We start from the raw sequence: 54,538 nt of genomic DNA, 5'->3' as shown, positions 1-54,538 counted from the left end.
TGGGGAGACTGAACACGCGCACTTCAGGATGGGCCTGTTCGATCTGTTCCATCATAGGTGTCAGAGTGGCTTCTATCGCACCATAGACGAGCACAGAATGCTCGGTTTGTGGTGCTTGGTGGAACAGGTGGTGGTATTGCTGTTCTAGCACCCATTCCACCATCGGCCATGCCATGACTGGAAAGCCGGGCACAAAATGCACTGCACCACCGCTGGGCACGCTGCAACTGAAACCCGGAATTTTGTTGTATGGATTGGGAATGATGCGGGCGCCCACCGGAAACACGCCCATTTGCAGGCGTTGTATGTTGTCGGGGCGTTCTGGCTCGAATGGCACTCCCTGCTCTTGGGCTGTGTCTTGTATGCGTTCGCGGATCAGGGCGGCTGCTTGTGGGTGCAACTCCAGTGCTACGCCCAAGGCGCGGGCAGCGCATTGGCGGGTGTGGTCGTCGGGGGTGGCGCCAATGCCGCCAGTGCTGAACACCACGTCGCCTGACGCAAAGGCCCGCGCCAAAGTAGCGGTGATGCGGTCGGGGTCGTCTCCTACATACTCGGCATAAGACAGGGACAGTCCACGCGCTGCCAGCAGTTCGATGACTTTGCCCAGATGCTTGTCAGCACGCTTGCCCGAGAGGATTTCATCGCCAACGATGATGAGACCAAATTTTTGCATGGGGGTTGCTCTTTCAGGAAACGGGGGGAGGCAGCTGTTGTGTGCTCTCGGGGGGGCAGGTCACCACGGGCGGCTGCACGTCTGGCACAGGGGATGGCTGCTCGGCCCGCAATTGTTGCAGTGCTGCCAGACAAAAGTGCACAAACCACAATGACGAAAAGGCAAACACCAGTGCGTAAATCCAGATAGCCAAAGGCACCAAGATAAAGAAGGCTGCCACAAACAGCACCCCCGAAGCCCAGACAATGGCTGGTGCTGCCCCGAGGTAGCCACAGACTACTCCCATCAGCAGCAATGTCATGCGGTGGCGCCGCAGCAGTTCTTCGCATTCGGCTTTGCTGGCGTGTTCTGCCAACGCATCAAAGGCCATGACCCGGTAGGTCAGCCAGCCCCAGATCAGGGGCGGCAAAATCAGCACCAGTGGCGGAATCAACCACAGGGGCATGGACAGCAACAGCACCACCAGTGCCACCAGGGTGGAGCCTAGAGACCAGACCACGCTGTGCAGAAATGAGCCCCCGTGTTGGCGCTCCAAGGTTGGGAAACGCCTTTGTCCTACCAAGGAGACCAGCATGGGCGTCATGAGAAAAGCGACCGCCAAAAGGGACACCAGCACGATCAACGGGGTAAGCAGCACCACCACCAGCACGGGGGCCAACACGCCTGTGGCGTTGTGGAGTCCTTGTTGTTGCAGCCAAGCCCATAGCGGAGCCAGCCAAGTGCTGGCCTCTAGTGCCGCAGACATGGCCGCTATGGCACTACCCCAATAAAAGTAGCCTCCGCCTAGCGCCAATATGACCATCAAAGCCAGTGGCAAGACAGACCACGCTATCACACGGGGCAGCATGCAGTATGCCAAGGCACGGAAAAAGGAGTCCATGAGGAGAGCCATGCTTTCAAGGATACCTGTTGCGGGTCAGGAGGTCATGGGCATAGGGTTTTGCGCTGGGGTGAATAGGCACTCAATCTGGAGTTTAATGATATGTTGTCATACAACATAAACAGATTATCATTGCTGGTATGGAAAGTTCTACAAAGGGGTTTCCCTCCGTCACGCAGCCTAGCCATTTGCCTTTGCGTGGCAAATCTGGGCACAGTGGGCGCAATTTGGCTACCCTGCTGTTTGAGGAATACTCAAGCAAAATTCGCAACGGTTTGCTCAACGAGGGAGACAAGTTACCGACCGAGTCGGCCTTGGTGCGCACCTACGAGGTCAGTCGTACCGTGGTGCGAGAGGCGCTGTCACGTTTGCAGGCCGCTGGCTTGGCCGAGACGCGCCACGGCATTGGCACGTTTGTGCGTGCTTCGCAGGCGGCTCCCACGTTGTCTCTGAATGCAGAAGAACTCAGTGCCTCGGTAGATGTGATGGCCGTGCTGGAGTTGCGCATTGGCCTAGAAACTGAAAGTGCGGGATTGGCTGCGTTGCGACGCACTCCAGACCAGCTTGAGGGTATCAGGGCGGCCTTGTCTGCTTTTGAGCAGGCTTTTCAGCGCGGTGAAGACACGGTGGCCCACGACTTCACTTTTCATATTCGCATTGCAGAGGCTACGGGCAACCCTTATTTTGCCGACATTCTGCGCCACTTTGGCGCATTGCTTATTCCCCGCAAACGCATCGTTTCGCAGCCCCAGCGAGACCCTGATTATCTGCCCCGCGTCAACCGGGAGCATGATGAAATTTTGCGTGCCATAGAGCGCCAAGATGCGGAGTCGGCCCGCGCTGCAATACGCATCCATCTGACCAACAGCCGCGAGCGGTTGCGTTTGGCACAGCAAATCAGTGGGTTGGCGGCTTCCCGCACCTGACCCGCACACCACGCCGTGCCCAACACCTAGGGTTATTACTGAGACAGCAGCCAGCAAACGCAGGCCACAATACATCCAAGTTGTATGACAACCTACAACTTAAATTCTGGAGACAAGCCTATGCAACGACAACAATTCCTTCGCGCTGCTTGTGCAGCCACCATGCTGGTGGCCTGTGGTGGCGCGCTGGCCCAGAACCCAGGAAACTGGCCTACCAAGACCCTGCGCATTGTGGTGCCCTACCCACCGGGGGGGAGTTCTGACATCATTGCCCGCACTATTGGCCCGCTGCTGTCACAGCAACTCAAGCAGCCGGTCATCATTGAAAACAAGGCAGGCGCCAATGGCAATCTGGGGGCCGATTTTGTTGCCAAGTCCCCTGCCGATGGGCATACCCTGTTGTTGTGTGACTTAGGGGCTTTGGCTATCTCGCCATCGCTCTACACCCAATTGCCCTTTGATTTGGGCAAAGATCTGCGTGGCACCGCCATGTTGGCTTATTCGCCCCATTTGCTGGTGGTACATCCCTCGGTGCCTGCCAACAATCTACAAGAACTGGTGGCACTGTCTAAAAAGCAGCCGCTCAACTTTGCTGTCACTGCGACTGGTAGTGCCCCCCACTTAGCAGGTGTAGAGCTGGCCCGCAGCACGGGGGCGAAATGGGAATACATCCCCTACAAAGGGGGGGTGCAATCGGTGCAGGACACCGTGGCAGGCCAGACCCAAGTGCTCATGAACGGCATGTTGGCTACTTACCCCCATGTGCAAAGCGGCAAGCTCAAGCTGCTGGGGCTCTCCAAGGGCACCCGAATGCCCTTGGCCGCCAATGTTCCCACCATTGCGGAGCAGGGCGTGCCTGGTTTTGAGACGGGCACTTGGCAGGGCGTGATCGTGCCGTCCAAGACCCCCGAGGCTGTGGTGCAGCGCCTGCACGATGCACTGGTGGCCGCCATTCGCAGCCCCGAAGTGCGTTCGCGCTTGAGCAGCCAGGGCGCCGAAGTAGTCACCATGACCCCCGCCGAAACCGCCCGCTTTATCAGCACCGAGCGCCAACGCTGGCACAAGGTGGTGCAGGAAGTGGGCCTCAAGCTCGATTAAGCCGTGGTTGCGCCTCCAGCGACCCCCTATTCACCATTCTTTTTTTACTTCCTGCATACACCATGACACCCCAAGACCTTAAAGATGTGATGAGCTCCGGCCTGCTGTCCTTTCCTGTGACGGACTTTGATAGCGATGGCAACTTCGACGCCAAGGGCTATGCAGCCCGGCTGGAGTGGTTGGCCCCTTATGGTGCCAGCGCCTTGTTTGCTGCTGGCGGCACTGGGGAGTTCTTCTCACTGACCTCTAGCGAATACCCCAGCATCATCCAAACGGCGGTGGATACCTGCCGTGGCAAGGTGCCCATCATTGCCGGTGCTGGTGGCTCTACACGTTTTGCTATCGAGTGTGCCCAAGCCGCAGAAAAAGCAGGTGCTCATGGCGTCTTGCTGCTGCCCCACTACCTGACCGAAGCCAGTCAAGAAGGATTGGCCGCCCACGTCGAGGCTGTGTGCCAGAGCGTTCAGTTTGGCGTCATCATTTACAACCGTGGCATCAGCCGTTTTACCCCCGAAACCGTGGCCCGGCTGTGCGAACGCAACCCCAATCTGGTCGGTTTTAAAGATGGCGTGGGTGACATCGAGGCCATGTCTGCCATGTACCTGACGATGGGGGATCGCTTGGCCTACTTGGGTGGCCTGCCCACCGCTGAAGTGTATGCCGCCGCTTACAAAGCGTTGGGTACACCCGTGTATTCCTCTGCCGTGTTCAACTTCATTCCCAAGACGGCTATGGAGTTTTATGAGGCCGTACGCACGGACGACCATGCTACCCAGCACCGTTTGCTCAAGGACTTCTTTATGCCTTACTTGAAGATCCGCAACCGCAGTGCAGGCTACGCCGTCAGCATCATCAAGGCCGGTGCCAAGATTGTGGGCCACGATGCGGGCCCGGTGCGCACGCCCTTGGCTGATCTCCAGCCCCACGAGGTTGAAGAGTTGGCTAGCCTGATCGCCTCTTTGGGCGCACAGTAAAACCGCTGTTGGAGGAGACAACTATATGAAAAAGCTACTGATCGCATGGGGTGCCGCATTGGCACTGACGGCCCAGGCTGCGGGCGGCTGGCCAGAAAAAGCCGTCAACATCATCGTGCCTTTTCCGGCGGGCGGCTCTACCGACACCGTGGCCCGCGCTTTGGCCCAAAGCATGGGGGAACAATTGGGCAAGCCTTTTGTGGTGGACAACCGTCCTGGCGCCACGGGCACGATTGGTGCGGGGGCCGTCAAGCGCGCTCCAGCCGATGGCTACACATTGCTGGTAGCGTCCTTGGGGCCGTTTGTGGTCACGCCGCACCTGGTCAAGAGCGTTCCCTATGACGCCGCTAGGGATTTTGATTACATCACCATTCCCGTTCAGGCACCCAATGTGCTGGTAGCCAGCCCCCGCCAGAAAGCCCGCACCGTGGCCGAAGTCATTGCCACGCTCAAGGCCCACCCTGGGCAACTGAGCTTTGCCAGCTCGGGCAATGGCTCTTCCGACCATCTGGCCGCCGAATTGTTCTGGCAACAAACGGGCACAGAAGGCATGCATGTGCCCTATAAGGGGGGCGCCCCAGCCATTACCGATTTGCTCGGTGGGCAGGTGGACTTTTCATTCCAAAACGTCAATGCGGTGCTGTCCCATCTGCGCAGCGGAAAATTGCACGCCATTGCGATCACGGGCACCCAACGTTCCCCAGTATTGCCAGACGTGCCCACCTTGGGTGAGTCCGGCATCAAGGGGGCTGACATCTACTCTTGGCAGGGCATGGCTGCCCCCAAAGGACTGCCTGCCGATGTCAAAGCCAAGTTGGTCAAGGCCGCCATTGCGGCGGTTCAACAGCCCGATATCAAACGCCGCTTGGTAGAGCAGGGGTTGGAAATTGTGGGCAACAGCCCAGAAGAGTTCACCCGCTTCCAGGCCAAGGAGTCGGAACGCTGGAAGCAGCTCATCCAGACCCGAAAAATCACAGCCGACTGACCCTGGACAGGCCAGCCCTGTCTAGCCCCTTTCCAAATATCGAACCACCGCAAGGAGCCTCCGGCATGGCGCACTCCCGACCCCGCATCCTCCAGTACGGCAAGATGCCGCTGCCCCAGCTTGATACCGAACTGGCGCAGATTTATGACGTGCATCTTCTGTCTGAGCAGGCCGACCCGCAGCAGTTCTTGGCAGAGCAGGGTGCGCAGTTTGAATACCTGGTCACCTCTGCCGCGATGGGTGTGCCTGCTTGGGTGGTGGATGCCCTGCCCCGGCTTCGGTTTGTCAGCAGTTTTGGCGTAGGCTTTGACGCATTAAACAAAGAGGCCTTATTGCGCCGTGGTGTGCGTGTGGGCTACACCCCAGGCGTGTTGGATGATTGCGTGGCCGACATGGCCTTGGCACTGCTCTTGGATGCGGCCCGTGGCTTGTCTGCTGCCGACCGTTTTGTGCGTCAGGGCCATTGGAGTCAGCAGCGTTTTGGCCTCCAGAGCCGTGTCAGTGGCAAACGTTTAGGTATCTTGGGAATGGGTCGTATTGGCAGCACCGTGGCCCGCCGTGCCAGTGGCTTTGACATGCCGGTGGCGTACCACAATCGCCGTCCACTGGCAGATTCGCCCTATCTCTATCAGCCATCCCTGTTGGAGCTGGCCCGTTGGGCCGATTTTTTGGTCATTACAGCCACTGGGGGCGATGGTACGCACCACCTCGTCAATGCAGAGGTACTGGATGCTTTGGGGCCACGGGGTTTTCTGATCAACGTGGCACGCGGCAACGTTCTGGACGAGGCTGCACTGGTATCCGCTTTGCAAGAGGGCCGCATTGCCGGGGCGGGTTTGGATGTGTTCGAGCATGAACCCTACCCCCTTCCGGCGCTGTTGGCGCTGGACAACGTGGTATTGGCTCCCCACATTGCCAGCGGCACCTTGGAAACCCGGCGTGCTATGGCCGACCTGACTTTGCGCAATTTAGAGCAGTTCATGGCCACCGGCGCTCCTGTGGCCGAGGTGCCTTGGTCTGCTGCCCAATAGCCGCTCCCCACCCCTTGTTCCACATCTTGCAGAACCCCTTCTTATGTCTTGCCTGACCCCCACTATCACCCAAATTGAAGTCATTCCCGTTGCGGGCCGTGACAGTATGCTGATGAACCTCAGCGGTGCACATGCACCCTACTTCACGCGCAACATTGTGCTGATCCATGACAGCGCAGGCCATACGGGCGTGGGCGAGGTGCCCGGTGGCGAAAGCATTCGTCAGGCACTGGAAGACAGTAAAAGCTTACTGATGGGCCGCTCCATCGGACAACACCTGCACTTGTTGCAACAGGTACGACAAGCCCTGGCAGGCCGTGATCCTGGAGGGCGGGGTTTGCAAACCTTTGACTTGCGCATTGGTGTCCATGCCGTGACGGCCATAGAGTCCTGTCTGCTGGATCTGTTAGGCCAGCATTTGGGCGTGCCTGTGGCGGCCCTGCTGGGTGAAGGCCAACAACGTGACCGTGTAGAAATGCTGGGCTATTTGTTTTTTGTGGGCCCCAGCAGCCAGACAGACCTGCCTTACCTCCAGCCTGGTCAAGATCAGACCGGCGGTGACGACTGGACACAGGTGCGCCACATGACCGCCATGACCCCTGAGGCCATTGTGCGCCAGGCCGAAGCCGCTTATGCCCGTTATGGCTTCAATGACTTCAAGCTCAAGGGGGGCGTATTGGCCGGTGAACAAGAAGTAGAAGCTGTCACGGCGTTGGCTCGCCGGTTTCCTCAGGCGCGTGTCACCCTCGACCCTAACGGCGGTTGGCTGCTCAAAGATGCTATTCGCCTGATGCGCGACATGCATGGCGTGTTGGCCTATGCCGAAGACCCTTGTGGTGCCGAGGGCGGCTTCTCTGGCCGCGAGATCATGGCTGAGTTTCGCCGTGCCACGGGCTTGCCTACCGCTACCAACATGGTTGCTACCGATTGGCGTCAGATGGCCCATGCCCTGTCCTTGCAGTCGGTGGATATTCCGCTGGCCGATCCACACTTCTGGACAATGGCTGGCTCGGTGCGTGTGGGCCAAACTTGCCACGATTGGGGGCTGACCTGGGGTTCACATTCCAACAACCATTTTGACATCTCGCTGGCTATGTTCACCCATGTGGCCGCTGCTGTACCCGGCAAGGTCACCGCCATTGATACCCACTGGATCTGGCAAGACGGCCAATACCTGACGCAGAACCCACTGCAAATCCAAGGTGGTTTTGTCGAAGTGCCCCAGACCCCCGGTTTGGGCGTGACCGTAGACCGGGCTGCTTTGCAACGCGCCCATGCCTTGTATTTGGAGCATGGCTTGGGGGCGCGCAACGACGCCGTGGCCATGCAGTACCTGATGCCCGGCTGGACATTTGACAACAAGCGCCCTTGCATGGTGCGCTGACCAGACCTTTTACCCATCCTCTGCCGGGGCCAGCCCTCGGCGCTTGCAGCACACGGAGCCCCTATGTCCCGCTACGACAACCTTATCAACGGCCAGTGGACGGCCGCCATTGCCTACAGCCCGAATATCAACCCCAGCGATCTGTCTGACACCATTGGCGAATATGCCCAAGGTGGGGCCGAAGATGTGCAGGCAGCCGTGGCTGCAGCCAGCGCCGCCTTTCCTGCATGGGCGTTGTCTGGCATACAGGCACGCCACGATGCACTGGACAAAATCGGCAGCGAAATTCTGGCACGCAAAGAAGAACTGGGCGAATTGTTGGCCCGCGAAGAAGGCAAAACCCGCCCTGAAGCTATGGGCGAGGTGGCCCGTGCCGGTCAAATATTCAAGTTTTTTGCGGGTGAGTGTTTGCGCCTGTCTGGTGAGACCCTGCCATCCGTACGTCCGGGCATTGGTGTCGAGATCACCCGCGAGCCTATAGGCGTAGTTGGCTTGATCACCCCTTGGAACTTCCCGATCGCTATTCCTGCTTGGAAAATTGCTCCAGCATTGGCCTTTGGTAATTGTGTGGTTTTTAAGCCCGCCGAGTTGGTGCCTGGGTGTGCTTGGGCGCTGGCAGACATCATTCACCGCAGTGGCTTACCCGCAGGCGTATTCAACCTGGTCATGGGGCGGGGGCGGGTGATAGGCGATGCGCTGGTGCAGCACCCCGATGTGGCTGCGATCAGCTTTACGGGATCTGTGGGCGTGGGCCGAGGCATCGCCCAAGCCTGCGTGCACAGTGGCAAGAAGGTACAACTGGAGATGGGCGGCAAAAACCCACAGGTCGTGCTCGATGATGCCGACCTGGCCCAGGCGGTGGAGCTGTCGGTGCAAAGTGGCTTTTATTCCACTGGGCAACGTTGCACGGCCTCTAGTCGCTTGATTGTGACCGACAAAATCTACCCGGCTTTTATTCAAGCATTGCAAACACGCATGGCCCAACTGCGGGTGGGTGATGCCCGCGCTACCGGCACGGATATCGGCCCCGTTGTCAGTCAGGCCCAATTGGAGCAGAACCTTGGTTATGTGGAAATTGCCAAGGCCGAGGGTGCTTTGCTGGCAGCCGGTGGCACCCGTGTGGCCTGCCACAGTGGCAGTGGCAGTGGCAAAGAGGGCTACTACATGGCCCCTACACTGTTTGTAGATACCGAGGCGGGTATGCGTATCAACCGGGAAGAGGTCTTTGGCCCAGTGGTCAGTGTAGCCCGCGTCAAGGATTACGAGGAAGCTCTGCACATGGCCAATGACTCGCCATTTGGCCTATCGGCTGGCATTGCCACCACCAGTTTGAAGTACGCTAGCCATTTCAAGCGCCACAGCCAAGCGGGCATGGTGATGGTCAATCTGCCCACGGCAGGGGTGGACTACCATGTGCCGTTTGGTGGACGCAAAGGCTCCAGCTATGGCCCCCGAGAGCAGGGCCGCTATGCACAAGAGTTTTACACCACGGTCAAAACAGCCTACACCCTGGCTTAACTGGACTGGGTAGCGGCACGGCTTCAAAGGCACCTGCTATGGCGGGGAGCCTTTGGGCAGGAATCTCCATGCTTCTTGGAAGACAAGAGCCGACCGGGCAAAATGGCCCATGAAAAAACCCGTTGATTCAGAAAATCACGCGATTGGAATTGAATTCCCCAATGAAGAAAGCGCAAAAAGTGCGATTTGTTCCCCCATTTGTTCCCCCGTTTCGTTTTGTTCCCCCGCTTTGGGTTTGAAGTGTGGTGGTGTTTGGGCGCTTCTGTTAACGGTCATGCGGCCCCAAAAGTAAGAACCCGGCACTGGGCCGGGCTGGTGGTCAAGGTGGGCTATTGCGGTGGCTGGCGTATAGCACCCACTTGTAGCGACATGCAATGTCTTCTAGGTACGCAGGCTGCGGTGCTTCCTTGGGCAGTCTGGCACGGTGCCACGGGCTGTGCAGCACCATGTGAACATCACGGGCCAATCGGTAGGCCAGCGCCAGCGAGACGCCATGCACTTGAGCCAGTTTGCGATAACTCCAGCCACGGGCACGGTCGGCCCGCATGGCGGCATTTCTCGAATGGCGTGCGCTGGCGCTGGTGGCTTTTGGCATGGGCTAACTGGAACAGTTGTCAGTAACTTTTATAAGGATTGACTACACCCTGCATGGGGCTCGGATTACCCGCACTGGGAAAAGCTGTCGGAGTACCTTTTCAATCTACACAGCATCCCCTGTCATCGCCCACCACGTTGACGGTGTAGCGGTCAGGTGGTCGGTGGTGTCGGTGCCTCCAATGTGCAGGCAGACGGGCCACACGGCCATCCAGTCGCCACGATCAGCACGGTAGAACAGCACCGGCATTTGACCAATGGTTTGGGCCTGCCGCTGTGCCTGTGCCCACCAGCCAGCGATGAGGGCCGGGGTGATAGCGGCATACCGCTTGCACTCGATAGACCATCCGGGCAGCCCTTGCAGGTCATCCTCTCCAGCAAGGTTGCGTACCCGGCGGGCAACGGGGTAGCCAGTCAGATCAGACAGCAGGCGGGCCAGCTCACGCTCGCCGCACTTGCCTTTGTTGCGAGACATGCCACCCATCAGACAGCTCCTACCAATTGCAGTCGATGCCAAACAGCAGCTACGGCCTGGGCATCTTGCAGGTTGTAGCGGGCAATGGCATCGCAGTCCCCAGCCAGCCAGCGGTCAAAGACTTGGCTGCCATCCATGCCATCGGCCTTGGGACTGGGCAGCCCCAGCGCACTGCACAGGGCGTCTAGGCCGATGAACTTGCCGTACCCTGCCCACACCTGCATGGTGTCGCCGTAGTCCCAGCCAGCGCGTGCCATCGGCCCCCGCAACCACTTGGGGATGCGTACCCCATGCACCACGCACCGGCGCCACAGGAACCCCAGATCAAAGGCCGCGTTATGGGCTACCGGGAAGTGGTCATCCACCGGGAAGGCACTGGCCCGGCCAGCCACCTGCACCGCCTCGGCTTGCGTCCAGCCTTCCACCATGTCGATGAAAGACTGCAACAGCACGGCCTCAGTGTCGCCCCCTTGGGCACGGCAAGCCACCCAGTCCCGGCCATCACCATCAGTGCAGGCAATGCTGATGATTTCGCCTTGGGTGCCACCGTCTAAGGCTTGCTTGCGCCATGCCTCTTGTGTGGCTTGGTCTGCCTCATTCGCCCACCATGCAGCGATGGATTCGGCCTTCTTCAAGGTGCCCGGTGGCCGGATGTTGAGGGCCACGGTAGCCAGTGCATCAGGGTGTTGGCTGGGCACGGTCTCGATGTCGATAAACAGATTCATGGTGCGTGCTCCTTAGAAGGGGATGTCCATATCGGGGTCAAAGGGCGCAAACTCGGTGGCATGGGCCGGAGGTGCGGACTGGGCGGCAGCAGGCGCTACAGGGGCCATAGCAGAGCGCGTAGAGGCTGGCGCTGGGGCAGGGGCAGGACTGCCCACGCTGATCACCTTGGGCTTGTTAGGGATGGCTTGGTACTCGGGGCTATCTGCAATCTGCCCTTGCAGGCGTGAGGACAGGCCCGCAAAGACCTGCCAATCAGGTGCAGCCAGATCGAAGGCCACCGGGTTGAGTTCACCAGCACCAGCAGGCATCCCCTTGGGCAGCTTCATTACGCTGGCCAAGTTGGCATAGGTCTTGTCGCCCTTGGTTTCATGCACCACACCCACCAGACAGGCCAGCCCCAGCACATTCTTGAGGTCAAAGCCTGCCAGTTCTTCGGGGGTGAAGGGTTTGCCGCGCCAGCTCTCCAAGAACTTGCGCAGGCCCGCCTTGGCGTGCAGGCTGGCTGTAAAGCGTTTGCTGATGGTGTGGGGGCTGCCATCGCTGCGGCGGTTGTCGGGGTCGGTGATTTCAAAAGACAGCAGCACCTTGTGAGCGCGTTTTTCCTCTCCCTCCCAAACGCTGGTCTGGGTGCCCAAGTCGATCAGGCTAGCCAGCCGGGCGGTAAAGGTGCCCGCTTCGGGTGGGGTGTAGTCGGTGGTGCTGGTTTCTGCAATGGTCAGTGACATGGTGTTTACCTTGGTTTGTCAGTTTTTGGACGTTCTTCGGTCTTTGATACGGTCGTTTTTTCGGTCTTGGGTGGGGGTGGCTGGCGCTGGGTGTCAGGCAGCGCCAGCAGGTGGGCTAGGCGGCGTCAAATGCCTGATCCACGGCGTCTTTCAATGGCTGGCCTTGGGGGCACAGCGGGCCACCGGTGCGGCCTGCCACTTTGCAGTCTGGGCACTGCCAGTAGTGGGCTTGGAACGCACGATCTATGGCTTTCCAAGGCTGGGCACGGTGGAACTTGGGTAGTGGCTTGGCGGCTTTGCGCCATGTGGTGCTGGCCGGGGCCGTGGGCACCAACTTTGCCAGTGGCCCCCGAAGGTAGGCCGCCAGTCCCTCACGTTGACCGGGCGAGGTGGCCTGTATGTCACTGCGCCAATCTGCGCGGGCCTTGTCGCTTGCGCCCGTGCGGTCACAGTAGGCCATTGCCAGCGCCAGCAGTTGGGCCATGCCGGGGTCAGGCGGCAGTGCATTGCTACCCCCTGCTACCTTGCTAACGTTGCTAATTTCCCCATGCTTCCCGTTAGCAGGATTAGCAGGGTAGCAAGGGGTAACAGTATTGTTTTTTGCGGCTGTTCGTACAGCTTCCATGTCAATCAACATGGCGCACCTCCCAGCCAGCACCCAGCGCGCGGATATACCCACGCTGCCCCAACTGTTCTAACAGGGGCTTGATGCCTTGGGCTTTCAGCTTGCGGATTGGATTCGGGCATCGCTGCAAGATGTCTTTTTGTTGAACAATTGCCCCCTGCTCCTGCATCCAATCCCACAACGCGCGCAACCGCTTGTCTGTCTGTGCCTGTTTGCCGGTGCCCATCAGGCGCACATGTTCGGTCAGGTAGAAGTTCACCAGCCCGATGGCACCGTCCATTGCCAGTACGTCAACCGCCACCGCTTGGGGGTTGTTGAACAAGGCGATGATGGCAGCGATACGGGCGGCCTGTTCGGCAGCTTTGCTGGCAAAGGCGCGGGCCTGCTCTAGTTCTTGCCCGTCTGCCTGCTGTGCTTCCACAGCGTTGTAGAACGCAACCCATAGGGTGCGTGCATCAGGGTCTAGGGGTAGGCGCTTGGGCTTGAGTTCGTAGCCATCCCCGGTGGGCCACAGTTCCGGGCGGGTGTCCAGCAGTTGCCCCATGCGGTGGGCGTAGGCCAGCACCGCTGGGCTTTCCATCGGGTTGTGGCCGTTATAAAAGCGCGTTCCGGCCAGTGTCTGGGGTTGCGCTATCAAGCAGCGGGCCAAGAAGCCCTGACCGTCTGCCAGCGGGTCAGACAGCAGGGCACGCAACAGTAAGGGCTGCACCATGATGTGCAGGGCAATACGGCGGCCAAGCAAAGAACTGTAGCCCGTGCCACCGCGCATCACGTCTAGGGTTTCTGCGCTCCACCCCTTGAGGAAAAAGGCCATCGCCCCCATGCGGTTGACCTCTTTCATGCTGTGGCCTCCCAGCACTTCACCCCCTTCAGCACTGAAAACGCCAACGCTGCTTTGCCCCCTGAGTAGCCGGGCTACGCCTTCCACGGTGGCATTGCCCACAGTGAGGGATTTCATCATTGGCTCTTGCGGCTCAGGGTCGCCTTTTTTGTGGCTGGCCTGTTCTTGCTGGTAGGCTTGCATTGCATGGTGGTGCTGTCGGCTTTGCTCTTGCTTGCGCCGGGCAATCTCCATGCAGGCCACATCGTCCACCGCGCTTTTACGGTCGCCGCTGCTGCCACTGGTGACAAGGTAGAGGCTCAGGGGACAGGCTTTGCCATGTGGCAACACCACGTCTGCCAGCGGTTGCACGGCCAAGCTGGCAGCGGCCAATACGCTGCCCCCGGCCATCGCATCGGGCGCTTGCACGTCTTGGGCAATGGCTTGGGCCGCAGCGCCTAGCAGTGGCCCCAGTGCAGCAAAGGGGAAGGGGGCGGGCGGTGTGGTGTCGCTGGTGTCTTCAGGCAGGGGCACCAACTCGGGCCACGCATCACCAGCAGCGCCAGCCGTATCCACCAACGATATGGCTTCAGTCGGTGCTGCCTGTGGTGCGGGTGCTGGCATGGCCGGTAACTGGGCTGGGGGCTTGGGTATGTGGCGTGGCAAAACATGCTGGTCTGCCAAAGCGCCCAACGCTTGAATGCGTTCGATGTCGTGTGTCATTGGAAAAAGTCCTGCATCATTTGGATACGGCCAGCGGCTTGCTGCATGCGGCAGCGGTCTTCGTCACTCAGTTGCACTCCGTAGGCGATGTTTCCGGCGGCGATGGCGACAAGGTGGGCTTCAAAGGCCAGCAGCTCTAAGGCGGCGCGTGCTGGTAGTGGTGCTGCACGCACATGGCCGGGCGGGGTGGTGCCATCGTCCACCCATGCCCCCAAGTCTTTGCACGCTTGCACAAAGCCGGTGCCAGTTGCTGCCATGTGGTAGGCCAACACATCCCCACCACGGGTGCCGCAACCGGCCATGCACACGAAAGCGCCTGTCTCAGTGTTGATACGCAGGCTATCGCTGCCGCCGTGAAATTCGCAGCGGGTGGTCTTCCACTGGGCGCGGCGTGGGCCTATCAGGCGTAAGCCTTGGGCTTCGTAGTAGCTGGCTGGGTCTGGCAGGCGGGATTTATCCAGCGGCATGGGGAGTCTCCGTGCGCAGTTTGGGCAAGGCTTCGCCCATCCCGCTGTGGTGCGGGTTCTGAAAATCAGTCATGGGAGTGGCTCCTTACTCGGCTTTGACCGGGCGTTTTGCAGCGGCTACGGCGGCCCTCATGGCTGCATGGTGGTCAGTGGTGTTGCAGGCAAAGCGGTGGGTATCAATCGGTTTGCAACCAGTAGCGTGCATCTCGGCAAAGTCCGCGCAGCAAGCAATGGCGTTTAGAAGCCCCACCACGGTCGCAGAAGGCAAGGCCAGTACGTTGTCACCATCGCTCTCCATATCTACCTCACGCTGTTGCAGGATGGTGATGATGGCGCGGATGCCATCGTGGGCAGCGCCGATACGGGCCACCCCAAGTTCCCCCACCATGGCGGCGGCATCGTGGCGGTAGGCGTCATAGGGCGAAAAGTTGGGCGCCGATGCTGGGCGGCCTTTGGGGTCTTTCAGGTCAAAGTCACTCATGCTGCTACCCCCAATGTGTGCAGGGCTTGCAGGGCTTGGCGCAGCTTGCGCCGGGCTTGGGCCACGTTATCGCGGCGCAGGTAGAACCCGGCCAAGCTGGTGCTGGTGATGGCTTGCAGCAAGGCATGGGCCTGTGCTTCTTCGGTCGTGTTGGGGGTGGTGTTGGCCGGGGTGGCCTGATGTGTGGGCGCAGCGCAGCGGCTGGCCACGGGGGATGTGGTCATGGTTCCAACTCCTATTTGAGTTTGAAAACCACTCTCTGCACTTTTCGGGTACAGGGGGTGGGCTGGATGCGAAAACACGCAAATAGTCGTGCGCCGGGCGTTACCGCTTCGGCCATCCAGCCCGTAACCACGCGCTGCCGCAATACCGGCAACGGCAAATTTTGGGCATGACAAAACCGCTCTCTCGGGGCGGCTTGCCGCTATTTGTAGGGTGTTTTCGGCACCGGGGCGGACTGTAGCACGGCCAGCCAAAGCCAAGCAAGTGCAGAGCAGCGCCAGCGGCTTGACGGCCTGCACCGTGGTGGCAGAATGGGCCTTGTCTGTGTGGCCTGCTGTGATTTTCGGATTGCAGTGGGCCTTTCTCATTTGGCAGCCCTCCACTGGCGAAAGCGAATGAACAGATAGAAGATGGCAACGACCATTACTGCACCTCCACAGGGTGGGGCTTGCCGCCGGTCAATGCAGCCTCAATACGCAGCAAAACGGCCTCAATGCGTTGTAAGGCTTGGGCCTGATCGCCTTGGTAAACGTGGACGTCTTGAATGGCCTCATGCAGGTGCATGAGGGTCTGCTCTACATTTTCTTGGTGATCTTTGGCTGGGGCACTCATGCTGCTGCCCCCACCAGTTGCACCACGTTGGCGGGGACTGGGCTGGCGCTGGTGGTCTGTGCAGGCATCAGCAGTGCCTTGAAGCGTTCGGCACGTTGGGCGTGGAGCTGCTGCACCAGTTCACGGATTTGGTCAGGTGTTTGGCCTGCCACTTGGGCAGACACCAGAATTTCAATTTCGTAATCGGGCCACCCTACAACACGCTGCCCTATGGGTACGGGCTTGGTAAGCAACCCGGCGCGTACCGCGTTGTAAATACTGGTTTTGGAGCGGTGCCCGGTGCAGGTGCGTACCCCGTCAATTCGCAAAATAGCCATCTTGGCCGCCCTTGTATTTAGTTGCAATGGCAGCAATTTGGCCGGGTTCTGCCCCACAAAAGGGGCCACGGCCTATCTGGTCACGTCATGGCCCATGAAATCCTTATTTCATGCGGGCTCCCACGGCATCAGGAATTCTCTTGAGGTGGCGTTCAATGGTAGTTTCACCAATCTGTAGCCTCATGATATCTGCCGTGTGCAGTATTTGGCCTGCTGCTTTGGCGGGCTTGGTGTAGTCGATATTGGCCTCTTTGCACAAGGCGGCAATAATGAGAAGCAGGCTATTTCTTTCGCTGGTGGCTAGTGGCTTTTCCTTTACTGGTTTCGCCTTGCCAAAGGTAACCCCAGTTTCATCGAACCAAGCCTGAATATGCTCGGATGGCAGCATCTCATTGGTAGCCAGCCATTTTGCAAAGTCTTGGGAGGCAATCATCAGGACATCTTCACCAAGCAATTGATGCGACTCACGCACATAGGAAAGCTCTCCCGCTTTGCAGGCATCCCATATGCGCTCAACAAATGCCCGAAGCATATTACCCGGCACAGGGTCAGCATTCTTCATTCCGAAGCCAGTCCCCATTGAAACTTTCGCAGACGGCCTGTAATCAATTTGAAAGCGTGCCACCAGTTCAATAGGTAGGCGCTCTACGAATCCTGTTTTCTCGAAGTAGTCGCCATACATCCATCGTGAATTTGTCAAAGCCACGGCATTACGCCATGCAAGGCTTACTGTCATTGCATCCCCCGATGCTCCCCCGATTGATAGGAGCCACCAGCGGGGACAGTCGGGGGCCTGTCTGTTTGGCCCGGTTTGCGGCCCGGCCTAGCTGGTGGCTGAAACAGTGTAGCTGTGGGTCAGGCGGCCACAGCACCAGCGGGGATAGACACCAGCACCAGCGAACAATGGCACGGGCTGGCACTGGTGGTAGCACCGGGTAGCACCGGCGGTGCTACCGTCTTTTGGGCCTGTTTTCCCTCTGTAGAGTAGGTAAGGTAGCACCTAAAAATACAAGTCGCGCGCGTTTGTTTTTGTTCCCCCGATTTATTTTTTGAATTTGGCGCGCATTCCAGCCTATGGCGTCCCCAGAAAGCACAACCCCGGCATAGTGGCCGGGCTGGTGGTGTGGCTGGCGCTGGTGGTCAATCGAGCAATGCAGCCAGCCGGGCGCGTACTTCCTCAGTAATGTGGTCAGGCGCACGTTCTATCCAACGGGCACGGCGGGCACTGGCGTCAATCATGCGGAACTGTTGCACCAGCACAATCCCGGCTGTCTCTGTACCGGCCCCGGTCAGGGATACCGCCATACCCACAGCACGGGCACCCTGTCCGCCTTGGGTAATGGGGCACACGCCTATCAAACCCAATCGGTTAAAGGCTTGTGGGGTCAACACCAGCGCCGGGCGGTGGCCTTGTTGCTCACGACCCAAGGTGGGGTCAAAGGTCAGGGCCACGATGTCGCCCCGCTGAAACACGGGGCTACTCACAAGGCCACCTCCTGGCCTACTGCGGGCATGGTGTCCCAGTCGGTATCCAGCGCCAGCGGTGCGTCCCCTTGCATAGCCAGCACCTGCTCTAGGGTGTAGCTGCACCGGGTAGCTGGGGCCACGATCAGGCGGCCCTGTTCGGCGTCCAAGTTCACCACATCACCAGCGTGCAAGCCCAAGGCACGGGCCAGCTTTTGCGGGATGGTCAAGGCGATGGAACCACCCACAGCGCGAAGGGTAGATGTGTGCATGGTGTTTCTCCAAATGTTGCACACAGTTTAACTTTTGCGGGGCGCTGCGGCTATTGTGGCTCCAGACAGAAAGGCACAGACTTCACTTAAGCCCCTTGGGAAAATTCGCGTAACAGCCTGACCATGCGGCTCGAATTACCCGCATGGCTGCTTGCTGGGAAGAACCTAGCCCCAGCCAGCAGCACACGGGGCGATGTGGGTAGTCTGGCTCCCTCCTAGCGTTCTCCAGTGCGGGTAATTCGAGCCGCATGGTCAGACTGTTGTGCAGGTTTCGCTAAGGGGCTTGTGTTGTGCGCCAAAGAAAAACCCGGCACAGTGGCCGGGCTGGTGGTGTGGGCGCTAGTGCCCTAGGCCGTCTTGCTGTGCAGCGGGATGATGTCGGCCCCAATGCGCAGCTTGTCCAAGTAATCGGCCCATGTCTGCATCATGGCGCGGCGCTGCTCTACATAGCTGGTGCGGTTATAGGCCCGGCCATTGGCATCCTTGACCGCATGGGCCAACTGGGCTTCCACAATCAGTGGGTCAAACTCCAAGCGTTCGGCCAAGATGGTGCGTGCAGTGGCCCGAAAGCCGTGGACGGTCTGCATATCACTGCCGAACCCCAAGGTTTGCAGGGCAACGCGCAAGGTGTTGTCCGAGATTGGGCGGGTGGTGCCTCTCTCCCCCGGAAACACCAATCCCGTGTGCCCGGTCAGGGGGTGCAGGTCACGCAGTAGCTCTATGGCCTGTTGGGGCAGTGGCACCAAGTGGGGAGCACCATTCTCTTTCCCGTCCTTGGTGCGCTTCATTCTGGCAGCGGGGATAGTCCAAAGGCCAGCCTCTAAATCCAGTTCTGCCCATGCCATGCCGCGCAACTCATTCGGGCGCTGGAACAACATGGGGGCCAGCGCCAGCGCAGTACGCACTACAGGGCCACCTTGATAGCTCCGGATGGCGCGTAGCAGCCCTGCCAACTTGGCCGGTTCGGTAATGGCGGCAAAGTGCTTGGTACGGTGTGGGGTCAGGGCACCAGCCAAGTCCAAGGCTACATTGCGGCTGGCGCGGCCTGTGGCCACAGCGTAGGCCAGCGCACCACGGGCGGTACACAGCACCCGATGGGCAGACTCTAGGGCACCACGGGCCTCTACTCGCTGCACCGTTGCTAGCAGTTCCACGGCCTCAATATCGCCCACCTTGCGTGGGCCTAGCCACGGGAACAGGTCTTTCTCTAGGTTGCGCAGTTCTCGCACGGAATGCTGCTCACTCCAATGGGGTGATTTCTTGGTGTACCACTCACGGGCCACCAGCTCGAAACCATCGCCCAAATTGGCGGCGGCCTTGAGCTGGCCTACCTTGCGTTCCTGCACTGGGTCAAACCCGCCCGCCTTGATGTTCTTGGCTTCATCACGGGCAGTACGGGCAGCAGCCAAGCCCACGTCTGGGTAGCTGCCTAAGGCCATGCGGCCTTCTTTGCCTTGCTTGCGGTACTTCCAAAACCAGCGTTTAGAGCCGTTGGGGCTGATTTCAAGGTACAGGCCACCAGAGTCGGCTAGGCGTTCGCGCTTCTTATCTGGTGGGCAGGTGGCTTTCTTGCAGGCGGTGTCGGTCAACATGGGGCAGTTCCTCCAGACGGTGGGGGAACAGCAGAAACGGGGCGTTTTCATTGGGGGATGGGGGAACAGAAAACCCTGTTTCTCGCATCCCGGCCAATTGTTCCCCCGTTTGTTCCCCCGTTTTGTGCTGGCTTGCAGTGTACCGCCTTGGCCTATCCTGCACAGTAGCTAACCCATTCGCCCAATGAAAAAGCCGTTCAACTGTACTTAGTTGAACGGCTTTGTTCTTCGTGTTGGTAGGCGCGATTGGAATCGAACCAACGACCCCCACCATGTCAAGGTGGTGCTCTAACCAGCTGAGCTACGCGCCTCTGAATTAACAGAGAACGCTATTGTAGCACCATAAAAACGGTTTATTGGATTGATGGAAGAAATTTCAACGGCGACGGGCCGAGCGTATCCCCGGCACCATTGCAACCGCAGTAAGCACCCTTTTTAGACGCCCGGCATCCGACACCTCTACAGTGAAGGTCATCCAAGCCGTGCCCTTGACGCTTTGGGTTTGCACACCAATCACATTGACCTTTTCTTTAGCAAAGACTTCAGAGATATCGCGCAGCAGGCCTTGGCGGTCGGATGCTTGCACCACCACATCGACGGGATAAACCGAAGCCACATCGGCTTTTTTAGGCAAGCCCCATTCCACCTCGATCACGCGCTCGGGGGTGCGGGCAGCCAATTCATGAAAGTTGGTGCAATCGGTACGGTGTACGCTCACCCCTTTGCCACGCGTGACAAAGCCACGGATATCGTCTGGTGGGGCAGGCTTGCAGCATTTGGCTAGCTGCGTCATGAGCGAATCGACCCCGACCACCAGCACACCCCCTTTGGGGGTGCGGTCGGCGTAACGGGCTTTTTTGAGCAGCAAATAGTCTTCAATTTGCGGTGCAGGCTCGGGCGGGCGCAGCAGGATTTCGATGTTGCGCAGTGAAAACTCATCTTTGCCCACCACCTCAAACAAAGCGTCTGCCGATTTGAAGCCCAACTGCCCGGCCAGATCGTCCAATTTGATGGCGGTTTTGCCCTCGCGTTGCAAGAGCTTTTCTACTGCTTCACGGCCACGGGCCACGGTTTCGTGCAAAGCGCGGGCGTTGAACCACGCCCGTGCTTTGGCACGGCCCCGGTTGCTGTTGAGGTAGCCCAGTTCGGCGTTGAGCCAATCGCGCGAGGGGCCACCCTCCTTGGTGGCGATGATCTCTACGGTTTGGCCGTTTTGCAGCTGCGTATTGAGTGGCACCATGTTGCCGTTGACCTTGGCACCCCGGCAGCGGTGGCCCAAGTTGGTATGCACGGCATAGGCAAAATCTACAGGGGTGGAGCCTTGCTGCAATTCGACGATAGCTGCATCGGGTGTGAGCACATAGATGCGGTCATCAAACAAGCCTTGCTGCTGCGGTGCCCCTGCCAGATCACGCTCCCAGGCCAACAATTGGCGCAGCACGGCAATTTTGGCATCGTAGTCGCCACTGGCAGAAACACCGGCATAGCCTTTGGTGCCAGCCTCTTTGTAGGCCCAGTGTGCTGCCACACCGTGCTCGGCGTGGTCGTGCATGGCTTGGGTGCGGATTTGGATTTCAATGGTACGCCCACCCTCATCACGCACCACTGTATGCAGTGATTGGTAGCCATTGGGCTTGGGGCGGGCGATATAGTCGTCAAACTCTTCGGCGATGGACTCGAACTGTGCATGAATCCAGCTCAGGGCTGCATAGCAGTCACGCACCGTGGGCACAATAACCCGCAGTGCTCGCAGATCAAACAACTGGTCAAAGTGCAGGGACTTGCCGCGCATTTTTTTGACAATGCTGTAGATATGCTTGGGCCGTCCTTGCACGCTGGCGCTGATGCTGCGTGCCCGCAGTTCAGATTCCACTCTGGCACGCAGTTGTGCCATATAGACCTCGCGCCACGCCCGTTTTTCGTCCAGCAAGCAGGCTACTTCGCGGTAGGTTTCAGGTTCCAGAAAGCGAAAGGCCAGATCCTCCAGCTCCCACTTGATCTGCCAGATGCCTAGCCGGTTGGCCAGTGGTGCAAATACATGCAGCGCCTCGTGTGAGATGCTGGGCGGCACTGGCGTTTTGCTGGCTGCGTGGTAGCGCAAAGTTTGCAGGCGCGAAGCCAACCGTAGCATGACCACGCGCAAGTCCCGCGAAAAGGCCAGCAGCATTTTGCGTACATTTTCTGTCTGCACTGCCGGGTCGTTGACTTGTTGCACGGGTGGATGCACGGCGCGTGCCCGCTCTTGCACCCGCATCAGCTTGGTGGTCTCGACGGCCAAGGTGGCAAAGTTTTGACCAAACGCCTTGGCAATCACCTCTTCGGGCTTGTTCAGGTGCATACAGGCATGCACCAGATAACTGGCCGCTTGCATGGCTTCAGAGCCACCAATCGTTTTGAGAATGGCGGCTACGGCATCGGCATGGGTGAGGGCATTTTCGCCAGTGGCTAGGTTCTCGCCAGCAATTAAAGGCTCTGCAAAGGCGCGGGCACGAACCAATGCGTTCTCCTGTTCTGGCAGGGTGTGGGATGTGGCCGCAATCAGCGGGGCCACCACCACCTCCTCGGACAAGGACAAGACATTGGCCTCAGGGCTGGGAGAAACAATCATGCACTACCTTGGCTATCGACCTGCAATAAGAAATCACGCACTACCGCTACCTGCTCGGCTGCAACCAAGGTGGGGGCGTGCCCCACCTTTTCAAATTCGACACACTGGGCCTTGGGGCCACGTTGGGTCATTGCCGTTGCTGTGGCTGCAGACAGCAGATCCGATTGTGCGCCACGCAACAGCAAGGTTTGGGCGGTTATTTGGTCATAAAGTTGCCATAGGGCGGCCTCGCTGGCTTGGGCCATCTCTGGGGTGGCCTGGGCCAAGGCACGAAACGGCACAGCAATGGCGGGGTCGTAATGCAGGGTCAGCCCGCCTTCGGGCCGCTGGCGCAGTTGGGGTGTGCACAAATCCAGCCATTGCTGCGCAGTGTGCGGCCCAAAATGGGCCCCCGACATCGCCCACAAGGCATCGGCTGCTTGTGCTACTGAATCAAAGTGCTCCATTTGCCCGACATATTCGCCAATGCGTGCCAGAGCCTCCCACTCAATGACGGGCCCAACATCGTTGAGCACCAAGCGGCGCACGGGTACGGGCAGAGGCAGACCGGGCTGGCCCAGGAGGCCCAAACCAATCAGACCTCCCATGCTGGTGCCTACCCAATCTAGTGTGGCAATAGGGGCTTGCTGGTGCAATTGGGCGAGCAGGCCCAGCATGTCAGCCACATACAGGGGCACTTGGTAGCCTTGGGGGTCGGCCAGCCAGTCACTGCGGCCACGGCCTGCCACATCGGGGCAAATGACACGCGCGTGCGTACTCAGACTGCGGGCCAGCACATCAAAATCCCGCCCTTGGCGGGCCAGGCCATGTACGCAGACCACGACATGGGAGTGTTGTGGATTGCCAGTGGCGTTCCATTCCCAATACGCCATGCGTCGCACCGCCTCGGGCTTGCCAGCAGGTGCAGCCACAGGGCAGGGTACGTAGTTCAGCGTAGGTTCAATCATGGGGTCGGCTCCAAGAAACATGGCGAGATAATGGCTTTATTCCATCGTAATTCATTCGCAGGAGATTCCATGCTCAAAGGCAAAACAGCGCTCGTTACCGGCTCCACCAGCGGTATTGGCTTGGGCATTGCCAAAGCCCTGGCACGCCAGGGTGCCCATGTGGTGCTCAATGGCTTTGGTGATGTTGAAGCCCCCCGCGCCGAAGTGTTGGCCGCAGGCCAAGGGGGGGGAGCCAAAGTGGGCTACCACGGCGCCGATATGTCGCGGGCCAGCGATATCGAAGATATGTTTGCCTATTGCAGCGCAGAGTTTGGCGCCGTGGATATTTTGGTCAACAATGCCGGCATCCAACATGTGGCCCGCATTGAGGATTTCCCCGTAGAACGCTGGGACAGCATCATTGCCATCAACCTCAGCAGTGCTTTTCATACCACCCGTCTGGCCCTGCCTGCGATGAAGGCGGCCAACTGGGGGCGCATCATCAATGTGGCCTCGGTGCATGGGCTGGTGGCTTCGGCACAAAAGGCGGCTTATGTGGCGGCCAAGCATGGGGTGGTGGGGCTGACCAAGGTCACGGCACTGGAAAATGCGACCACCGGCATCACTTGCAATGCGATCTGCCCTGGCTGGGTGCTCACACCGCTGGTGCAAAAGCAGGTAGATGCCAAGGCAGCAGACTTGGGCATTTCTAACGAAGAAGCCACCCGTCTGCTTTTGGGCGAAAAAGAGCCCTCTATGCAATTTACCACTCCCGAAGAATTGGGCGAGCTGGCGGTGTTTTTCTGCTCGCCTGCCGCCAACAACGTGCGCGGCGTGGCTTGGAACATGGACGGCGGCTGGGCAGCGCAATAAGTCTTGGTTTGGCACCAGAGCGGTGCCAGCAATGTGCCCCGACGGCAAAACTTGTAACCTTTGGTCAGGCAATGGCATAAAACACCAAGGTAGACCAGTGCAAAGTGGTAACAATGGCCGCTGTTACACAGCAATGTTACAAAAATAACCACGGGGTACGATATGGCAAGCACCAACCACCGGGCCGACAAGATTTTGATTGTCGATGATGACGCCCGCATTCGCGATCTTCTGCGCCGCTATTTGGCACAAGAAGGCTTTGAAGTTATGGTGGCCGAAGATGGCAAGGCACTCAATCGATTGTTGCTGCGCGAAACGGTCGATTTGATCGTGCTGGATCTGATGATGCCGGGCGAGGACGGTCTGTCGATTTGTCGGCGTCTGCGAGCCTCCAATGACCGCACACCCATCATCATGCTCACCGCCAAAGGTGAAGATGTAGACCGGATTGTGGGTCTGGAAGTAGGTGCAGACGACTACTTGGGCAAGCCTTTTAACCCACGCGAACTGTTGGCCCGCATCCACGCAGTGCTGCGTCGACGCCCACCGCAAGAAGCCCCAGGCGCTCCATCGGGGGAGAATGAGGTGGTGACTTTCGGCCCCTTCACTTTTGACATGGGTACCCGTACCCTGCAAAAGAGTGGCGATGAACTGCCATTGACAACGGGCGAATTTGCCATGCTCAAGGCCTTGGTGCGCCACCCCCGCCAGCCGTTGTCGCGAGAGAAGTTGGCCCTGTTGGCCCGTGGCCGCGAGTTTGAGCCATTTGACCGCAGTTTGGATGTGCAAATCTCGCGCCTGCGCAAACTGATTGAAGACGATGCCGCAGCACCACGCTATATCCAGACCGTCTGGGGGGTGGGTTACGTCTTTGTGCCCGATGGCAACCACTAAGGACGCATGGGCATCAGGGACAGGGGACGTGCAGCCATGAGTCACACGGCACACCCTGATGCGACCAGCCCTGCCCCGCTAGAACCCAACAAAATCCAGAGAGAAGCCAGCAAACGGATGCGCCTGAATCTGTTTTGGCGGACTTTCTTTTTGTTGGGCTTGTTGCTGGTGGTCAGCATTTTGGCGTGGTTGCAAACCCTGCGAGAGTTGGAGTTTGAACCCCGCGCCCTGCATACAGCACAGCAAGTGGCCTCTTTGGTCAACCTGAGCCGCACGGCATTGCTGCACACCGATCCACCAGCGAGGGCTTCGTTGCTACAGCATTTGGCCGATCAGGAAGGGCTGCGCATCGTGCCCCGCTTGCCGGAAGACCACTTTGCGCTGCTGCCGCCTTCCACCCCAAACCAACGTTTGCAGCAAGCACTGACCCAACGGCTGGGCAGAAGCACCATCGTAGCCAGCAGTGTCAACGGTGATGCGGGGTTGTGGGTGAGCTTTAGCACCGGCAGGGAGGCACAGTGGTTGCGCATGGACAGCACCCGCATCAGCCCGGCCAGCGGCAACACCTGGCTGTTTTGGTTGGTTACCGCAGGCGTGTTGTCACTCGCTGGTGCAGCCACCATCGCCCGGCTCATCAATCAGCCACTCAAGCAGCTGTCTTATGCTGCCAACAAGGTGCAAGATGGCGATTTTGCTGCCAGCCACTTGGATGAAGAGGCTGTGACCAACGAGATTCGCGAAGTCAACATTGGCTTTAATCGCATGGCAGAAAAACTGGCCAAGTTGGAGCAAGACCGTGCTGTGATGCTGGCTGGTATCTCGCACGATTTACGTACTCCATTGGCGCGTCTGCGTTTAGAGACCGAAATGAGCGTCTCTGACGAAGTGGCCCGCGAGCACATGGTGGCTGACATCGTGCAGCTCGATGCCACCATCGACAAGTTTTTGGATTACGCCCGCCCTGACCACGTCACCCTCAAGCCCGTGAACTTGCAAGCTGTGGTGGCTTCCTGCGTTTATGCAGTGCAAGACCATCGGGAGTTACAGATCACCATGACGGTGCCTGAAGACCTGAATGTGCTGGCAGACGAGGTGGAGCTGGCACGCATCATCTCCAACCTGTTGGAGAATGCCCGCCGCTACGGCAAAACCCCCGATAGTGCAGGCATCACCCATGTAGATATTGCGGCCAAGGGCAATGAAAACTGGGTGCTGATCAAGGTGCGTGACCACGGCTCGGGGGTGCCTTCGGAACAATTGGCTAATTTGACCAAGCCATTTTTCCGGGGAGACTCGGCCCGCACGGCGGCTGCTGGTGCGGGTTTGGGCTTATCGATTGTGGACAAAACGGTGCAGCGTATGGGAGGGGTGTTTGCTTTGGCTAATTCCAGCGCCGGGGGGTTGGTGGCACATATACAACTGCAACGTGCCCACGACTTGCCCGACGGTGCCGACCCACAGCAAAGGCTGCAACGCCCGCAGGTTAAGCGCAAGCTGCCGCCGCGTCCAACCCCGGCACAGGGCTGAACAACAAGGCCACGGCTCGGGCCTCGATGGCCAGTCCTTGGCCTACTGGCCCCAAACGCTCGGCAGTCTTGGCCTTGATGTTGATTTGTGGCAGTTGCAAGCCTAGCGCCTGGGCAATAGCTTGGCGCATGGCTGGAATATGGGCGGCCAAACGGGGAGCCTGGGCCACGATGGTGCTGTCAATATTGCCCACCTCATAACCTTGCGCACGTACTCGGCGCAGTGCTTCGGCGAGCAGCACCATCGAGTGGGCACCCTGGAAGGTGGCATCGGTATCTGGAAAATGGCTACCAATGTCTCCTAACGCAGCTGCGCCTAATATCGCATCAGTGATCGCGTGCAGCAATGCATCGGCATCGGAATGCCCCAGCAGACCGTGGTGGTGTGCAATCTCAATGCCACCGAGCACCAGGGGGCGTCCTGGCACCAGTGCATGGATATCCCAGCCTTCGCCAATTCTGAAATTCATCGCAGTTTGTCCTTAAAAAATAGTGCGTGGTGGGGCATCGCTGGCCAGCCCACGCTCTCCACCAAAACGCTCTAGTGTGGCGGCATGGGCACGTTGGGCCAACACGGCCTCGGCCAGTGCGAAGTCCTCGGGATAGGTCACTTTGAAATTGAGCGCACTGGCAGGTACCAGACGTGGGTGCAGTCCCATCGCTTCAATGGCGCTGGCCTCGTCTGTGGCCGCTGGCCCAAGGTGCTCTAGTGCTTGGCACAAAGGCCCTATACGAAACATCTGAGGCGTTTGGGCCAGCCATTTGTCGCTGCGATCAAGCGTGGTGCCCACCCGCAAACCACCGGGGCCATGGGTGGCCGTCTTTAAGGTGTCTGCCAGCTTGTGGGCCAGCAGGCCTCCAACGCCATCGGTGGCACAGGCATCGATCAGTGCGTCAATTTGCTGTGGGGTGATGAGGCAACGGGCTGCGTCATGCACCAAGACCCAGTCATGCTCCTGCGCGCCGCGTTGGCGCAATGCGTGCAAGCCCCCCAGCACCGTCTCGGCCCGTGTGGGGCCACCGCATTCTGCACGCAAGAGGGACGGCAAGGGATAGGCGTCCAGAAACCGATCGCCCGCAGCCACCGCTACCAGCGTGGCTTGTATGCGTGGCACCAAGGCAAACGCGGCCAAGGTGTGCAATACCAGTGGTTGACCGGCCACAGTTTGGTACTGCTTGGGCAGCACAGAAGCTCCATCGGTACGGTCGGCTGCCAGAGCGCGGCTGCCCGTCCCTGCACAGGGAATCACAGCCCAGAACCGAGGGAGGGGGGAGACAGAAGCCGCAGGCAGGCTGAGGGAAGAGAGCAAAGGTGCAGTCATGGTGGCGCATTCTAGAATTGCGAATTCCCGCCGCGCACGGTGCGCGCGCCGTTTGCGCCACCGGGGCCGAGGTGCGGCCATTTTCCTCCTGAGCGCATGGACCTCCCCAAACTCTCTCCTGGCAAACGCTTTACCCTTCCTCGCCCTCTGGGCAGTGCCGATGCTTTGCTGCTGGCCTGTCTGGGCGAGCGCGAGCAGGCTGCTCGCCGAACCACCGCCATCGTGACTGCCGATGCTACGGATGCTGGGCGCTTGCTCGATGAGCTGGCATTCTTTGCGCCAGGCTTGCGCTGTGCGCTGTTTCCGGACTGGGAAACGCTGCCTTACGACACGTTCTCGCCGCACCAAGATTTGATCAGCGAACGTCTGGCTGCACTTTGGCGTATCCGCCAAAAAGCGCAAGATACAGGGGCCGATGTGGTGATTGTGCCGGCCACCACGGCCCTGTACCGGCTGGCACCACCGAGCTTTCTGGCGGGCTACACCTTCCATTTCAAGGTGGGACAAAAGCTAGATGAGGCCCAATTCCGCGCCCAACTCACCTTGGCAGGTTACAACCATGTGACACAGGTGGTCAGCCCTGGCGAGTATGCGGTGCGCGGTGGCCTGATTGATCTGTTTCCGATGGGATCGCCCGTGCCCTATCGGGTTGATTTGTTCGATGACGAAATTGACAGTATCCGCACCTTTGACCCCGATACCCAGCGCAGCCTTTACCCCGTGCCTGAGGTGCGCTTGCTGCCGGGGCGCGAGTTTCCGATGGATGAAGCCGCACGGGCCAAGTTTCGCAGCCGCTGGCGCGAGTTGCTGGAGGGCGACCCAACCAAAAGCCGTATCTACAAAGACATGGGCAACGGGGTAGCCACCGCAGGCATTGAGTATTACCTGCCACTGTTCTTTGACGACACTGCCACCGTATTTGACTACCTGGGCGAACATGCCACCGTGGTGCTGCATGGTGATTTGGAACCGGTGTTCCAACGTTTTTGGCAAGACACCCAAGATCGCTACCGCTTGGTGCAGGGCGATCCAGAGCGCCCCGTGCTGCCACCGCAAGCCCTGTTCTTGAGTGCTGAACAGTTCTACGGCCAGTGCAAGGCCCATGCCCAACTGGCACTGCGCCCCGCCAACAGCGATGCGGTGGCAGACAAGTCCGACATCCAAAGCATCCAAGATGTATCGGTGGTGCGGGGGTCTGAAGACCCATTGGCCCGTTTGCGCACCTACATTGCCCAGACGCCACAGCGCGTGTTGCTGCTGGCCGAAAGCAATGGCCGACGCGAGAGCTTGCTGGACTTTCTGCGCGCTGGCAAAGTGCAGCCGGTGGTGTTTGAGTCATTGGCTGACTTTGTAGCCAGCACCGAGCCGTTGGGCATGGCCACTGCGGCCTTGACGGCGGGTTTCTCCTGTGTAGAACAGGGCATAGATTTCATCACAGAGACCGAATTGTTTGCTGCTGGGGCCAGCACCCGCCGGCGCAAAAAGCAAGAACAAGTCAGCGATGTGGAGGCGCTGATTAAGGACTTGAGTGAACTCAATATCGGCGATCCGGTCGTTCATAGCCAGCATGGCATTGGTCGCTATCGGGGGCTGGTGAATATGGATTTGGGCGAGAAAAACGCCGATGGCAGCCCGGCCCTGCAAGAGTTCTTGCATTTGGAATACGCAGCCCAAGCCGTGCTCTACGTGCCGGTCAGCCAGTTGCACCTGATTAGCCGCTATACCGGCGTGAGTGCTGACGAAGCCCCGCTGCACAAGCTGGGCAGCGGCCAATGGGAAAAAGCCAAGCGCAAAGCTGCCGAGCAGGTGCGCGACAGTGCGGCCGAGCTGCTCAATATCTACGCCCGCCGTGCGGCCCGCGAAGGCTTTGCCTTCCGCTTCCACCCGCAAGAATACGAACAATTTGCCAACGACTTTGGCTTTGAAGAAACCGCCGACCAAAACGCCGCCATCCACGCCGTGATCCAAGACATGATCAGCCCCCGCCCCATGGACAGGCTGGTGTGTGGCGATGTGGGTTTTGGTAAAACCGAAGTGGCGCTGCGTGCGGCCTTTGTGGCGGTGACTGGGGGCAAGCAGGTGGCCTTGCTGGCCCCGACCACGTTGCTGGCCGAGCAGCATTACCAAACGCTGGTAGACCGTTTTGCCAAATGGCCGGTCAAAATTGCCGAAGTGTCACGCTTTCGCTCGGGCAAAGAGATCTCTGCCGCTATCAAGGGCATTGCCGATGGTACGGTGGACATTGTGGTGGGCACGCACAAGCTGTTGTCTGAGTCCACCCAATTCAAAAATCTGGGTCTGCTCATCATTGACGAAGAACACCGCTTTGGTGTGCGGCACAAAGAGCAAATGAAGGCTTTGCGCGCCGAGGTCGATGTGCTCACCCTGACGGCCACCCCGATTCCGCGCACCATGGGCATGGCACTAGAAGGCCTGCGCGACCTGAGTGTGATTGCCACGGCCCCACAACGGCGCTTGGCCATCAAAACCTTTGTGCGCAGTGAGAACAACGGCGTGATTCGCGAGGCAGTGCTGCGCGAACTCGAGCGCGGCGGCCAGTGTTACTTTTTGCACAACGAGGTGGAAACGATTGAGAACCGCCGCCAAAAGTTGCTAGAAATCTTGCCCGAGGCGCGCATTGGCGTGGCGCACGGCCAAATGCCCGAGCGCGAACTGGAAAAAGTGATGCGCGACTTTGTGGCGCAGCGTTTCAACATCCTGCTGTGCTCCACCATCATCGAGACCGGCATTGACGTGCCCACCGCCAACACCATCATCATGAGCCGGGCCGACAAATTTGGCTTGGCACAATTGCACCAGTTGCGCGGTCGGGTGGGCCGTAGCCACCACCAAGCCTATGCCTATCTGATGGTGCCTGATGTAGAAAGCCTGACCAAACAGGCACAACAGCGGCTAGACGCCATCCAAGCCATGGAAGAGCTGGGCAGCGGCTTTTATTTGGCCATGCACGATTTGGAGATCCGTGGCGCGGGCGAGGTGCTGGGCGAGAACCAAAGCGGCAACATGATGGAGATAGGTTTTCAGCTCTACAACGAAATGTTGTCAGAGGCCGTGCGCTGCCTGAAAGCGGGTAAAGAGCCGGATTTATTGGCCCCACTCTCGGCCACCACCGACATCAACCTGCATGCCCCGGCTTTGTTGCCAGACGATTATTGCGGCGATGTGCATTTGCGCCTGAGCTTTTATAAAAAGCTGGCCACGGCCAAAACTGCCAACCAAATGGATGCACTGCTGGAAGAAATTGTTGACCGCTTTGGCAAGCTGCCACCGCAAGCCCAAACGTTGATCGATGTCCATCGTTTGCGTGTGCTCAGTCAGCCCTATGGCGTCATGAAGGTGGATGCCACGCCGGGCGTCATCATCATCACCTTCAAGCCTCAGCCGCCCATCGATCCGATGCGCATTATTGAACTGGTGCAAAAGCACAAGCACATCAAGTTGGCTGGCAACGAAAAGCTGCGCATTGAACGCGCCCTGCCCGACCCACAAGACCGTGCCCAAGCCGTGCGCGAGATTTTGCGCAGTTTGGGAAAGCCGCTGGGCGAGGCTGTACCAGCCATGTAATGGGACAGAACGTATAATTTTGCCCATTACATTGGGGGCGTTGTGTTGCAAGTCGCCATTCGCATGGGTGATGGTGTCGTCGCCCGCGCCAAACCCCAGCCAGCGCCATCGCTACCCCTGCGGCGGGGTGGTTCTGACTGAAATATGGCCTGTATGCCTTGATTGCACAGGGAACACCCATTGGCACCATAGACGCGCTGATCGCAGGTACTACAGCCTTGGCGCATAACCAGACCTTGGTCACACACCACACCAACGGGTTCTCGCGTATGCCCTGCTTGTTACTGGCCGATTGGTACGGCCACACCCCATGATTCCTGCCAGCGACTCCTTTCTCAATGCCAGCTTGTTGGTCTGCACCTTGGCTGTGGCCCTGTGGATGCGCCCGTGGCGCTGGTTGCGTGGTGGCACCTTACTCACGCCGGTATTGGCGACCTTGGTGGTGTTGCCGTGGATGTGGGCCTTGCCCCAATTGCATGCTATGCCGCTGCAATTGCAGTTCTCGGGCGCCTGCATGGTCACGTTGATGCTGGGCTGGCCGTTGGCCGTACCCCTGCTGCTGTTGGTGGCCTTTATTGCCGAGATGCTCAGTGGTGCCTTATCGCTCGATAGCATGATGGCTTTGGCGCTATGGCAAGGCGTGCTGCCCGCCACTTTGGCACTGGGTCTGGGTGCCTTGCTGCGGCGACTGACCGGGGAACATCTGTTTGTTTATGTGTTGGGCCGGGCTTTTTTGGGCACTGCGATTTGCCTGTTTGCCTCATCGGGGCTGGCGCAATGGTTGGGGCAACCGTTGCCGGGGGTGGACAGCAATCTGTCGATGGTGGCCCATTGGCTCATGGCTTGGGGTGATGCCTTCATGACGGGCATGCTCACCGCCGTCTTTGTGGCCTTTAAGCCAGAATGGTTGGCTACTTGGTCTGATCAGTTGTATCTGCGTCCGCCACCGGCCTGAGCTGGACATATTGGGCCAGATGGCTGGGGCCGGGCCGCCTTATTTTTTATTTTCTCTGTATCCACCATATAGCTATGCCATCCACAGAATTGTCCCCCGGCCTTGTGATTCAAAATATAGATGCTGCGTTGCGCTTGCAGGATTTCAAACTGATTGCGTTTGATATGGATTCCACCCTGATCAATATCGAATGTATTGATGAAATTGCCGATGCGGCCGGGCGCAAAGCAGAGGTGGCCGCCATCACTGAGGCGGCAATGCAGGGCGTGATCACCGATTTTAAGGAGAGCCTGCGCCGCCGTTTGGCACTGCTCAAGGGCGTGCCCGTCAGCCACCTAGAGGCAGTGTTTGCCGAGCGTTTGCGCTTCAATCCCGGTGCCCAAGAGCTGATGGCAGCGGCACGGGCCGCTGGTTTGAAGACCTTGTTGGTCTCGGGCGGTTTTACTTTCTTTGCCGACCGGGTCAAGGCTGGCTTGGGAATGGACTTTGCCCGTGCCAATCGGTTGGAGATGGAAGACGGCCACCTCACGGGGCGTCTGATCGAGCAAAGTTGGGGTGATATCTGTGATGGCGCAGAAAAGCGGCGCACCTTGCTGGAAGTGGCATCACTGATGGGTATCGATCCACAACAAGCCATTGCCGTGGGGGATGGTGCCAATGATCTGCCGATGATGGGCGTGGCGGGGGTGTCGGTGGCCTACCATGCCAAACCTGCGGTGCGTGCCCAAGCCAAGGTGGCTATTAACAGCGGTGGGTTGGATCGGTTGCTGGAAGTCTTGCGTTGAACGCTGCGCCCCCAACATTGGTGGCACGTTGGCTGGAGCGTTGGCGCCATGTGGCCCGCAGGCAGGCACCTACTGTGTTGGCCTTGCTGGTCGTTGTGGCAGCCGCCCACTTTTGGCACACGCGCCATCTGCCTCACGGCTTGGTGCCCGATGCCACGGTGCAGTTGGTCAGTGGGGAGCGCTTGCGCCTGAGTGAGTGGCGGGCGCGCTACCCCGGCAAGCCGGTGGCGTTGCATATTTGGGCGGAGTGGTGCCCTATTTGCCGAACTGAGGAGCACAGCGTAACGCGGGTGCAGGCTGACTGGCCAGTGCTGACCATCGCCATGCAATCGGGGCAGGCTGCGCAGGTACAACGGGTATTGCAACAGCGCAGCCTGCCTTGGCCCACGGCAATAGATGCGGATGGCACCTTGGCCCGCAGCTTGGGTGTGCATGCCGTGCCGGCCTTGTTGGTGCTGGATGCCCAGGGGCAATTGCAGGCGGCATCGGTAGGCTACACCAGCGAAGTGGGTATGCGCTTGCGCTTGCGTTGGGCCTCTTGGCAGAATGGATGAGAGCCGCGTTTCCTTTGTCGTTGCCCCTCACATTCTTGTCACCATGACTGCTGCTGCCCCCCCCCTGCCCCTTGCCCAAGCCTCGGCCCCTGATTTGGAACACATTACCGCCTTGGTGCATCGCTTTTATGCCGATGTGCGTGCTGATCCGGTACTGGGGCCAGTGTTTGAACAGGCTTTGCACGATCGCTGGGAGCCGCACTTGCAGCGCATGGTCGATTTTTGGAGCACGATTGCACTGGGCAGCAAACGGTATAGCGGCAATGTGTTTGCCAAGCACATGGCACTACAAGGCATCACCCCCGAACATTTTGCTGCTTGGGTGCGGTTGTGGGCTGTGCATACTGAGCGGTTGTTTGCCCCGGAGGTCGCGCAAGAATTGCAGACGGTGGCCCACGGCATTGCCCGCAATTTGTACCTGGGTTACTTTGGCACCCGCCCGGTGTTTAGCACCGACCCTCCAGAAGACCCGAACGCCCTGCCCATTCTGCATGGAACTTAAAAACGGGTGCCTGCTCTCAACAACAGTCTGGACACACTGCTGCCGTTGGGTGGCACGTGTCCCATTACAACCTACTGGAGACTGTTTCATGCCCCGCTTCTCGCTGCACACCACCGCCACGGTATTAACGTTCACGGCGGCGGCTTTGGTTATGCCCTCATTGGCCCATGCTAAACGCTTTGGCAACAGTAAGCCTGTGCCTGCAGCCCGTATTGGCAGCCATGCCACCCCCACAGCCCCTGTAACGGCGCCTAGTGCCCCGGTGTCGCCCTTGGCCACCACCCGGCCTGCTGCTCCGGTGGCGCCTACCCCCGCAACAGCACCTGTGGCACCGGCCAGCGCGGCGGCTGGCGCTGCTGTGCCTGCTGCCCCAACGGCAGGTGGTTCTGGAATGATGGGAACATTGGGGGCGGCTGCTGTGGGGGCCGTGGCTGGCTCTTTAGCGGGCAATGCCTTGGCAGGTGCTTTGACCCCTGATGCGAAGGCCAAAGAGGCTGAAGCGGCTGCGGCCAAGGCCAAGGAAGCTGAAGCTGCTGAGAAAGAAGCCCAAGAACTGCAAAAAAAGGCGGATGAAGCCAAAAAGAAGGCTGAAGAGGCCCGCGCTGCTGCGGCCGTAGCCAAATAAGCAAGCCAGCCACTCAAATGTGAGGACGCACCCAATAGAGCAGTTCTGCTGGCGCGAGTATCCAAGCGCCAGTGTCCTCGGCTTGTGCGGCTTGGGCTTGGTCTTGTGTCACCAGCAGCCGCAGGTGGGCTGGTGTTGCCACCTGTAAATGGTGCAGATAGGCCAAGAGACGCGCATCTGCGCGGTCGCTGCCTTGGCCGCCAGAAAAATGCACCCGCATATTGGCTGCCCGTGTGCTGTCCGAAAGAACGGGGCCATCAAACCATAGGTGGATATGCAGGGTTGGGTAACGCTGCGCTGTGGCGACCAACAGAGCAGTGAGGTGTTCGCGGGCTTGGGCACCCGGTTGCCCCTGTTCATACCACGGTTTAAAAGCTGCTGTTTGGGTGAATAGCACATTGTGACCATCTACCAGCAGCGTGGCTGGGTGGCCTTGGGCCAGTTCTGTCTGCAAAGCCCGCAAAGGCAGGGCCAGGTTCTTGGCCCCACGCGGGGCCGTGCTGGTCAGTGCGTACAACCTGATGCTGGCTTGATCGATCAAGGCGTAGGCTTGTTGCAAGGACTGGTTGTCTAACCATCCCAGGGTGGCACTGGCCTGTAATGCACGGCGCATTGCTGCAACGCCATCCAGTGTCTGCTGTGTTGCCAGCGTTTGTTCCATCTGTGCCAGCAGGGGATGTGCGGGTGCAGGCAACGGGGCATGGTTGTGCAGGCATTGTTCTATGTGTTGCATCCGGGCTTGTAGCTGCTGGGCCAGTGGGAGCAATTCGGGCAGGGGGCGCAGCGCATCGCGGTGGGCTTGCACCAGACGGGCATGGGCTTGTTGGCAGGCCAACAGTTCAGTGCGCAGCTGTGAGCGTAGGCCATGCAAGCGGTCGTGTGCTGCTTGGCGTTGCAACAAAGCGTCGGCCTGTTGCAACAGGCTGCTATGGTTGCTGGAGAGGGCGGCCACCTCATCGGCCAAGGTTTCGGCGGGCCGCAGCCAAGGCAGCAAGCGTTCATCCCACAGCGCCGTGACACGCTGAGTCACACGCGTTTCCCATTGGGTTTGCAGCGCGATGCGCTCGGCTTCTGCCGTGGCGGCCAGCGTTTTGGCGCTTTCTAGTGCATGCTGGGCCGAGGCCAAAGCCTGTCCCTGTTGCTGGTGTTGGCCTGTCAGTGCGTTGAGTTCTCGGCGCAGGCGTTTGGATTCCTTGTCTTTTTCACGCCATGCCTGCATCAGCCGTTGTTCGTTGGCGGTGCGGCGGGTGCTGGGTGTGGGCGCTGGTGTGTGGGCGTTGGGCGCTGTGGGCACAACGCTGGAGGCAGCGTCAGACACCCCAGCCTGTGCGGACAGGGTGTGCAAATGGGCCAACAGGGGGAGGAGTTCGGCCTGCAAGCGTGGTGCGGCAACCCGTACGGTGTCGGCAGTGGGTGCTTCCTCTGGTGCTGGGGGGTGTGCCAGCCATTGCGGTGCCAGATGGCGCACGGCATCACGCTCATCCAGATACAGGGCCGCCACCAAAGCCACGGTGCCAAAGCAATGGCACAGCGGCACTGCCCAACGCTCCAACACCTGCTGGGACAACACCGACACCAGGGAGGCCGACAAGGTGGTTTGCACCAGCAGGTCGCGGTAGACGCAAGGCAACTCTTGCAATTGCCCCAGGCGGCGCTGGATGCGGTTGCGCGCTATCGTTAAATCGATCTTGCCTATTCTGAAACCTGCCCCTAGCTCTGGCTGTTGGGCCACGAGGGCCTGGATGGCTGCGGGTGTTGCCCGCACAATCGATTGCTTCCAGGCCTCCAGCACCAAGGCGGGAACGGGTTGGTCGTCTATTGTCATCCGCCTGCACGCTTGACGGTATAGCCCTGTTTTTTCAGTGCTTCTATCACCCGTTCTATGTGGTCGCCTTGCACCTCAATCACCCCGTCTTTGACGGTGCCCCCAGTGCCACAGGCCGCCTTGAGCTGTTTGCCCAATTGGGCCAAGGCGGTGGCCTCTAGCAGCACCCCTTTGACCAGTGTCACTGCCTTGCCGCCGCGCCCCTTGGTTTCGCGCGAGACACGCACGATGCCATCGCCTTGGGGCACAGGGGCTGCTTTGCAAATGCACTGTGCCTGTGGTTGACGGCAATCAGGGCACATGCGCCCATGCTCGGTGGAGTAAACCAAGCCTCCCAGACTGGCCAAGCCCTTCATTTGCGGTCGCGCCGGTCGGGGGAGAAAAACAGCATGATCCCCACCACAATCAGAATCAACGGCCACCAAACCCTGAACAGTTGGAACAGGCTGACGTTGATCAGCTCTAGGTTGTTGAGCAGAAAAAAGGTGCCCAGCAGCACCAGCACAATGGCGGCAAAGTTGCCTTTCATAAGAACGCTCCGTCTCTTGTATCGTCGGTGGAATATGCCATCCTAGCGTGTTGGCACCATGCCGGGTTAGCGTGGGCCATCATGCCCCAACATGTGGAAGTTGAGCAGTCGGGTGGCCATGACCGTCTCTACGAAGAACAGTACCAGCGCCAGCAAAAACGACACCACACCGATCAGAAAACTGCCCAAAGCCCAACTGTGGCCGCGCAGGCTGGTGGTCTCACCCAAAAATAGCAACACAATGGTCAGGCCAATAAGAAAGCCGCACAGCGTGAGCAGGCCAATGCAACCATTGGCCATGCGCCCTCGGGTGCGCAGATAGCCCAACTCCAACAAGGCACGTTGCAGAAAATCGGAATCGGTGGATTGGCGGGCGCGCTCTTCCACCAGTCGGGCGCGGTCGATGATGCGTGCCAACCGTCCGGCTACAGCACCAATCATGCCTGCCACGGCAGTGAGCAAAAACACGGGTGCTACAGAAAGCTGGATGCTGTGGGTGATGGTGGAGGAGTCAACAGACAAAGGCATGGCACGAACTTTCACAGCAAGCTGATGGGGACACCGGTGAGCAATTATCGGGCCAGATACCGGCATGGCGCACAATCCCCCTTTGCCTGTTGGCCACCTTCTACTGCACCTTTTTCTCACCATGCCCTTTGCCTCTCTTGGCCTTTCTCCTGCTCTTGCCCGTGCCGCCAGCGCGTTGGGCTTTACGGTGCCCACACCCATCCAAACGCAGGCTATTCCAGCCATTCTGGGCGGTGCCGATGTTTGGGCTTGCGCCCGTACCGGCTCGGGCAAAACAGCAGCCTTTGCTCTGCCTGCACTACAGCAGCACCAGAATCTGCTGCTGGCACCGCGCCCCCGCAGTGGAGCCCGCCGGGTGCATACCTTGGTGGTGGTACCCACGCGTGAGCTGGCTGCCCAAGTGGGCGAGGTGGTGCGTGCGTTGGGCCAACCCTTGCCACAACCGCCCAAAGTGGTGGTGGCGTTTGGGGGTGTTTCTATCAACCCACAAATGATGGCTTTGCGTGGCGGGGCCGACATTGTGGTAGCCACGCCAGGGCGTTTGCTCGATTTGGTAGCCCAGCGTGCGTTGCGCCTGTCTGCCGTGCAATTGTTGGTGTTGGACGAGGCCGACCGTTTGTTGGATTTGGGCTTTAGCGAAGAATTGCAGCGCGTGCTGGCGCTGTTGCCCGTGCAACGGCAAACGTTGTTGTTCTCGGCTACCTTTCCCGATGGCGTGCAAACCTTAGCGCACAGCCTGTTGCGCACACCCGTGCGTATCGAAGTGGTTGCCCGCGAGGAGGATTCCCCACCCGAGGCCACCATTCTTCAACGCGCCATAGCCGTAGACGACAAGCGCCGCACCCAGCTTTTGCTCAAGCTGATCAAGGATGAAGGCTGGGATCGGGTGCTGGTGTTTGTCGGTACCAAATACATGGCAGAGCATTTGGCAGAAAAGCTTTATCGTGCCAAGGTGTTTGCCACCCCTTTTCATGGAGACCTGAGCCAAGGTGCGCGCACGCAGGTGCTCGATGAGTTCAAGGCCCACCGCTGGCAGGTGGTGGTCACGACCGACCTGGCTGCCCGTGGTATTGACATTGCCCAATTGCCGGTGGTAGTCAATTACGACTTGCCGCGCTCCACCGAAGATTACACACACCGCATTGGCCGCACAGGCCGTGCTGGTGAAAGTGGCCTGGCCGTCACGTTGGTGACTCCGGCCAGCCAAGCCCATTGGCATTTGATTGAAAAGCGCCAGCACCTCAGTGTGCCACTGGAGCATATCGACGGCTTTGAACCGACCGAAGTGGCCCCTGTGCCCGCTCCTGGCAATGGCGGCATCAAAGGCAAACGCCCAAGCAAGAAGGACAAGCTGCGCGCTGCCCAGGCGGTCAGTGCTCAGTCCTTGCCCAAATAGGGGGCAGCGATAGGCGGCTCTACGGGGCCACGCACTGGTGGGGCTTGGCGTTGGCCGTGGCCTGCCAAAATCTCCAGATAAAAATGGGTGCCGCCCTCTTTAGCCAGAGCATCGACTGCTGCGATGATCGCTCCCACCCCAATGGGGGTGGCCGTTTCTTTGCTGGGGCCAAACTGGCAGGCAAAGTCCCAATAATCCACCCCCTTGGGCAGGGGGCGGCTGCGTTCGCGCTTGAGGTATTTGCGAATCTCGTGCTTGGTGGCGTCTAGCACGCGGTCGGGGTGCTTGCCTTCTATCTGGAGTTGGAATGTTTTGCGCATGGAGTTGTCCTTCAATGGGAAAATTCGCCCGGAATGGACGTCTCAAGGCTGCGATGATACGGGCTTGATGCTGTAGGGCAGCAGTGCCTTGGCCGCCTCCATGCGCAGCGGCAAAGGCACGGCCACATCGTTCATCACGCTGTGCAAGAAATGGTACGCATCTACTCCGGCAGGGCCGGGTGTGGCAAGCGCGGCCGTTGACGTGCTGGGTGCGGGATGGCATTGCTGCACCATGCGGCTCCAAGCGGCTGGGGTAATGCTTTGCAAGGGTTGCAAGAGGTCGGCTTGCGCCTCTGGGCTGGGGGCGCGTTCTAGCCAAGGCTCATCGGCAAACATACTGCCCAAGCCGGGCACGATAAAAGCAGACCAATAACCCGTGGCACTTTGCACCGCAGGCACCAGTCCTGCGTGTTGCTGCTGCGGGGTGGGCCAAGTGCGCAGTTGCGCGGGCACCACGTCAGCCCCATATTGCTGGCGCAGCCACTGCGCTACGTCCAGGGCTTGGGCCAGAGGCACGGGCACAGCCACTGAGAACCAGAGCTGAAAACCATCCTGCCCCGACACCGCCAACGCCGGGGGAGGTAAGCCTGCATCGTCTTGCACCCGATGCCAAAAGGCTGCCACCTGCTCCCAAGGCACAGAGCGGGCCAGCTCTACAACGATGGCACGCACCCGACCTTGGGCGTCGATCAAGGCCGGGGCTGCGCTGTCTGCTGCAATATCTTCCAACAGATACAGGCGCCGGAGTTCAGACTGCAAACGGTTCATACGGCATTCAGGGCTTGGGCCAACCGGGCCACGCCTTCGCGGATTTTGGCGACATCCGCAGTGGCAAACGACAGGCGCAGCGTTGCTGGGTCGGGGTTCTGTGCAAAGAAGGGCGCACCGGGCACAAAAGCCACGCCACGCTCAATGGCCCGCTGGGCCAAGGTGTTGGCATTGCACTCTTTGCCACCCGCGCCGGTCAGGCGCAACCAGACAAACAGGCCGCCTTGTGGCTGCACGAACTCCACTGCATCGCCCAATTGTTCGCGTAGCGCATCGCACAAAGTTTGGGCGCGCTCGGCATAGACTTGGCGTACATAGGCCAGTGTGGCAGGCATTCGGCCTGCTTGTAGGTATTGGGCGGCCACGGCTTGGGCAAAGGTGCTGGTGTGGGCATCGCTAAACTGTTTGCACATCACGGCATTGGCTAGCAGGGCAGGCGGGGCCATCAGCCAGCCCACCCGCAACCCCGGCGACAGCACCTTGCTGAGGGAGCCGCAATGTGCCAACCATTCACGGCTACCGGGCACCTGGCCCGACAAGGCCAGCAGGCTTGGCGGTGGTGCGGCATGGAAATACAAATCACCATACGGATCGTCTTCAACCACCAGCGTTTGGTACTGTGCTGCCAGTTCCAATACGCGCTTGCGCCGCGCCAGGCTCAAGGTCGCTCCGCTGGGGTTGCCAAAGGTTGGAATCAGGTAAATCAGTTTGGGGCGGTGCTCAATGATGAGCTGCTCCAGTGCATCGGTTTGTACGCCCTCGCCATCCACGGGTGCCGTGATCAGGTCTGCACCGTAGAGGCGAAAGCATTGGATAGTGGCTAAAAAGGTCGGGCCTTCCACAATCACTTTGTCGCCAGGGCTGATCATGGTTTTGCCAATCAAGTCCAGTGCTTGCTGGCTGCCGGTGGTCACAATCAGTTGCTCTGGGGCTGCGTCTTGCACGCCCTTGCTGGCCATAAAGGCTGCCAATTGCTCGCGCAGGGGCTGATAGCCCTCTGTGGCACCATATTGCAAAGCTGCGCCCGGCTCTTGGGCCAAGGCTTGCTCGGTAGCGGCACGAATGCCATCCACATCAAACATCGCGCTGTCTGGAAAGCCACCGGCAAAACTGATGATGCCCGGCTTGCCTAGCAGCTTGAACAGTTCGCGGATGGCCGAGGTTTCGATGGCGTCGAGGCGGGAGGCAAATTGCATGACAGAAATCGGTGGTGGAAAAGTGAACTTAGCATTGTGCCCCCGTCGGCCCAAGCCCTACACTGCCTGCCATGAAAGCTGCTCTGATAGAACCCTTTTTTGCCACCCTGCAAGCTGCCAACCCCAACCCCCAAACCGAGCTGGAATACCAAAGCCATTTTGAACTGCTCACGGCAGTGTTGTTGTCGGCACAGGCTACCGATGTGAGTGTCAACAAGGCGACGCGGGTATTGTTCCCCGTAGCCAACACCCCACAGGCGATACTGGCACTGGGCCAAGAAGGGTTAGAGAGCTATATCAAAACCATAGGCCTCTACCGTAGCAAGGCCCGGCATTTGCTGCAAACTTGCCAATTGCTGATGGAGCGCCACGGTGGCGAGGTGCCGCGCACTCGCCAAGCATTAGAGCAACTGCCCGGCGTGGGCCGCAAAACCGCCAATGTGGTGCTGAATGTGGCCTTTGGCGAGCCAACAATGGCGGTAGACACGCATATTTTTCGCGTGGGCAATCGCACCGGGCTGGCACCGGGCAAAACACCTCTGGCGGTAGAGCAGCAACTGCTGCGGCGAGTGCCCGATGCCTATGCGGTGGGCGCCCACCACTGGTTGATTTTGCTAGGGCGCTATGTGTGCCAAGCGCGCAAACCACGCTGCTGGGAGTGCGCAGTGGCCGCTTACTGCGACTACCAGCCCAAAACGCCTGCGCCTTGAGCTGGGTGCTGTGGCTTTAAAACTTGAACACGCTCACCGTTTCCACCACCGCATTGGCCTGCTGTTCTAGGGATTGGGCCGCAGTGGCTGCATCTTGCACCGAGGCCGCATTGTCGCGCGTGGTGTGATCCATCTGAATGACGGCCTGTTTGACTTGGTCGATGTCCAGTGCTTGTTGTTGGCTGGCATCGGTAATTTCTTGCATGATGCCTGCGGCCCGATGCACACTGTCCACAATTTGGTGCATGGTGCTGCCCGCTTCTTCCACCAGCTTGCAGCCCACACTGACGCTATCGACCGAGTTGCCAATCAGTGTCTTGATCTCTTTGGCTGCCTCGGCACTGCGCCCGGCCAAACTGCGTACTTCAGAGGCCACTACGGCAAACCCGCGCCCCTGCTCACCTGCACGGGCCGCTTCTACCGCTGCATTCAAAGCCAGAATGTTGGTTTGGAAGGCAATGCCATCGATCACGCCAATGATGTCGGAAATCTTTTGTGACGACACATTGATGGCTTCCATTGTATCAACCACTTGGGTAACCACTGTGCCCCCTTGGGCCGCAATGGAGGAGGTCAACCCAACCAGTTCGTTGGCTTGGTTGGCCCGTTCATGGTTTTGCCGCACGGTGGTTGACAAGGCTTCCATTGCCGCAGCCGTCTGTTCTAGCGCGCTGGCTTGCTGTGCGGTGCGTACCGACAAGTCCATATTGCCTCGGGCAATCTGTGTCGTGGCACTGGCCATGGATTCGGCACGGCTGCGAATACCCGTGACCACGTTGATCAGGTTTTGCTGCATTGATTCCAGATGGGCCATGAGGCTGTGGGTATCCCCCCGCTGCAATGCCATGTGCTTGCTGAGATCGCCCTGGCCCACATGGCGTACCAAGAGGGCGGCATCGGCAGGTTCGGCGCCCAGGTCTCGCCATACTGAGGCAATGATGGCCTGCGACCCCAGGCCCAAACCCAGCACGATCAGTAGCCCTGTCGCTATATTGACCAACAGCCCCTCCCGTTGGGCTGCGGTCAGGTCGTTAAATCGTTCCTCGAGAGTGACATGGGCCTGTTGACGCGAAATTTGCATCTGGCGGGCCAGCTCCTTTTGTGCTGCGTTCATGCGTTGCACCTGTTCTGGCGATACGCTTTTGTTCAGCATGCCTTGTGTGGCCTGTAAGGCTGCGGCTTGATAGGCATCAAACGCAGCGTTTAAATTGCCCACCAGTTCGGCCTTGCCATCAAGTTGGCGGGATTTGTCTAGCGCAGCCCGCACATCCTTGGCGGTGTTTTGTGCATCCTTGAGCCGATCGGCATCGTCCTCTACGGCGGCTGCCTGAAAATCGGCCTGTAATTGGTGTACGCCCCGCTCTGCTTCAAACAAATGTTCCAGAAACGGCGTCTCTACCGTGCGCAACAGCTCCAGATTGCGATGGTTGTTCCAACCGATCACCAGACTGATGACCAGGCCTGCACCAAACGCAGCGCCCACACTCAGTGGCAACAGCCATATTTTCGAGCGAAATTTCATACATTGATGTCCGAATTGCAGGGGGTACAGGACTGGTCGTAGCAGCTCCTTGGCGCAGTGCCAAGGGGGCGTTTTAGTCCACGGTTAGCAGCACTTTGACCGAGGCATCGACCGCACTTTTCTCAATGTAGCCAATAGCCTTGGGATTGCTGCCCAGCATTTTCTTGACCTCAGCAGAACTGCCCACTTCTTTGGGCAGGGCCGCCTTGCCTGAGAACACCAGACGCGCCCAAGCCGCCTTGACTTGTGCGGCCGATTTGCCCGTCACTTTGGTGTAGAACTGTTCGCGCACCGCCACCGATTCGGGTTGGTCTAGCAGCACTACGGCACCCACGCCTGCGAGTTGGTCTGACTTGCCCAAAAACAGCGCCGATGCTTGCTCTGTGGTCAATGCGGTGGCACTGCTTTGTGCTCCCACCACCACGGCCACTTGGGCGCTACAGGCCTGACTCAGCAGCAAGCCCAAGGCGAGCAAACATGTATTTTTTAGTTGTTTCATCGTGTCCACCCTTGATCAGAAAACACGGTCATAACTGATGCGAAACACGGTGGAGTGACCACCGAAGTTATTGGTTTCGTCAATGTTCCGATCCACTTGGGCCTTAACTGCACTGCTGGAGGACAGGTCATAGCGCAATGTCATGGATGTGCGGTGGTAGGTGCCGGGTGCGTATTGGTCTAGGTCGGTCGTGCTTTCTTTGAAGCGGGCATAGTTGATGAACGGAGTCCACTTGCCCAAGCGCATACCGGCACCTATCGTCACTGCAGGGGCTGTTACCTTGTATTCGGCGTATTTGCGGGTCAGTTGTGTGAACTCAGACAGCACAAACCAACGATCAAAATCCAGATTGGCAGCTAAACCATAGGCCCGCAGGGCGGCCTCGCTGTCTACAAAATTGGCCTCGTTGCGGTTGGTGGTGCGGGCATCGGCCCCCATCAACACGGCACGCAAGGTCAAGGGGCCATGATTGACCTCCACATCGCCGCCAATAATGTTGTTCCACTGGACTTTGGTTCGGTCTACGGGGTAGTAAAGCTTTTGGTAACGTGAGCTACGCACTTTTTCCTGACCGGCAAACACGCTGGCCGTCAAGCTGGTGTCTCCCATGCTGCGGTTGTAGCGCAGGCTGGCACCGTTGTAATTGGTGGCTTCCCAGCCATACAGTTCAGGTGGGGGCGACACCCAAGGGTAAGCAACACCAATGTCCTGAAAATCAGAATAGTAATAAAGCGGTATGCGCTTACGGCCCAAATACAACTCAAAATTCTCGTTGAGCTTGTAACTGGCAAAGGCCCACGCCAGATCAGGGGTGGCACGGGTGCCACGGCTGACCAATTGCACCGTCAAGCCAGCCTTGTCATTGAGGGAGTATTTGCCTTGAATGCCAATGCGTGATTCGGGCCGCAACGTGAATTGATCGCCATAGACACCGGCATTGCTCCAGTCGGCTACATAGCAAGGGCAGTCGGTGTCCTTGATGTTTGTGGGCCCTGAGTAGTTGGAGTCCAGCGTGCCACTGATGGTTTTTCCGCCCACTATTGATACATAGCCCGAGAGCTTGAGCTTTGATTCGCTATTGGTTTCTTGGGCTAGAGCCACACATGGTGGCAAAAGCCAAGCCCCCAACAGCAGCGCCCCTCCAAGCAATGGATGCCTTTTTTTTGGAATTGAGTTTATTTTCATAAAAATAATGATGGGAAATTATTCCGGGGAGCGGTCTCCTGGCACCAACGCTGGGAGTGACCGTGTGTGGGCAAGACAGGTGCTGCCACAGGGATCGTACCAGTACCGTCCCCTGCCCAAATCAGGTCAGTTCTGCCATGCCCTGCATGGTCAACCAGCCTTGGTGGTCGCTGGCCCACAGGCGCACGGTATGACCCTCGGCGCAAGGCTTTCCATGCACTGCAAAGGGGTGTAGATCAAAGGTGGGGCGCAGTGCCTTGAAGTGGAAACTGCGTACCTGCGCTTCGGGCATTTCACGGCGCAGCAAATCGAGCAACAAGGTAGCAATCAATGGGCCATGCACAACCAAGCCGGGATAGCCTTCGGTTTGTGTCACATACTGGCGGTCGTAATGGATGCGGTGACCATTAAACGTCAAGGCGGAATAGCGAAAAAGCAGTACATCATCGGGCACGATCTGGCGCCCCCAAGGGGCATCTGCTTCTGCTGCCACTGGGGCCGCAGCCGCCTCACCGGGCAACGGGGCTGCGCGGTAGACGATGTCGTGCTCTTCGGTCAAGGCCAACCCTTGGGCGTTGTGAATGGCATGTTCTACCAGCACAAAGATCAAATCGCCTGTGCGCCCGGCCTTGTGCGTGACCGAAACAATGCGCGAGACCCGCTGCACGGTATCTCCCACCCGCAATGGGTTGTTGGGTTCCCAGCGCAGGCGCCCACCTGCCCACATGCGCCGTGGCAGAGGTACGGGTGGCAGAAAGCCACCCCGCAGGGGGTGTCCATCTGGCCCGAGGCCACTTTGGCGCGTTTGTGGCAGAAAATACAACCAGTGCCCCAGTGGTGGTACTGGGGTGCCCAGCACGGGGTCAGGGTCATCGCGATCCAACGTGGCCGACAAGCCCCGCAACGGCGGTACTGTAATTTGGTCGGTTAAGGTCTCGGTCTGACCTTGCCAGGTTTGCAGATGCGCCAGCAAGCTGGCATCGATGGTTCGGGGGGCAGTATGCATGGGCAGTGTTCCTTCGGAAAAAGAGGTCAAATGGCAGCCCATGATTGTCTCTGGCATGGTGCCAGAGCCGCCCGTTTGTTACTGTGCGGCTGCTTTGGTGGTGACGCCTGCTGCGGCAAAGCTGGCCATCTCGCGCAGGATGGCACAGGCCGATACCAACAAGGGCCAGGCCAAGGCCGCCCCCGAGCCTTCGCCCAGACGCAGTCCTAAGTCCAGCAACGGGCGGGCCTGCAACTGTGCCAGCATCAGTGCATGGCCCGGCTCTCCAGAATTGTGCGCAAATACACAACGCTGCAACACCCGTGGCTGCAAACGGCTGGCTACCAGCACGGCGGCACTGGTAATAAAACCATCAACCACCACCACACGGCGCTCATGGGCGGCTTGGAGCACAGCGCCCACCATGGTGGCAACTTCAAAGCCACCCAGAGCCGCCAGCGCATCCAGTGGCTCCACGGCGTTTGCGTTGGCTTGCAATGCTTGTTGCAAAATGGCCCGTTTGCGGGCAATGCCTGCGCCATCCAAGCCTGTGCCCGCTCCGGTACAAGCTTCTAGGGGCACACCGCACAGCCGTGCTAATAACAACGACGCTACCGAGGTGTTGCCAATTCCCATCTCTCCGAGCAAAAGCACATTGCCCGGTAGGCTACGCACGACTTCCATGCCGTGGTGTAACGCCTGCGCACATTGCCCAGATGTCATGGCTGGGCCGCCAGAGGCATCCTGAGTGCCAGCGGCTACTTTACGGATCAGCAACTGCGGTTGGCCCGCGACAGCCTGACGCGGAGCCAAATCCCGGGCTACCCCACAGTCCACAACAGTGAGGGCCAAGCCATGCTGGCGGGCCAACACGCTCACGGCAGCACCACCGGCCAGAAAGTTCTCCACCATTTGCCAAGTCACGTCGCTGGGGTAGGCCGATACCCCTTTGGCGGCCAGTCCGTGGTCACCGGCAAACACCACCATCTGCGGGGCGTCTAGGTGCGGTTGCTCCGTGCCCAAAATCTGGCCCAACTGCAAGGCCAGTGCCTCCAGTTGCCCCAGTGCTCCTAGCGGTTTGGTTTTATGGTCAATCAGATGGTGCAGTGCGCAAGTCAGTGCGGGGTCTGCAAGGTCAGACACAGTGGGCAGGTCAGAAGGCAAGAGCATGGAAAGCAATGGAGAAAAGACAATGCAGTTGCCATTGTCGCCTTCTGTGGGTGGCTAAGGTGTAAGGGGCGTGCAGAGGTCAACGCCCTGGCACCAGAGCCGCATTGGTTTGTAACGCCAGTTCAATCTTGGCTACTGCTGCTTGCAAATCGGGCAAGTAGCGCCGGGCCGCCTCGGCGGCGTTCATGGCTTTCTTGAGCACCACGACATTGATGGTGCCCAACACGCGGCCCTGGTGAACGATGGGTAAAGCAATCGCCACCGTCTTGAGTTGCGCACTCCATTCCCCATCGTTGGTGGCGTAGCCTTGGGCACGCACCTTGGCGAGCATGCGTTCCACCAGCACCTGGTTTTGCGCCAGTGCAGCCTGTTCATCTTGGCCGGACACCAGTAGCCCCAGCACCTGCTTGCGCTCCTCGGCACTGCAAAAGGCCAGATAAGCACGGCCCGCTGCCGTGAGCAGAACGGGCATACGTTGGCGAATCATTGCCCGGTGAAAGGACAACGGGCTAAAGCGGTGCGTGGTTTCGCGCACCAGCATGGAGTCGCCATCGAGCGTACACAAATCGGAGGGCCAAACCAGTTTTTGCAACAACTCGCCCAGTACCGGGTTGGCTACCTCAGAAATCCACTCATCATCGGTAAAGCCGTCGCTGAGGCGGCGCACCTTTTCATTGAGCCGGTAACTGTCGTCTGAGGCACTGCGGCGCACATAGCCCTCGGTTTGCAAAGTTTCCAGCATCCGGCGTACCGTGGTGCGGTGCAGGCCCGTGCGCTGGCTCAGTTCTGCAATGGTGGCCCAGCCTTGTGGGGCGCTGCTGATTTCTTGCAAGATAGCCAAGCCCCGGCTCAATCCTTGGACGTGGCGATAAGGGGTGTCTTGCGCTGTGGGAAGGGGGGGCATGGTGTCATTTCCTGCAACATCGGGTAATCCCGAACCATTTTGTGCACATTGTGCACAGATCCATCATTGGATTTTCCGGTAAGGCATGCGCTGCCTAAGATCAGGTTTCCTATTCACCACGGCGGTGAACGTAGCCACCAGCCCTTGTGGGCTCCCCTGATTTTGATGCTCAACACCATGCAGATTCAACTGAAATGCCTATCGCACACCCCCTTGCGGGGATTGAATGATCCTGGCGCTGACATTGTTCAGGAGGTCGATGCCGTGCTGGCCCAAGCCCGTGCTGAAGTCGAAGCCTTTGACCCCGAGTTGATCGTCGTCTTTGCCCCCGATCACTACAACGGCCTGTTTTATGACCTGATGCCGCAGTTTGTGATTGCCACTGCTGCAGACTCGGTGGGTGACTACCAAACCCAAGTGGGCCCCCTGTCGGTGGCTTCCGATCTGGCACTGGAGATGACCCGCTTTGTGCTCAACAGCGATGTCGATGTGGCACTGTCGCACCGCCTCCAAGTCGATCATGGCTGCACACAAACGCTGGAAGAACTCACTGGCAGCCTCACCCGTTACCCGGTGATTCCTATCATCATCAACTCGGTAGCGCCCCCGTTTGGCCCTTACCGCCGCGTGCGCAAGTTCGGCGAGGCGGTGGGTCGATTTTTGGCTACCCTGAATAAGCGCGTGCTGGTTTTGGGCACTGGTGGCCTGTCGCACGAACCGCCCGTGCCTTTGATTGCCAATGCGCCCGATGAGATTGCCAACTTTTTGATTGCAGGCCGCAACCCTACCCCCGAAGCCCGCGCTGCACGCCAAGCACGCACCATTGCAGCAGGCAAAATTTATGGCACCAGCGATAGCCCGCAAACCCCATTGAACGCCGAATGGGACTTGGCCTTTATCGATACCCTCGTCCAGGGCCAGCTCGACAGCATTGACGACTTCAATATCGAAGAAATCTCGCGTGTGGCAGGCCGTTCTACCCATGAGATTCGTACTTGGGTGGCAGCGTTTTCTGCCTTGGCTGCCCTTGGCCCTTACGAGGCCCACAAAGACTATTACCGCCCCATCAACGAATGGATTGCCGGTTATGGCTTGGTCAGCGCCCAGCCACGTTGATTTTTTCCTATTTCACCCCACCACCGTTTTTAGCGATATTTCAGGAGATTCATCATGGGCAAGAGCGAAAATTTTGCGTTGCAAATTCCGACCGAGGCCGAAATCGTCCAACGCGCACAGGACATGATTCCGTGGCTGCGTGAAAAGGCCGATGCAACCGAAAAAGCCCGCATGGTGTCGGTAGAGACCATACAAGCCTTCCAAGAGGCTGGTTTCTTCAAGATTTTGCAACCCAGGCGTTGGGGCGGTTATGAAATGAACCCCAATGTGCTCAATCAGGTGTTGATCGAGTTGGCCCGTGGCTGTCCTTCCAGTGCTTGGAACGTGATGGTGTTGGGTGTCCACCCGTTTGAAGTGGGCCTGCTGCCCGAACAGGTGGGCGATGAGCTTTGGGGCCAAGACAACACCCAGTTGGTGTCTTCTTCCTATGCCCCGTTTGGTACGGTCAAAACAGCCGAAGGCGGCTACGTACTCAATGGTGAATGGCTCACCTCCAGCGGTTGCGACCATGCTGCCGGTGGTGCTTTTGTCGGGGGCCGGGTACAAGAAAATGGCGAAGTGGTGTTCCGCTCGTTCTGGGTGCAGCGCAGCGACTTTGAGATCGTGGATGACTGGTTTGTGGTGGGTCTGGCAGGCACTGGCAGCAAGAAGCTCATCCTCAAGGATGTGTTTGTGCCCAGCTACCGCAGCCATGCCATTGGTGCCTACGGCCCAGAAAGCCACGGCGACGTGGCTAACCTGTACAAGATGCCATTCTTCTATGTGTTCTACGCAGCGGTATCGTCGGTCATCATCGGTATGGCACGCGGCATGGCTGATCTGTATATCGAACACATGATGCCGCGCCAGAACATCAACCAAGCCGTGGGCGCTGCGGTGCAAGACCCCTTCATCAAGGCCCGCTTGGGTGAAGCGATGGCCAAGATTTTGGGTGCTACCTCGCGGGTGCTGCACAACACCAATGAAGCTTGGAGCTATGCCTCCAAGGGCGAACTGGTGCCGTTGGATGTGCGCGTGCGCCATTTTGCCACCAACCAGTTTACGGGCGGTGAATGCTTTGAGGCGGCCCACATGCTGTTCAAGAAAACCTCGACCCGTGGTGTTTGGCTCAACAACCCGATGCAACGCCAAATGCGGGACATTTTGGTGGGCGCCAACCACATCACGCAAAACCAAGACAATATCGGTGAACTGCTGGGCGGCCAGTTGTTGGGCAGCCCGTTGCCCGCCAACAACCCGTTTGGCGCCAAGCCCTAAACCCCTGTATTGCACCGCACACGAGAAGCACAGAAATGACCACGGAGATCAACCAACGCCTAGATTGGCAACCCAACGCCGAGCTGGCCGCTTTGCCCCCAGTGTCGTCCAACGACCATCGGGGCGGCTTGCGCCACTTCGCCATTGGCGTCACTTTGATTTCGGCACGCCACGGCGACGAACGTGCCGGGCTAACGGCCACCGCTGTTTGCTCGGTCACTGCCGACCCACCGCGCTTGGTCATTTTTGTCAATAAAAACGTGGTGGCCTGCGACCTGATTCTGCAAAGTGGTGCGTTGTGCGTCAACGTGCTGGCGGCAGATCAGGAAGAAGTCGCCAAGGCCTTTGCCGCCATGATTCCCAATGTGCATGGCGACAAGCGATTCGAATACGGTCAATGGGATGAGTTGGTCACCGGCGTGCCGGTGCTACAACAATCCTTGGCCAATTTTGACTGCCGTGTGGTCAAGGTGTTTGAGGAGAGCACACACCAAGCCTTCTTGTGCGAGGTGTTGGCTACCCGCGAGCGCAACGATGGCGAGGCGTTGGTATACCTCAACGGGGCATTTCGGAGTTTGCCCCAATAAGGGCATCCAGCACGCCAGGGGCAAAGTGGCGGTCGATGTAGGCGGCCATGCCGTCAAACACCTGCTCCAGCGTGGGTGCTGTGGCACCAAACAGAGCTTGCAAGGCCGCCGAGTCTTCGAGCAGGCCGTGCAGGTACAAGCCCAGCACATTGCCTGTGCCATTTTGCCAAGCCAAGCCCGGTAGTACTTCTTGGGCTACATCCCCTTTGGCGGCCATGGCTGGGTGCTGCGTGGTTTGGCCGTGGTGGATTTCGTAACCCGACACCTCCACCCCCGACAAGGCCGCCCATGCTCCAGACAAAGGCGCAAAGCGCGCACGGGTGCAACGCACGGTTTTGGCTGGTTCAAACACCGTGACCAAAGGCAGCAGGCCCAAGCCGGGGCCATTGCCATCAATGCCGTTGGGGTCGATCAGTGCCTCACCCAGCATTTGCAAACCACCACACACGCCCAACACCCGCCCCCCAGCTCCTGCATGGGCGGCTATGGCAGCATCTAAGCCTTGGGCGCGCAGCCATGCTAAATCTGCCGCCGTGGCTTTGGAGCCGGGCAGCACCACCCAATCCGAAGGCTGTAGCCCAGCCAATTCTGCCGGACTGCGTGCCCACAGCAGGCGTACGCCAGGGATGTTTTTGAGGGGTTGAAATTCATCCAGATTGCTCAGGCGCGGGTAGGCAATCACCGCCACCGTGGTATGCACGGCACCTTGGCTATGGCTGCGATCATCAAACACACCGTCTTCTTCGGGCAGGCCATGTTGCCACCACATGGGCAAGGTAGCCACGGTGGGCACCCCGGTCAGGTCTTGTAGCATCTGTGGCGCCGGGGCCAACAAGGCGGCATCGCCCCGGAATTTGTTTAGCACAAAGCCGTGGATCAGTGCCTGCTCCTCTGGGGGCAACAAAGCCCAGGTGCCATAAAGATGGGCAAAGGCGCCGCCTCGGTCAATGTCTGTGACCAGCAGGCAACGCGCTTGTGCATGGCGTGCCACCCGCATATTGACGATATCGCTGGCGTGCAGATTGATCTCGGCAGGAGAGCCTGCACCCTCAATCACTACCACATCGTGGTGGGCCCGCAAATCATCCAATGCTGTTTGAAGGGCAGGCCAAACTTTCTCGCTGCGGCCCCGCCAAGGCATGGCGGTGAGTTCAGCATTGACCTGGCCCCACAACACCACTTGGCTGCGTGTATCGGCTTCGGGCTTGAGCAGCAGCGGATTCATACGCACTTCTGGGGTGGCACGGGCGGCCAGTGCCTGAAAGTATTGTGCGCTGCCAATTTCACCCAAGCAGCCTTCTGGGCCGACGACAACACGGGCATTGTTGCTCATGTTTTGCGCTTTGAAGGGTGCTACTTTCAATCCCCGGTTGCTGAACCAACGGCACAGTGCTGTGGCGAGCCAACTCTTGCCAGCCCCGCTGGTGGTACCTAGCACCATCACACACAGGGCCGGACGAACTGAAGAGGTAGTGCAAGAATTCATGGCTGCGAGCAAGCTCAACGCGATGGCTTGTCTGTGGAGGCTGTGTGTCGCTCCAGTTCTATGCCGATTTCAAAGCGATCACTGTAGTTGCCAAAACCCACCGGGGTTTTTTCGGATGGCACTACGACCGGGGGCGCTGCCAAGGCCATCAGTTCTTGTTCCAATCCAGCAGGCAAGGTGAAGTCCAGATCAAATTCTTCGCCATCAATCAAAATCCGGCGACCAGAAGCTGGTGGTACAGGAGCTGGTGTAATGGCGGGTTTATTGACTGCAGGCGCTGTAAAGGGAGCGGGTGCTGCAAGCAAGTCAAGGTCTTGGCCTGGTGTCCAAGAAAAATCATCCATCGAAAAACCCGATGGTTGAACCTCTGGTGCTGGTGTGGGTGCCGGTACTGGTGTGGGCACTGGGACTGGTGCAGGGACTGGGACTGGGACTGGGACTGGGACTGGGACTGGGACTGGGACTGGGACTGGGACTGGGACTGGGACTGGCGGAATAGCAGGCAGAGGAGGAAGGGTTGGCAATGAGGGTGGAGCCGTCCAGTGGGCCTCTGGGGGCAGTGAGACAGTGCTGCCCTTTTTCTTGACGACCGCTGCTACAGGCAGGGGAGCGATGTCCTCTACTTCATCCTCTGTGGGGGTGGTGCGTGACCGTGGCAATGGCAAACCACGGGCGCTGGCTGGGGTGGTTTGCGCAATCGCATAAAGCAGCATTAGATCGTCATAGGCATTCAGATCAAATCTGGGCGTACCCCCTTCACGCTCGAACAGGCAGTGCGCCAGTTCTTCCAGCACTTCTTGGCTGTTCCATTGGGCTTCGATACGTGCCAATACATCGGTGTAGCCCAACAGGGAGCGCCCTGTTTTGCTGAAATGGGCAAATTCGGGCGCACAGGCATTGAAATGCTGATGAAACTGGTTGCGCAACTGGTTGAACTCATCGACCCGACCCAACGAATGGTATAGGCGCAACAACTCAAGATAAGCCAGAGGCGAAGAAGTCTCGTTCTCGGTAATGTGCTTTTTCATTACCCCGATGGCCTGATCGTTTTCGCCTACCGAGATGAAGAACTCGGCCTGTTGCTGCAAATCGAAAATGGCTTCTGCATTGATCACATTGCGCGCGGGCGATGGCTCCAGAACCAAGGAAACCGAGGCCTCCAACTCTTGCTCTGGCGTAGGTGCCAGAGCAGGCACTGAAACCTCGGCGGCCAAGTCCGTGAAGACTGGCGATGGCGCAGGAACAATGGGCGCAGTGATGGGGCTGGTGTCTTCGGCAGAGGGCGCACGGACAGGGGCGTGCGACACCTTGGACGCTGGCTCAGGCAGTTCTACTTCCGAGAACAGAGAATGGTCTCTGATGTCCGTCCAATCTTCTTGTCTCTCTGGTGCGAAAGCGCGCGAACGTTGCCATAGCCATGCAGCCCATGCCAGTACGGCGGCCAACAGACCCAGCAACATATAGACCACAGTGGCAGAGAAGCGATCTTCTTGGACTTGCAGCAACTGTCGCTGCAAGGCCACATTGGTCATCTGCATGTCCTGTATCTGGAGCCGCAGTGCCGCAATATCCGACTGCATTTGTTTCCATTGTGGGTGTTCCAACATGGACAACTCGGCAGCAACAACCGCAGGCCCGGCCTCTTCAGGTGCCACAGGCGGCGGTTGCTCCGGCTGTGGCTGTGGCTGTGGCTGTGGCTGTGGCTGTGGCTGTGGCTGTGGCTGTGGCTGTGGCTGTGGCTGTGGCTGTGGCTGTGGCTGTGGCTGTGGCTGTGGCTGTGGCTGTGGCTGTGGCTGTGGCTGTGGCTGTGGCTGTG

59 protein-coding genes and 1 tRNA gene (1 of these 60 cut by a window edge) are annotated in these 54,538 nt (G+C 59.0%); 23 read left to right on the top strand and 37 right to left on the bottom strand.

The features are described from left to right. On the bottom strand, nt 1–673 hold the 5' portion of the coding sequence (locus ACYVB2_RS01270; RefSeq protein WP_382431310.1) for a competence/damage-inducible protein A. The gene continues 146 nt to the left of window position 1, outside the view; 673 of the gene's 819 nt are visible here — the first part of the coding sequence; it begins with the start codon at nt 671–673; its stop codon lies off the left edge, out of view. A 13-nt stretch (nt 674–686) separates the two neighbouring features. Next, complete coding sequence (locus tag ACYVB2_RS01265; protein WP_382431312.1) at nt 687–1,565, bottom strand: EI24 domain-containing protein; 879 nt, start codon at nt 1,563–1,565, stop codon at nt 687–689. Between the two features lie 128 nt (nt 1,566–1,693). Here ACYVB2_RS01265 and ACYVB2_RS01260 point away from each other — a divergent pair, with 128 nt between their 5' ends. From ACYVB2_RS01260 to ACYVB2_RS01230, 7 genes are all read left to right on the top strand, one after another. Continuing rightward, the gene (locus tag ACYVB2_RS01260) at nt 1,694–2,479 is read left to right on the top strand and encodes a FadR/GntR family transcriptional regulator (RefSeq protein ID WP_382431314.1); all 786 of its coding nucleotides are present in this window, start codon (nt 1,694–1,696) and stop codon (nt 2,477–2,479) included. 120 nt (nt 2,480–2,599) lie between these two features. Then, nucleotides 2,600–3,577 carry a Bug family tripartite tricarboxylate transporter substrate binding protein gene (locus ACYVB2_RS01255; RefSeq protein ID WP_382431316.1) on the top strand — a complete coding sequence of 326 codons (978 nt, stop codon included), beginning with the start codon at nt 2,600–2,602 and terminating at the stop codon, nt 3,575–3,577. A gap of 62 nt (nt 3,578–3,639) precedes the next feature. Next, nucleotides 3,640–4,551 carry a 5-dehydro-4-deoxyglucarate dehydratase gene (gene kdgD, locus ACYVB2_RS01250; protein WP_382431318.1) on the top strand — a complete coding sequence of 304 codons (912 nt, stop codon included), beginning with the start codon at nt 3,640–3,642 and terminating at the stop codon, nt 4,549–4,551. Nucleotides 4,552–4,576: 25 nt separating this feature from the next. Beyond that, on the top strand, nt 4,577–5,536 hold the full coding sequence (locus ACYVB2_RS01245; RefSeq protein ID WP_382431320.1) for a Bug family tripartite tricarboxylate transporter substrate binding protein: 960 nt from the start codon (nt 4,577–4,579) through the stop codon (nt 5,534–5,536). 65 nt (nt 5,537–5,601) lie between these two features. Continuing rightward, nucleotides 5,602–6,567 carry a 2-hydroxyacid dehydrogenase gene (locus tag ACYVB2_RS01240; RefSeq protein WP_382431321.1) on the top strand — a complete coding sequence of 322 codons (966 nt, stop codon included), beginning with the start codon at nt 5,602–5,604 and terminating at the stop codon, nt 6,565–6,567. 43 nt (nt 6,568–6,610) lie between these two features. Further along, complete coding sequence (locus tag ACYVB2_RS01235; RefSeq protein ID WP_382431323.1) at nt 6,611–7,951, top strand: enolase C-terminal domain-like protein; 1,341 nt, start codon at nt 6,611–6,613, stop codon at nt 7,949–7,951. Between the two features lie 63 nt (nt 7,952–8,014). Beyond that, nucleotides 8,015–9,469 (top strand): aldehyde dehydrogenase family protein, encoded by a 1,455-nt coding sequence (locus tag ACYVB2_RS01230; protein WP_382431325.1) that lies wholly within the window; start codon nt 8,015–8,017, stop codon nt 9,467–9,469. A gap of 319 nt (nt 9,470–9,788) precedes the next feature. On the opposite strand, the gene ACYVB2_RS01225 is transcribed toward ACYVB2_RS01230, so the two are convergent. The 18 genes from ACYVB2_RS01225 to ACYVB2_RS01140 all read right to left on the bottom strand — a co-directional run bounded on the left by ACYVB2_RS01225 (nt 9,789) and on the right by ACYVB2_RS01140 (nt 23,139). Then, entirely contained in the window at nt 9,789–10,064 is a 276-nt protein-coding gene (locus tag ACYVB2_RS01225) for a hypothetical protein (RefSeq protein WP_382431327.1), read from the bottom strand. Nucleotides 10,065–10,169: 105 nt separating this feature from the next. Beyond that, complete coding sequence (locus ACYVB2_RS01220) at nt 10,170–10,547, bottom strand: putative PDDEXK endonuclease (RefSeq protein WP_382431329.1); 378 nt, start codon at nt 10,545–10,547, stop codon at nt 10,170–10,172. Continuing rightward, nucleotides 10,547–11,263: a 3'-5' exonuclease family protein gene (locus tag ACYVB2_RS01215; protein ID WP_382431331.1), complete on the bottom strand. Its 717-nt coding sequence runs from the start codon at nt 11,261–11,263 to the stop codon at nt 10,547–10,549. The genes ACYVB2_RS01220 and ACYVB2_RS01215 overlap by 1 nt, the downstream gene beginning before the upstream one ends. A gap of 12 nt (nt 11,264–11,275) precedes the next feature. Next, entirely contained in the window at nt 11,276–11,989 is a 714-nt protein-coding gene (locus ACYVB2_RS01210) for a phage replication initiation protein, NGO0469 family (protein WP_382431333.1), read from the bottom strand. 115 nt (nt 11,990–12,104) lie between these two features. Beyond that, on the bottom strand, nt 12,105–12,473 hold the full coding sequence (locus tag ACYVB2_RS01205) for a hypothetical protein (protein ID WP_382431334.1): 369 nt from the start codon (nt 12,471–12,473) through the stop codon (nt 12,105–12,107). A 142-nt stretch (nt 12,474–12,615) separates the two neighbouring features. Further along, nucleotides 12,616–14,157: a YfjI family protein gene (locus ACYVB2_RS01200; protein WP_382431336.1), complete on the bottom strand. Its 1,542-nt coding sequence runs from the start codon at nt 14,155–14,157 to the stop codon at nt 12,616–12,618. Next, nucleotides 14,154–14,624: a hypothetical protein gene (locus tag ACYVB2_RS01195; RefSeq protein WP_382431338.1), complete on the bottom strand. Its 471-nt coding sequence runs from the start codon at nt 14,622–14,624 to the stop codon at nt 14,154–14,156. Before ACYVB2_RS01195 ends, ACYVB2_RS01200 begins: the two co-directional genes overlap by 4 nt. Before the next feature lie 85 nt (nt 14,625–14,709). Next, on the bottom strand, nt 14,710–15,105 hold the full coding sequence (locus ACYVB2_RS01190; protein ID WP_382431340.1) for a hypothetical protein: 396 nt from the start codon (nt 15,103–15,105) through the stop codon (nt 14,710–14,712). Beyond that, nucleotides 15,102–15,329: a hypothetical protein gene (locus ACYVB2_RS01185; RefSeq protein WP_382431342.1), complete on the bottom strand. Its 228-nt coding sequence runs from the start codon at nt 15,327–15,329 to the stop codon at nt 15,102–15,104. Before ACYVB2_RS01185 ends, ACYVB2_RS01190 begins: the two co-directional genes overlap by 4 nt. A gap of 421 nt (nt 15,330–15,750) precedes the next feature. Further along, nucleotides 15,751–15,939: a hypothetical protein gene (locus tag ACYVB2_RS01180; protein ID WP_382431344.1), complete on the bottom strand. Its 189-nt coding sequence runs from the start codon at nt 15,937–15,939 to the stop codon at nt 15,751–15,753. Further along, nucleotides 15,936–16,256: a helix-turn-helix transcriptional regulator gene (locus ACYVB2_RS01175; protein ID WP_382431346.1), complete on the bottom strand. Its 321-nt coding sequence runs from the start codon at nt 16,254–16,256 to the stop codon at nt 15,936–15,938. Before ACYVB2_RS01175 ends, ACYVB2_RS01180 begins: the two co-directional genes overlap by 4 nt. Before the next feature lie 103 nt (nt 16,257–16,359). Further along, entirely contained in the window at nt 16,360–16,992 is a 633-nt protein-coding gene (locus ACYVB2_RS01170; protein ID WP_382431348.1) for a hypothetical protein, read from the bottom strand. Nucleotides 16,993–17,396: 404 nt separating this feature from the next. Next, nucleotides 17,397–17,741: a type II toxin-antitoxin system ChpB family toxin gene (locus ACYVB2_RS01165; protein WP_382431350.1), complete on the bottom strand. Its 345-nt coding sequence runs from the start codon at nt 17,739–17,741 to the stop codon at nt 17,397–17,399. Further along, a complete protein-coding gene (locus ACYVB2_RS01160; protein ID WP_382431352.1) occupies nt 17,738–17,992 on the bottom strand; it encodes an AbrB/MazE/SpoVT family DNA-binding domain-containing protein in 255 nt (84 codons plus the stop codon). The genes ACYVB2_RS01165 and ACYVB2_RS01160 overlap by 4 nt, the downstream gene beginning before the upstream one ends. 347 nt (nt 17,993–18,339) lie before the next feature. Next, on the bottom strand, nt 18,340–19,584 hold the full coding sequence (locus ACYVB2_RS01155; RefSeq protein ID WP_382431354.1) for a tyrosine-type recombinase/integrase: 1,245 nt from the start codon (nt 19,582–19,584) through the stop codon (nt 18,340–18,342). Nucleotides 19,585–19,818: 234 nt separating this feature from the next. After that, nucleotides 19,819–19,895 (bottom strand) — tRNA-Val (locus ACYVB2_RS01150). Between the two features lie 65 nt (nt 19,896–19,960). After that, nucleotides 19,961–22,192: a RelA/SpoT family protein gene (locus ACYVB2_RS01145; RefSeq protein ID WP_382431356.1), complete on the bottom strand. Its 2,232-nt coding sequence runs from the start codon at nt 22,190–22,192 to the stop codon at nt 19,961–19,963. Continuing rightward, nucleotides 22,189–23,139, bottom strand: a complete 951-nt coding sequence (locus ACYVB2_RS01140) for an alpha/beta fold hydrolase (protein WP_382431358.1) — start codon at nt 23,137–23,139, stop codon at nt 22,189–22,191. Before ACYVB2_RS01140 ends, ACYVB2_RS01145 begins: the two co-directional genes overlap by 4 nt. Nucleotides 23,140–23,208: 69 nt before the next feature. On the opposite strand from ACYVB2_RS01140, the gene ACYVB2_RS01135 reads away from it, so the two are divergent. From ACYVB2_RS01135 to ACYVB2_RS01125, 3 genes are all read left to right on the top strand, one after another. Beyond that, complete coding sequence (locus ACYVB2_RS01135) at nt 23,209–23,991, top strand: 3-hydroxybutyrate dehydrogenase (protein WP_382431360.1); 783 nt, start codon at nt 23,209–23,211, stop codon at nt 23,989–23,991. A gap of 162 nt (nt 23,992–24,153) precedes the next feature. Continuing rightward, nucleotides 24,154–24,885 (top strand): osmolarity response regulator transcription factor OmpR, encoded by a 732-nt coding sequence (gene ompR / locus ACYVB2_RS01130; protein WP_382431362.1) that lies wholly within the window; start codon nt 24,154–24,156, stop codon nt 24,883–24,885. Between the two features lie 36 nt (nt 24,886–24,921). Continuing rightward, the gene (locus tag ACYVB2_RS01125; RefSeq protein WP_382431364.1) at nt 24,922–26,412 is read left to right on the top strand and encodes an ATP-binding protein; all 1,491 of its coding nucleotides are present in this window, start codon (nt 24,922–24,924) and stop codon (nt 26,410–26,412) included. Here the strand turns inward: ACYVB2_RS01125 and ispF are convergent. Beyond that, nucleotides 26,369–26,881, bottom strand: a complete 513-nt coding sequence (ispF, locus tag ACYVB2_RS01120) for a 2-C-methyl-D-erythritol 2,4-cyclodiphosphate synthase (RefSeq protein WP_382431366.1) — start codon at nt 26,879–26,881, stop codon at nt 26,369–26,371. The genes ACYVB2_RS01125 and ispF overlap by 44 nt on opposite strands. Before the next feature lie 12 nt (nt 26,882–26,893). After that, nucleotides 26,894–27,733 (bottom strand): IspD/TarI family cytidylyltransferase, encoded by an 840-nt coding sequence (locus ACYVB2_RS01115; protein ID WP_382431368.1) that lies wholly within the window; start codon nt 27,731–27,733, stop codon nt 26,894–26,896. Nucleotides 27,734–27,829: 96 nt separating this feature from the next. Between ACYVB2_RS01115 and mfd the strand changes: the two genes are divergently transcribed. From mfd to ACYVB2_RS01080, 7 genes are all read left to right on the top strand, one after another. Next, nucleotides 27,830–31,318 carry a transcription-repair coupling factor gene (gene mfd / locus ACYVB2_RS01110; protein WP_460534907.1) on the top strand — a complete coding sequence of 1,163 codons (3,489 nt, stop codon included), beginning with the start codon at nt 27,830–27,832 and terminating at the stop codon, nt 31,316–31,318. Between the two features lie 158 nt (nt 31,319–31,476). After that, nucleotides 31,477–31,632: a PIN domain-containing protein gene (locus tag ACYVB2_RS01105; protein WP_382431372.1), complete on the top strand. Its 156-nt coding sequence runs from the start codon at nt 31,477–31,479 to the stop codon at nt 31,630–31,632. Next, nucleotides 31,629–32,273, top strand: coding sequence for a hypothetical protein (locus ACYVB2_RS01100; RefSeq protein WP_382431374.1), 645 nt, complete (start codon nt 31,629–31,631; stop codon nt 32,271–32,273). Before ACYVB2_RS01105 ends, ACYVB2_RS01100 begins: the two co-directional genes overlap by 4 nt. Before the next feature lie 74 nt (nt 32,274–32,347). Further along, the gene (gene serB / locus ACYVB2_RS01095; protein ID WP_382431376.1) at nt 32,348–33,058 is read left to right on the top strand and encodes a phosphoserine phosphatase SerB; all 711 of its coding nucleotides are present in this window, start codon (nt 32,348–32,350) and stop codon (nt 33,056–33,058) included. After that, entirely contained in the window at nt 33,055–33,612 is a 558-nt protein-coding gene (locus ACYVB2_RS01090) for a redoxin domain-containing protein (protein ID WP_382431378.1), read from the top strand. Before serB ends, ACYVB2_RS01090 begins: the two co-directional genes overlap by 4 nt. Nucleotides 33,613–33,655: 43 nt before the next feature. Next, complete coding sequence (locus ACYVB2_RS01085; protein ID WP_382431380.1) at nt 33,656–34,114, top strand: group III truncated hemoglobin; 459 nt, start codon at nt 33,656–33,658, stop codon at nt 34,112–34,114. Nucleotides 34,115–34,202: 88 nt separating this feature from the next. Further along, nucleotides 34,203–34,739 carry an ABC transporter substrate-binding protein gene (locus tag ACYVB2_RS01080; protein WP_382431382.1) on the top strand — a complete coding sequence of 179 codons (537 nt, stop codon included), beginning with the start codon at nt 34,203–34,205 and terminating at the stop codon, nt 34,737–34,739. 13 nt (nt 34,740–34,752) lie between these two features. Here the strand turns inward: ACYVB2_RS01080 and ACYVB2_RS01075 are convergent, their stop codons facing one another. The 4 genes from ACYVB2_RS01075 to ACYVB2_RS01060 all read right to left on the bottom strand — a co-directional run bounded on the left by ACYVB2_RS01075 (nt 34,753) and on the right by ACYVB2_RS01060 (nt 37,621). Further along, a complete protein-coding gene (locus ACYVB2_RS01075) occupies nt 34,753–36,564 on the bottom strand; it encodes a hypothetical protein (RefSeq protein WP_382431384.1) in 1,812 nt (603 codons plus the stop codon). Then, nucleotides 36,561–36,920, bottom strand: a complete 360-nt coding sequence (locus ACYVB2_RS01070; RefSeq protein ID WP_382431386.1) for a translation initiation factor Sui1 — start codon at nt 36,918–36,920, stop codon at nt 36,561–36,563. The genes ACYVB2_RS01075 and ACYVB2_RS01070 overlap by 4 nt, the downstream gene beginning before the upstream one ends. Beyond that, entirely contained in the window at nt 36,917–37,093 is a 177-nt protein-coding gene (locus tag ACYVB2_RS01065) for a LiaI-LiaF-like domain-containing protein (RefSeq protein WP_382431388.1), read from the bottom strand. The genes ACYVB2_RS01070 and ACYVB2_RS01065 overlap by 4 nt, the downstream gene beginning before the upstream one ends. Nucleotides 37,094–37,159: 66 nt before the next feature. Then, nucleotides 37,160–37,621: a DUF2721 domain-containing protein gene (locus ACYVB2_RS01060; RefSeq protein ID WP_382431390.1), complete on the bottom strand. Its 462-nt coding sequence runs from the start codon at nt 37,619–37,621 to the stop codon at nt 37,160–37,162. A 121-nt stretch (nt 37,622–37,742) separates the two neighbouring features. On the opposite strand from ACYVB2_RS01060, the gene ACYVB2_RS01055 reads away from it, so the two are divergent. Then, nucleotides 37,743–39,017 carry a DEAD/DEAH box helicase gene (locus ACYVB2_RS01055; RefSeq protein WP_382431392.1) on the top strand — a complete coding sequence of 425 codons (1,275 nt, stop codon included), beginning with the start codon at nt 37,743–37,745 and terminating at the stop codon, nt 39,015–39,017. Here ACYVB2_RS01055 and ACYVB2_RS01050 read toward each other — a convergent pair. Genes ACYVB2_RS01050 through ACYVB2_RS01040 form a run of 3 tightly spaced genes read right to left on the bottom strand, consistent with a single transcriptional unit; the run spans nt 38,999 to nt 41,301 of the window. Beyond that, nucleotides 38,999–39,337: a DUF6172 family protein gene (locus ACYVB2_RS01050; protein ID WP_382431394.1), complete on the bottom strand. Its 339-nt coding sequence runs from the start codon at nt 39,335–39,337 to the stop codon at nt 38,999–39,001. The two genes, ACYVB2_RS01055 and ACYVB2_RS01050, sit on opposite strands and share 19 nt — an antisense overlap. Nucleotides 39,338–39,379: 42 nt before the next feature. Next, nucleotides 39,380–40,105 (bottom strand): hypothetical protein, encoded by a 726-nt coding sequence (locus ACYVB2_RS01045; protein WP_382431396.1) that lies wholly within the window; start codon nt 40,103–40,105, stop codon nt 39,380–39,382. Then, entirely contained in the window at nt 40,102–41,301 is a 1,200-nt protein-coding gene (locus tag ACYVB2_RS01040) for an aminotransferase-like domain-containing protein (RefSeq protein WP_382431398.1), read from the bottom strand. Before ACYVB2_RS01040 ends, ACYVB2_RS01045 begins: the two co-directional genes overlap by 4 nt. A gap of 71 nt (nt 41,302–41,372) precedes the next feature. On the opposite strand from ACYVB2_RS01040, the gene nth reads away from it, so the two are divergent. After that, the gene (nth, locus tag ACYVB2_RS01035; RefSeq protein WP_382431400.1) at nt 41,373–42,011 is read left to right on the top strand and encodes an endonuclease III; all 639 of its coding nucleotides are present in this window, start codon (nt 41,373–41,375) and stop codon (nt 42,009–42,011) included. A 16-nt stretch (nt 42,012–42,027) separates the two neighbouring features. On the opposite strand, the gene ACYVB2_RS01030 is transcribed toward nth, so the two are convergent. The 6 genes from ACYVB2_RS01030 to ACYVB2_RS01005 form a co-directional block, all read right to left on the bottom strand. Then, complete coding sequence (locus ACYVB2_RS01030; RefSeq protein ID WP_382431402.1) at nt 42,028–43,533, bottom strand: methyl-accepting chemotaxis protein; 1,506 nt, start codon at nt 43,531–43,533, stop codon at nt 42,028–42,030. Nucleotides 43,534–43,606: 73 nt separating this feature from the next. Further along, nucleotides 43,607–44,032, bottom strand: coding sequence for a type 2 periplasmic-binding domain-containing protein (locus ACYVB2_RS01025; protein ID WP_382431404.1), 426 nt, complete (start codon nt 44,030–44,032; stop codon nt 43,607–43,609). A 15-nt stretch (nt 44,033–44,047) separates the two neighbouring features. Continuing rightward, nucleotides 44,048–45,133 (bottom strand): porin, encoded by a 1,086-nt coding sequence (locus ACYVB2_RS01020; protein ID WP_382431406.1) that lies wholly within the window; start codon nt 45,131–45,133, stop codon nt 44,048–44,050. A gap of 205 nt (nt 45,134–45,338) precedes the next feature. Next, nucleotides 45,339–46,223 (bottom strand): HTD2 family dehydratase, encoded by an 885-nt coding sequence (locus ACYVB2_RS01015; protein WP_382431408.1) that lies wholly within the window; start codon nt 46,221–46,223, stop codon nt 45,339–45,341. 78 nt (nt 46,224–46,301) lie between these two features. Beyond that, nucleotides 46,302–47,372: a nicotinate-nucleotide--dimethylbenzimidazole phosphoribosyltransferase gene (gene cobT / locus ACYVB2_RS01010; RefSeq protein ID WP_382431410.1), complete on the bottom strand. Its 1,071-nt coding sequence runs from the start codon at nt 47,370–47,372 to the stop codon at nt 46,302–46,304. 79 nt (nt 47,373–47,451) lie between these two features. Next, entirely contained in the window at nt 47,452–48,276 is an 825-nt protein-coding gene (locus tag ACYVB2_RS01005; protein WP_382431412.1) for a DNA-binding transcriptional regulator, read from the bottom strand. 177 nt (nt 48,277–48,453) lie between these two features. On the opposite strand from ACYVB2_RS01005, the gene ACYVB2_RS01000 reads away from it, so the two are divergent. Genes ACYVB2_RS01000 through ACYVB2_RS00990 form a run of 3 tightly spaced genes read left to right on the top strand, consistent with a single transcriptional unit; the run spans nt 48,454 to nt 51,236 of the window. Further along, on the top strand, nt 48,454–49,392 hold the full coding sequence (locus tag ACYVB2_RS01000) for a 3-carboxyethylcatechol 2,3-dioxygenase (protein ID WP_382431414.1): 939 nt from the start codon (nt 48,454–48,456) through the stop codon (nt 49,390–49,392). A 54-nt stretch (nt 49,393–49,446) separates the two neighbouring features. Continuing rightward, a complete protein-coding gene (locus ACYVB2_RS00995) occupies nt 49,447–50,649 on the top strand; it encodes an acyl-CoA dehydrogenase family protein (RefSeq protein WP_382431416.1) in 1,203 nt (400 codons plus the stop codon). Between the two features lie 35 nt (nt 50,650–50,684). Next, complete coding sequence (locus ACYVB2_RS00990) at nt 50,685–51,236, top strand: flavin reductase family protein (protein WP_382431418.1); 552 nt, start codon at nt 50,685–50,687, stop codon at nt 51,234–51,236. Here ACYVB2_RS00990 and ACYVB2_RS00985 read toward each other — a convergent pair. Together ACYVB2_RS00985 and ACYVB2_RS00980 are read right to left on the bottom strand one after the other, a co-directional pair. Then, the gene (locus ACYVB2_RS00985; protein WP_382431769.1) at nt 51,205–52,677 is read right to left on the bottom strand and encodes a cobyric acid synthase; all 1,473 of its coding nucleotides are present in this window, start codon (nt 52,675–52,677) and stop codon (nt 51,205–51,207) included. The two genes, ACYVB2_RS00990 and ACYVB2_RS00985, sit on opposite strands and share 32 nt — an antisense overlap. Before the next feature lie 59 nt (nt 52,678–52,736). Further along, on the bottom strand, nt 52,737–54,302 hold the full coding sequence (locus ACYVB2_RS00980; RefSeq protein WP_460534887.1) for a type IV pilus assembly protein FimV: 1,566 nt from the start codon (nt 54,300–54,302) through the stop codon (nt 52,737–52,739). Here ACYVB2_RS00980 and ACYVB2_RS00975 point away from each other — a divergent pair. Further along, a partial coding sequence (locus ACYVB2_RS00975) for a hypothetical protein (protein ID WP_460534884.1) occupies nt 54,281–54,538 on the top strand: 258 nt, incomplete at its 3' end. The genes ACYVB2_RS00980 and ACYVB2_RS00975 overlap by 22 nt on opposite strands.

This window comes from Giesbergeria giesbergeri, assembly GCF_054779375.1.
The sequence above is the reverse complement of the archived record's forward strand: the minus strand, read 5'-3'. Positions and strand labels throughout refer to the sequence as shown.

What these genes read in the sequence shown, in the direction of transcription:
- ACYVB2_RS01265 (WP_382431312.1), bottom strand. Translation starts at nt 1,565, where the DNA reads ATGGCTCTCCTCATGGACTCCTTTTTCCGTGCCTTGGCATACTGCATG.
- ACYVB2_RS01260 (WP_382431314.1), top strand. Translation starts at nt 1,694, where the DNA reads ATGGAAAGTTCTACAAAGGGGTTTCCCTCCGTCACGCAGCCTAGCCAT.
- ACYVB2_RS01255 (WP_382431316.1), top strand. Translation starts at nt 2,600, where the DNA reads ATGCAACGACAACAATTCCTTCGCGCTGCTTGTGCAGCCACCATGCTG.
- kdgD (WP_382431318.1), top strand. Translation starts at nt 3,640, where the DNA reads ATGACACCCCAAGACCTTAAAGATGTGATGAGCTCCGGCCTGCTGTCC.
- ACYVB2_RS01245 (WP_382431320.1), top strand. Translation starts at nt 4,577, where the DNA reads ATGAAAAAGCTACTGATCGCATGGGGTGCCGCATTGGCACTGACGGCC.
- ACYVB2_RS01240 (WP_382431321.1), top strand. Translation starts at nt 5,602, where the DNA reads ATGGCGCACTCCCGACCCCGCATCCTCCAGTACGGCAAGATGCCGCTG.
- ACYVB2_RS01235 (WP_382431323.1), top strand. Translation starts at nt 6,611, where the DNA reads ATGTCTTGCCTGACCCCCACTATCACCCAAATTGAAGTCATTCCCGTT.
- ACYVB2_RS01230 (WP_382431325.1), top strand. Translation starts at nt 8,015, where the DNA reads ATGTCCCGCTACGACAACCTTATCAACGGCCAGTGGACGGCCGCCATT.
- ACYVB2_RS01225 (WP_382431327.1), bottom strand. Translation starts at nt 10,064, where the DNA reads ATGCCAAAAGCCACCAGCGCCAGCGCACGCCATTCGAGAAATGCCGCC.
- ACYVB2_RS01220 (WP_382431329.1), bottom strand. Translation starts at nt 10,547, where the DNA reads ATGGGTGGCATGTCTCGCAACAAAGGCAAGTGCGGCGAGCGTGAGCTG.
- ACYVB2_RS01215 (WP_382431331.1), bottom strand. Translation starts at nt 11,263, where the DNA reads ATGAATCTGTTTATCGACATCGAGACCGTGCCCAGCCAACACCCTGAT.
- ACYVB2_RS01210 (WP_382431333.1), bottom strand. Translation starts at nt 11,989, where the DNA reads ATGTCACTGACCATTGCAGAAACCAGCACCACCGACTACACCCCACCC.
- ACYVB2_RS01205 (WP_382431334.1), bottom strand. Translation starts at nt 12,473, where the DNA reads ATGGCCCAACTGCTGGCGCTGGCAATGGCCTACTGTGACCGCACGGGC.
- ACYVB2_RS01200 (WP_382431336.1), bottom strand. Translation starts at nt 14,157, where the DNA reads ATGACACACGACATCGAACGCATTCAAGCGTTGGGCGCTTTGGCAGAC.
- ACYVB2_RS01195 (WP_382431338.1), bottom strand. Translation starts at nt 14,624, where the DNA reads ATGCCGCTGGATAAATCCCGCCTGCCAGACCCAGCCAGCTACTACGAA.
- ACYVB2_RS01190 (WP_382431340.1), bottom strand. Translation starts at nt 15,105, where the DNA reads ATGAGTGACTTTGACCTGAAAGACCCCAAAGGCCGCCCAGCATCGGCG.
- ACYVB2_RS01185 (WP_382431342.1), bottom strand. Translation starts at nt 15,329, where the DNA reads ATGACCACATCCCCCGTGGCCAGCCGCTGCGCTGCGCCCACACATCAG.
- ACYVB2_RS01180 (WP_382431344.1), bottom strand. Translation starts at nt 15,939, where the DNA reads ATGAGTGCCCCAGCCAAAGATCACCAAGAAAATGTAGAGCAGACCCTC.
- ACYVB2_RS01175 (WP_382431346.1), bottom strand. Translation starts at nt 16,256, where the DNA reads ATGGCTATTTTGCGAATTGACGGGGTACGCACCTGCACCGGGCACCGC.
- ACYVB2_RS01170 (WP_382431348.1), bottom strand. Translation starts at nt 16,992, where the DNA reads ATGACAGTAAGCCTTGCATGGCGTAATGCCGTGGCTTTGACAAATTCA.
- ACYVB2_RS01160 (WP_382431352.1), bottom strand. Translation starts at nt 17,992, where the DNA reads ATGCACACATCTACCCTTCGCGCTGTGGGTGGTTCCATCGCCTTGACC.
- ACYVB2_RS01155 (WP_382431354.1), bottom strand. Translation starts at nt 19,584, where the DNA reads ATGTTGACCGACACCGCCTGCAAGAAAGCCACCTGCCCACCAGATAAG.
- ACYVB2_RS01145 (WP_382431356.1), bottom strand. Translation starts at nt 22,192, where the DNA reads ATGATTGTTTCTCCCAGCCCTGAGGCCAATGTCTTGTCCTTGTCCGAG.
- ACYVB2_RS01140 (WP_382431358.1), bottom strand. Translation starts at nt 23,139, where the DNA reads ATGATTGAACCTACGCTGAACTACGTACCCTGCCCTGTGGCTGCACCT.
- ACYVB2_RS01135 (WP_382431360.1), top strand. Translation starts at nt 23,209, where the DNA reads ATGCTCAAAGGCAAAACAGCGCTCGTTACCGGCTCCACCAGCGGTATT.
- ompR (WP_382431362.1), top strand. Translation starts at nt 24,154, where the DNA reads ATGGCAAGCACCAACCACCGGGCCGACAAGATTTTGATTGTCGATGAT.
- ACYVB2_RS01125 (WP_382431364.1), top strand. Translation starts at nt 24,922, where the DNA reads ATGAGTCACACGGCACACCCTGATGCGACCAGCCCTGCCCCGCTAGAA.
- ispF (WP_382431366.1), bottom strand. Translation starts at nt 26,881, where the DNA reads ATGAATTTCAGAATTGGCGAAGGCTGGGATATCCATGCACTGGTGCCA.
- ACYVB2_RS01115 (WP_382431368.1), bottom strand. Translation starts at nt 27,733, where the DNA reads ATGACTGCACCTTTGCTCTCTTCCCTCAGCCTGCCTGCGGCTTCTGTC.
- mfd (WP_460534907.1), top strand. Translation starts at nt 27,830, where the DNA reads ATGGACCTCCCCAAACTCTCTCCTGGCAAACGCTTTACCCTTCCTCGC.
- ACYVB2_RS01100 (WP_382431374.1), top strand. Translation starts at nt 31,629, where the DNA reads ATGATTCCTGCCAGCGACTCCTTTCTCAATGCCAGCTTGTTGGTCTGC.
- serB (WP_382431376.1), top strand. Translation starts at nt 32,348, where the DNA reads ATGCCATCCACAGAATTGTCCCCCGGCCTTGTGATTCAAAATATAGAT.
- ACYVB2_RS01085 (WP_382431380.1), top strand. Translation starts at nt 33,656, where the DNA reads ATGACTGCTGCTGCCCCCCCCCTGCCCCTTGCCCAAGCCTCGGCCCCT.
- ACYVB2_RS01080 (WP_382431382.1), top strand. Translation starts at nt 34,203, where the DNA reads ATGCCCCGCTTCTCGCTGCACACCACCGCCACGGTATTAACGTTCACG.
- ACYVB2_RS01075 (WP_382431384.1), bottom strand. Translation starts at nt 36,564, where the DNA reads ATGACAATAGACGACCAACCCGTTCCCGCCTTGGTGCTGGAGGCCTGG.
- ACYVB2_RS01070 (WP_382431386.1), bottom strand. Translation starts at nt 36,920, where the DNA reads ATGAAGGGCTTGGCCAGTCTGGGAGGCTTGGTTTACTCCACCGAGCAT.
- ACYVB2_RS01065 (WP_382431388.1), bottom strand. Translation starts at nt 37,093, where the DNA reads ATGAAAGGCAACTTTGCCGCCATTGTGCTGGTGCTGCTGGGCACCTTT.
- ACYVB2_RS01060 (WP_382431390.1), bottom strand. Translation starts at nt 37,621, where the DNA reads ATGCCTTTGTCTGTTGACTCCTCCACCATCACCCACAGCATCCAGCTT.
- ACYVB2_RS01055 (WP_382431392.1), top strand. Translation starts at nt 37,743, where the DNA reads ATGCCCTTTGCCTCTCTTGGCCTTTCTCCTGCTCTTGCCCGTGCCGCC.
- ACYVB2_RS01050 (WP_382431394.1), bottom strand. Translation starts at nt 39,337, where the DNA reads ATGCGCAAAACATTCCAACTCCAGATAGAAGGCAAGCACCCCGACCGC.
- ACYVB2_RS01045 (WP_382431396.1), bottom strand. Translation starts at nt 40,105, where the DNA reads ATGAACCGTTTGCAGTCTGAACTCCGGCGCCTGTATCTGTTGGAAGAT.
- ACYVB2_RS01040 (WP_382431398.1), bottom strand. Translation starts at nt 41,301, where the DNA reads ATGCAATTTGCCTCCCGCCTCGACGCCATCGAAACCTCGGCCATCCGC.
- nth (WP_382431400.1), top strand. Translation starts at nt 41,373, where the DNA reads ATGAAAGCTGCTCTGATAGAACCCTTTTTTGCCACCCTGCAAGCTGCC.
- ACYVB2_RS01030 (WP_382431402.1), bottom strand. Translation starts at nt 43,533, where the DNA reads ATGAAATTTCGCTCGAAAATATGGCTGTTGCCACTGAGTGTGGGCGCT.
- ACYVB2_RS01025 (WP_382431404.1), bottom strand. Translation starts at nt 44,032, where the DNA reads ATGAAACAACTAAAAAATACATGTTTGCTCGCCTTGGGCTTGCTGCTG.
- ACYVB2_RS01015 (WP_382431408.1), bottom strand. Translation starts at nt 46,223, where the DNA reads ATGCATACTGCCCCCCGAACCATCGATGCCAGCTTGCTGGCGCATCTG.
- cobT (WP_382431410.1), bottom strand. Translation starts at nt 47,372, where the DNA reads ATGCTCTTGCCTTCTGACCTGCCCACTGTGTCTGACCTTGCAGACCCC.
- ACYVB2_RS01005 (WP_382431412.1), bottom strand. Translation starts at nt 48,276, where the DNA reads ATGCCCCCCCTTCCCACAGCGCAAGACACCCCTTATCGCCACGTCCAA.
- ACYVB2_RS01000 (WP_382431414.1), top strand. Translation starts at nt 48,454, where the DNA reads ATGCAGATTCAACTGAAATGCCTATCGCACACCCCCTTGCGGGGATTG.
- ACYVB2_RS00995 (WP_382431416.1), top strand. Translation starts at nt 49,447, where the DNA reads ATGGGCAAGAGCGAAAATTTTGCGTTGCAAATTCCGACCGAGGCCGAA.
- ACYVB2_RS00990 (WP_382431418.1), top strand. Translation starts at nt 50,685, where the DNA reads ATGACCACGGAGATCAACCAACGCCTAGATTGGCAACCCAACGCCGAG.
- ACYVB2_RS00985 (WP_382431769.1), bottom strand. Translation starts at nt 52,677, where the DNA reads ATGGTGCTAGGTACCACCAGCGGGGCTGGCAAGAGTTGGCTCGCCACA.
- ACYVB2_RS00980 (WP_460534887.1), bottom strand. Translation starts at nt 54,302, where the DNA reads ATGCAGTCGGATATTGCGGCACTGCGGCTCCAGATACAGGACATGCAG.